The 57671-nt window shown below is 45.7% G+C and carries 30 protein-coding genes, 1 pseudogene and 1 other annotated feature (1 of these 32 running past the window's edge); of the genes and pseudogenes, 27 read left to right on the plus strand and 4 right to left on the minus strand.

Translation table 11 applies throughout. The features are described from left to right. Positions 1–257 precede the first annotated feature (257 nt). The 26 genes and pseudogenes from AB4Z45_RS20205 (at position 258) to AB4Z45_RS20330 (ending at position 51761) form a co-directional block, all read left to right on the plus strand. A complete protein-coding gene (locus AB4Z45_RS20205; protein WP_441911143.1) occupies positions 258–563 on the plus strand; it encodes a sigma factor in 306 nt (101 codons plus the stop codon). Continuing rightward, on the plus strand, positions 564–1304 hold the full coding sequence (locus AB4Z45_RS20210) for a hypothetical protein (protein WP_441911145.1): 741 nt from the start codon (positions 564–566) through the stop codon (positions 1302–1304). Positions 1305–1398: 94 nt separating this feature from the next. Continuing rightward, positions 1399–1660: a binding site (T-box leader), on the plus strand. A gap of 42 nt (positions 1661–1702) precedes the next feature. Next, on the plus strand, positions 1703–3349 hold the full coding sequence (gene metG, locus AB4Z45_RS20215; protein ID WP_441911146.1) for a methionine--tRNA ligase: 1647 nt from the start codon (positions 1703–1705) through the stop codon (positions 3347–3349). A 4-nt stretch (positions 3350–3353) separates the two neighbouring features. After that, positions 3354–3818, plus strand: coding sequence for an NUDIX domain-containing protein (locus AB4Z45_RS20220; protein WP_441911147.1), 465 nt, complete (start codon positions 3354–3356; stop codon positions 3816–3818). Between the two features lie 63 nt (positions 3819–3881). After that, positions 3882–4268, plus strand: coding sequence for a bleomycin resistance protein (locus AB4Z45_RS20225; RefSeq protein WP_256711047.1), 387 nt, complete (start codon positions 3882–3884; stop codon positions 4266–4268). 209 nt (positions 4269–4477) lie between these two features. Next, the gene (locus AB4Z45_RS20230; RefSeq protein WP_441911149.1) at positions 4478–5395 is read left to right on the plus strand and encodes a phosphotransferase family protein; all 918 of its coding nucleotides are present in this window, start codon (positions 4478–4480) and stop codon (positions 5393–5395) included. Positions 5396–5400: 5 nt separating this feature from the next. Then, positions 5401–6264 carry a MerR family transcriptional regulator gene (locus AB4Z45_RS20235; protein ID WP_441911151.1) on the plus strand — a complete coding sequence of 288 codons (864 nt, stop codon included), beginning with the start codon at positions 5401–5403 and terminating at the stop codon, positions 6262–6264. Between the two features lie 53 nt (positions 6265–6317). Continuing rightward, positions 6318–7232: an NAD-dependent epimerase/dehydratase family protein gene (locus AB4Z45_RS20240; protein WP_441911152.1), complete on the plus strand. Its 915-nt coding sequence runs from the start codon at positions 6318–6320 to the stop codon at positions 7230–7232. 41 nt (positions 7233–7273) lie between these two features. Next, positions 7274–8323: a hypothetical protein gene (locus tag AB4Z45_RS20245; RefSeq protein WP_441911155.1), complete on the plus strand. Its 1050-nt coding sequence runs from the start codon at positions 7274–7276 to the stop codon at positions 8321–8323. Further along, positions 8323–9336, plus strand: a complete 1014-nt coding sequence (locus AB4Z45_RS20250) for a S66 family peptidase (RefSeq protein ID WP_441911275.1) — start codon at positions 8323–8325, stop codon at positions 9334–9336. The genes AB4Z45_RS20245 and AB4Z45_RS20250 overlap by 1 nt, the downstream gene beginning before the upstream one ends. A 214-nt stretch (positions 9337–9550) precedes the next feature. Further along, entirely contained in the window at positions 9551–11044 is a 1494-nt protein-coding gene (locus AB4Z45_RS20255; protein WP_441911157.1) for a glycoside hydrolase family 32 protein, read from the plus strand. A gap of 491 nt (positions 11045–11535) precedes the next feature. Next, positions 11536–12102: a DnaA N-terminal domain-containing protein gene (locus AB4Z45_RS20260; protein ID WP_441911158.1), complete on the plus strand. Its 567-nt coding sequence runs from the start codon at positions 11536–11538 to the stop codon at positions 12100–12102. A gap of 345 nt (positions 12103–12447) precedes the next feature. Further along, a pseudogene (locus AB4Z45_RS20265) lies at positions 12448–13044 on the plus strand (serine hydrolase domain-containing protein); the annotation flags it as partial. An 850-nt stretch (positions 13045–13894) separates the two neighbouring features. Continuing rightward, positions 13895–14278, plus strand: a complete 384-nt coding sequence (panD, locus tag AB4Z45_RS20270) for an aspartate 1-decarboxylase (RefSeq protein WP_441911160.1) — start codon at positions 13895–13897, stop codon at positions 14276–14278. A 29-nt stretch (positions 14279–14307) separates the two neighbouring features. Next, positions 14308–26406: an amino acid adenylation domain-containing protein gene (locus AB4Z45_RS20275; RefSeq protein WP_441911162.1), complete on the plus strand. Its 12099-nt coding sequence runs from the start codon at positions 14308–14310 to the stop codon at positions 26404–26406. A gap of 30 nt (positions 26407–26436) precedes the next feature. After that, on the plus strand, positions 26437–27291 hold the full coding sequence (locus tag AB4Z45_RS20280; protein WP_441911164.1) for a CPBP family intramembrane glutamic endopeptidase: 855 nt from the start codon (positions 26437–26439) through the stop codon (positions 27289–27291). 1 nt (position 27292) lies between these two features. Beyond that, on the plus strand, positions 27293–28093 hold the full coding sequence (locus tag AB4Z45_RS20285; RefSeq protein ID WP_441911166.1) for a CPBP family intramembrane glutamic endopeptidase: 801 nt from the start codon (positions 27293–27295) through the stop codon (positions 28091–28093). Further along, positions 28090–28881 carry a CPBP family intramembrane glutamic endopeptidase gene (locus AB4Z45_RS20290; protein ID WP_441911168.1) on the plus strand — a complete coding sequence of 264 codons (792 nt, stop codon included), beginning with the start codon at positions 28090–28092 and terminating at the stop codon, positions 28879–28881. Before AB4Z45_RS20285 ends, AB4Z45_RS20290 begins: the two co-directional genes overlap by 4 nt. Positions 28882–28945: 64 nt before the next feature. Further along, positions 28946–42406: an amino acid adenylation domain-containing protein gene (locus AB4Z45_RS20295; RefSeq protein WP_441911170.1), complete on the plus strand. Its 13461-nt coding sequence runs from the start codon at positions 28946–28948 to the stop codon at positions 42404–42406. An 88-nt stretch (positions 42407–42494) separates the two neighbouring features. Continuing rightward, entirely contained in the window at positions 42495–43466 is a 972-nt protein-coding gene (locus tag AB4Z45_RS20300; protein ID WP_441911172.1) for a hypothetical protein, read from the plus strand. Between the two features lie 41 nt (positions 43467–43507). Then, complete coding sequence (locus AB4Z45_RS20305) at positions 43508–44233, plus strand: thioesterase II family protein (RefSeq protein ID WP_441911174.1); 726 nt, start codon at positions 43508–43510, stop codon at positions 44231–44233. Positions 44234–44251: 18 nt separating this feature from the next. Next, positions 44252–47464, plus strand: a complete 3213-nt coding sequence (locus AB4Z45_RS20310; RefSeq protein ID WP_441911176.1) for a non-ribosomal peptide synthetase — start codon at positions 44252–44254, stop codon at positions 47462–47464. Further along, positions 47458–48729 carry an ACP S-malonyltransferase gene (fabD, locus tag AB4Z45_RS20315; protein ID WP_441911178.1) on the plus strand — a complete coding sequence of 424 codons (1272 nt, stop codon included), beginning with the start codon at positions 47458–47460 and terminating at the stop codon, positions 48727–48729. Before AB4Z45_RS20310 ends, fabD begins: the two co-directional genes overlap by 7 nt. A 43-nt stretch (positions 48730–48772) precedes the next feature. Then, entirely contained in the window at positions 48773–50116 is a 1344-nt protein-coding gene (locus AB4Z45_RS20320) for a M20/M25/M40 family metallo-hydrolase (protein WP_441911179.1), read from the plus strand. Positions 50117–50170: 54 nt separating this feature from the next. After that, positions 50171–50860 (plus strand): 4'-phosphopantetheinyl transferase family protein, encoded by a 690-nt coding sequence (locus AB4Z45_RS20325; RefSeq protein WP_441911181.1) that lies wholly within the window; start codon positions 50171–50173, stop codon positions 50858–50860. Positions 50861–51029: 169 nt separating this feature from the next. Beyond that, complete coding sequence (locus AB4Z45_RS20330; protein WP_441911183.1) at positions 51030–51761, plus strand: MOSC domain-containing protein; 732 nt, start codon at positions 51030–51032, stop codon at positions 51759–51761. Between the two features lie 66 nt (positions 51762–51827). Here the strand turns inward: AB4Z45_RS20330 and AB4Z45_RS20335 are convergent, their stop codons facing one another. The 3 genes from AB4Z45_RS20335 to AB4Z45_RS20345 are packed head-to-tail and all read right to left on the minus strand — an operon-like array spanning position 51828 to position 55191. After that, a complete protein-coding gene (locus tag AB4Z45_RS20335; RefSeq protein ID WP_441911184.1) occupies positions 51828–53741 on the minus strand; it encodes a CotH kinase family protein in 1914 nt (637 codons plus the stop codon). Positions 53742–53759: 18 nt separating this feature from the next. Continuing rightward, positions 53760–54476 (minus strand): DUF4956 domain-containing protein, encoded by a 717-nt coding sequence (locus tag AB4Z45_RS20340; RefSeq protein WP_441911186.1) that lies wholly within the window; start codon positions 54474–54476, stop codon positions 53760–53762. Position 54477: 1 nt separating this feature from the next. After that, entirely contained in the window at positions 54478–55191 is a 714-nt protein-coding gene (locus AB4Z45_RS20345; protein ID WP_441911187.1) for a polyphosphate polymerase domain-containing protein, read from the minus strand. Positions 55192–55429: 238 nt separating this feature from the next. On the opposite strand from AB4Z45_RS20345, the gene AB4Z45_RS20350 reads away from it, so the two are divergent. After that, the gene (locus AB4Z45_RS20350) at positions 55430–56623 is read left to right on the plus strand and encodes a purple acid phosphatase family protein (protein ID WP_441911189.1); all 1194 of its coding nucleotides are present in this window, start codon (positions 55430–55432) and stop codon (positions 56621–56623) included. Between the two features lie 51 nt (positions 56624–56674). Here the strand turns inward: AB4Z45_RS20350 and AB4Z45_RS20355 are convergent, their stop codons facing one another. Continuing rightward, positions 56675–57671 carry the 3' portion of a VanZ family protein gene (locus AB4Z45_RS20355; protein WP_441911190.1) on the minus strand. It continues 5 nt past the right edge of the window, so the window shows 997 of its 1002 coding nt (coding positions 6–1002); the start codon falls outside the window, past its right edge — the gene reads right to left on this strand; the stop codon is at positions 56675–56677.

Consider the following 57671-nt stretch of genomic DNA (forward strand, 5'->3'; position numbering starts at 1 on the left):
GGATCGTCCATGTCCATCCGTTTGTTTGCTGTTCCTATTTATCAGTCTTGCATCAAAAAAATAAACGGCACAGGGCTTTTCCCATGCCGTTTCAGATTCACTTTCTATTTACGATCTTGTCTCGGAGATTAACTTAATGACATTGGCCAAGCGGCGTCCTTTTTTATACATACAGGAATAAAAAAATATAAACTTACCGAACGAAACGGAGTTTAGCGACCAATATCATATATTACACAATGTGAGGTGAGTTCTTTTTGACAGCAGAAATCAATCATCGTATTGAGCAAGTATTAGGAGGCAATCTAGAAGCGTTTTCAGATATTTATAACGCGACCATTGATAGGGTTTACCGTACCCTATTTTTTCTAACCGATAACAAAAATGATGTTGATGATCTTGTTCAGGACGTTTACGTCGAATTGTACAGGAGCCTTCGGAATTTTGACGGTAAGAGACCTTTTCAGCCTTGGCTTTACGGTATCACGATTAGACAACATCAAGCCTACAAACGAAAAAAGTGGCGGCAATTCCGTAATCAAGCACAAGAGATTAATAACTAGTTGAAACGCATGTTGATGGAAAAGGCAAATCATATTTATCCACCAGCGGGATTGAAGCAAAAGGTGCTTGAAGAAATCATGCTCGTTAATAAAAAAGGTGAGATGTTAGCTAAAGTTACAGTTGACACGCTAAATATAGATAATCCTTTTGACCAGATTATTAACTCATTGAAACCGGGAACGGGTAAAGCGATATACATCGTTCACGATAATCCGGATAAAATGATAAGCAATCAAACTAATTATGAAAAAGAAATATGGCATGAAGGCATAGAAGAGCTTCAAGAAAAAATAAAACCTTATGTATTTAAAACACCTCTGGACTCAGAGTTGAAAGCTAGTTATGTGATGTATGGGTTCGATTCACTGACTGAGATTGAACTAGCCGAGATGGTTGAAGAAGCAGAATATACGGGTGAAAATGTAATCGTGAGAGATTTGAAAAAATCTGATCGAATGGTGGGGGCTGCGTTCGTATACGAGAAAGAAGGCATTGAATTCGAACTGCATATTTTGACGACAACCAAGAACAGAATTCATGTTCCCGACATCAACGATCATCTCATTGAGACCATTCTAGTTGGTGAAAAGGAAGGCATATACTTATCGGATGGGAAGCAGCATCAATTGATTTGGGTAACGGATGATAACGGAAATAACATCCAATATGAGGTAAGGGCATTCGAGGTTTCGAAAATGTGGGTATGTGCAATCGCGGATAGTTTGATGGAGATACAATAAAGCAAGGCAGGAATAAGGAGATGTGGGCAGTAACATAATCACCTTGACTTGAAATATCATATTGAGTATAATTCCAATAAATTGAATATTCTAATAAAAAGCTATGATGAGAAAGAGTACCAAGGCGATGTCTTTTTACAGAGAGCCCCGGTTGCTGAAAAGGGGTAAAGAATAACTTTGGGAATATGGTCTCTGAGCTGCGCATCGAACCCTCATATGGTTGTAGGCTGCGCCGGAACCCGCACCCGTTACTGTGCTAGGGTATACATGCATAAGCATCGTACCTGAAGAGGTTAATGCCGCGAGGCATTAATAAAATTGGGTGGTACCGCGTGAGCACAGCTCTCGTCCCTTTGGGATGAGGGCTTTTTTGTTTGTCAAAAAAAGGAGGAGTTAGGATGACAAATGTGTTTATTGGCGGTGCTTGGCCCTATGCGAACGGTTCATTGCATATGGGAAGATTGGCGAGTGTATTGCCAGGGGATGTGTTGGCACGTTATTACCGCGCAAAAGGAAATAAGGTGTTGTACGTATCTGGAAGTGACTGCCACGGTACGCCTGTTGCGGTGCAAGCGATTCAGGAGGGTGTTTCTCCGGGAGATATTGCAGATCGATTTCATCAGGAATTTGCCGAATGCTTTAAACAGCTTGGGTTTACGTATGATTTGTATACTCGAACAGACCAGCCATTTCATCACCAAGTCGTTCAACAGTTATTTTTGGCACTTTTAGAAAAAGGACATTTATATAAAAAAACAATTCAACAAACGTATTGTGAAACAGATCAACGATTTTTGCCGGATCGATATGTTGAAGGGATTTGCCCTGTTTGCAGCAACCGTGCGAGAGGCGATCAATGTGATTATTGTTCAGCCTTGCTTGACCCAGCCGACCTGACAGACAAGACATGCAAGCTTTGCGGGAATCCTCCAATTGAGCGGCCAACGGAACATTATTATCTTGCACTCTCTTCCTTCCAAGCTGAATTGACTAAGTATGCAAAAAAAACAAAAGGCTGGAAAGAAAATGCAGTACAATTAACGCAAGGATATCTTGCAGAGGGGCTTCAAGATCGTGCGGCGACAAGGGATTTAGATTGGGGTGTGGAGGTTCCGGTTGCAGGGTTCGAGAATAAAAAAATTTACGTCTGGATTGAAGCAGTGAGCGGATATTTATCGGCAAGCAAGCAGTGGGCTGCTGAAACAGGCGGCAGCTGGGAGGCCTTCTGGAAGGACGGAAATGAGGAAATAACCGCTTATTATGTACACGGTAAAGACAATATCCCTTTTCATACACTAATATGGCCGGCTGTGCTGATAGGCGCCGAGGAATACCATTTGCCTGATCGAATTATCTCTTGTGAATACATGACGCTGGAAGGGAAAAAGTTTTCGACAAGCAATAATTGGGCGGTATGGGTGCCGGACATTTTGAAGCGTTATGAGCCAGACTCTATTCGTTATTTCTTGATCGCAAACGGTCCAGAGAAACGGGATACTGATTTTTCTTGGCGAGAATTTATTTATAGTCACAATGGAGAATTGCTTGGCGCATTTGGCAATCTAGTCAATCGTACGCTAGCGTTTGTAAATAAATCTTTTGAAGGAAACGTTCCTGAAAGCAAGCAGAACGCGGAATGGATGAAAGCCATTGCTTCTTTATATGTCGAGTCAGGTGCATGCATTGAAGAAGGACGACTAAAGGAAGCGATTGAGTTGATTTTTGCTACTATTCGCAGAGCAAACAAATATTTTGATGAACAAAAGCCATGGGTTCAGATTAAAGAAAATCGAGAGGCTTGTGCTTTTACTATAAACACTTGCGTGCAAATTATAGCGAATCTGTCTCAATTGTTGAACCCGTTTATTCCTTTCTCATGCGAGAAAACAAGAAGGTTTCTAACTCTTCCTGAGCCTAGCTGGGAGTTCATTACTGTAGCTGCTAATCAAAAAATTCAAGGTTTAGAGCTGTTGTTTGAGCGTATTGACGTTGGTCGCATTGAGGAAGAAACAAATGCGCTAAAGATTCAATCCAAAAGGGAGTGAGCCTATGAATAAGAGAATTATCGTTACTGGCGGAGCCATTATTAAAGATGAAGCTGGAAGAATATTGTTACAGAGAAGATCAGACTACGGAGATTGGGGTCTGCCAGGCGGCGGAATGGAAGCGGGAGAAAAGATTGAAGAAACGATGATAAGAGAGGTGCTGGAGGAAACGGGTCTGCATGTAACAGAATATGATTTGTATTCCATTTATACTGGTCCCAATATGCAGTATCGATATCCTGATGGCAATGAAGTTGTATTCGTCATGTTTATCTTCAACGTGGCGGTAGATTTAACAGGTAAATTAGCTGAGGATGGTAAGAATGTACTGCATACGGACAGCAATAATGAGTCACTGCAGTTGGTTTTTACGAAATTGGAGGATATCGATATTGAATGCATTAGCAGCGTGCAGAAGCAGCTGTTTAGGGATCTATTGAATCATAAAACGGATATTTTGCGAGGTTGATGATTGAACTTTCTTTTTGTTGAAATAGTTAGAATAAATTATAAATTTTAGGAGTTGTTATTGGTGGAAAATAATAGTGTAAACTTGGTTCATTTGAAAGGACCATCATTGGTTTTTTTAGTAGCAGATTTACAAGATTCCGTTCATTTTTATGAAGAAATAGGATTTACTTCAGAAAATATCGGCGGACACATCCATATGAACTACGGAGATGTGACCTTTATTCTACACGAAGCTAAATTGAAAAGTGATATTCGGCCCAATTCGTCAGTAGAAGGCGGACTTTATTTTGATGCTTTCTGCTACACGAATCCAGAGGGATTAAGACAGTTACATAAGTTGTTTATTTCAAAAGAAGTGAAGATTGTGCAAGGACCGCATTGGTCAGATGGATGGAGTGAGCTTACCATTGTCGACAATAACGGTTATCGTATTGCTTTTGGCGGCTGAGCATTGTTTTTTAAGTCGATGTGCCCGAACTTAAAAGCCTTGATTTGAATAATGGCATAAAGCATGTCATTAATCGAAGTATGAGATAAAGTTGAAGCGTTGAGAAATAGTAGTTTTTGCCTAGAGTTGACTATGAAACGTTTTTTACCTTTGAGCGATACAGCAGTGAAGCTAAAATAAATGTATAACTTTGTTAAGGAGCTGCTGAAATGCCTAATAAAAACGAGCTTATCTCATCATTATTATTAATGGCCAATGAATGGGGGTTAACCGATATTACGCCTCATGTGCTTAGTGAGGGTGGGAATCTAATTATTCATCTAGCTCCTTATCCCATTGTGGCAAGAATAGCGATTGTTCTCTCAGAAGCAGATGGAGAGTATGCATACAAGATACAGGATCGAGAGCTGCTTGTAGCGCGTTACCTACATTCCAAGAATGTCCCTGTGCTGCTGCCAACTAGCCTTGTTGATGCGGGTCCTCATAACGTGGCAGATACATGGCTGACGCTGTGGGCTTATGTCCATCCTGCAGCCTTGCAACCTCCATCACCGAAGGAAGYAGTTGATCTTATTAACAAACTTTCTAAGGCAATGAAGGACTTCGAAGGTGATGTTCCTATGCTTGGCGTTTGGGAGCGCACTTGTCAATCAGCACAAAGATTAAGACAAAACCCCGATGAACGAATACAAGCATTATTGCAGAAGTTTCATAAATGGGATGAGCAGATGCGGGAGGAGCTAGGCCTGTTAGTACCCAGTCATGGAGATGCTCATGCAGGGAACCTGATACCGAGCCCGGAGGGCTGGTTATGGATGGATTTTGAGGACATATCATTAATGCCCTACTACTGGGATTTGGCCTCCTATGTTGGCAACCTTGTTTTATTTGGTGGAACACAAGAGCCAACTTTCACATGTATGCTGAATCATTCTGATATTGTTTCTGACAAAAAGGCTTTTGGTTTTGCAGTTTCTGCACGCATACTGATGTCTACCTTAGGCAATCTGGATTTTGCTCTCGCAGGGCATGGCGATTTGGAATTTGCGACGAAACAACTTGAATTAGCTGAACCCATTTTGCAGCAGATAGATTTATTAACAGGCGAGACTCTCAAAGGGGAATAGTTTCGATGAGCAACGATCAATTCTACTCTATAGGCCAAGCGGCAAAGATATGTAATATCACTGTTCAAACACTGCGCTTTTACGATAAGATCGGCTTGGTCATACCCAGCCATACGGATAAATCCACTGGTTATCGGTATTACTCCAATTATGAACTTCTTTATATTAAAATCGTCCAAGACATGAAAACATTGCAATTTTCGCTTGATGAAATAAAAGCAGCTTTAAAAGAGGGAAGCTTAAGCAGTTTAATAGAAAAGCTTGAATTAAAACGAAGGAACACGATTACTGAAATAGAACAATTAGAACAGCTTGTACAATTAATAGGAAAGAGATCGGAACAAATCAATTATTTGCTGGATTTAGGCGATGAGCTTAAAAACCTTGATGTGTTAGTGGAATTAAAACATTTGCCGGAGCGGCGTATCCTATCTGATCGCAGCAGATCAGCATGCGGGATGGAAGCATCGGTTGTGAAGTTTACACGATTATTTCAGCAGGCGGAAGCAAATGGATTAATTCCGAAGCAATTGATGACGATTTACCATGAAAATATTTTGACATTTGATCGTGAGGATTCCGATTTGGAATTTTGTATTTCTACCGATTCTACTGGTGCTCAAGCTCCAAATGATTATAGCCGAATTGTCCCTGAAGGCGAGTATATTACAGCTCTTTATTGCGGAATTCCGAATGCCGAATCGTGCAAACGGATTTACAGCAAGCTGCTGGAGTGGATGGAGAAGCATAACTACATCGAAGCGGGCCCGTCGATTGAGCTGTATTTGGTTGATATGGCTCAAATGATGAAGCCGGAGGAGTTTATTGTAGAGCTTCAAGTTTCTGTTCGAAAAGCGTTGACCCTATAGTTACTATAGGGTTTATATTGTTTTTATTCGCCAAATGGGGAGGAAAAAACAATATGAATGTGATTTTCGGAACGGGTCCGCTGGGTATGGCCGTCATGAGGGAGCTTGTTGCTCTTGGAGAACCTGTCAAAATGGTTAGTTTGAGCGGGAAAGCGACTGTGCCTTCAGGGGTGAGTGTAAAGCAAGCGAACGTAATGAATGAGGATGAGACAAAGGCCATAATGAAACATGCAAAGGTTGTCTTTCAGTGTGCGCAGCCGCCATATCAGAAGTGGCATGAGTTGTTTTTGCCTTTTCAGGAGCATATCATATCGGGAGCTATAGCTGCAGGAGCGAAGCTGGTCGTTGCCGAAAATGTATATATGTATGGGCAGGTTAATGGGAGCATGCATGAAGGATTACCTTACACAGCCGTGACTAAGAAAGGGAAAGTACGCGCAGACATGTCTAATCGTCTGCTGCAGCTCTATCAAGAGGGGATACTGCAGGTGACGATGGGTCGGGGAGCGGATTTTTTTGGACCGAATGTTCACCATTCTTCTGTTGGTTCACGGTTGTTCAAGCCGATAGTGGAAGGCAAAGCGTGCACGGTTATGGGGAATCCGGATAAGAAGCATACGTATACGTTTATCGATGATTTTGGGAAAGCGCTTGTCGTGTTAAGTCAACATGAAGATGCATTTGGCCGTGCCTGGCATGTTCCGAACGATGCTGCGGTTACAACAAGAGAATTTGTTGAAACAGCTTATCGACTTGCTGGATTCCCTGCAAACATTCAAACGATGGGGAAAACGATGCTTCGGATAGGGGGATTGTTTATACCGGCAGCTCGAGAAAGCATCGAAATGCTGTACCAGTTCGAAAATGATTTTATTATTGACAGCAGTCTATTTTCAGAGAGGTTTGGCTTGACGGCTACACCCTTAGAGGAAGCTATAGCAAAAACATTGGAATCGACTGTAGTGTAGAGGTTTTGCAGGCGTGACCATGAAGAGATGGAGGTAGCCCTATGGATGAAAATAATCAATGGAGTGCTAACACACTGGTGAAAATTGATCATTACAAATTTAGTGGACTGGACAGTTCATTAATTGGTGCTATTAAATCTACGGCTGACTTTTATCAAATGCCTCTCTCGGCAGCATGGATTTATGGCATGACGGGGCTTGCTTTCTTACATGTCATTGATGAAAGACTAGTTGAACCTAACGGGGGACCTCCTGAGCCGGAGGTTTTTCGGCTTGTTCGCAATATTGGATTAGAGGTTAGTGGGCTGCATGCTTATGCGGAAGGAGAAGACTTTAAACGTCTGCAAGCGGAAGCGTGGGAGAAAGCAAAGCGCGCCTTACGTGCCAATCATCCCGTTTTTTCTAAAAATATTGATATTCAAAACCAGACATCTGTCGTGTACGCCCATGATGATCACGGTTATTATACATATAATTGGCATACAGGGTATGAGCACAGCGAAGATGCAATACCTTGGAGTTTCTTAGGTCTAAGCCGTTGTCCTTGTATAAACTGTGTAAAGAATGGTGAGAAATCCGAACAAAAAAACAAGGCAGGCGGCCTCATTTCTTTGCATTCGGTTGTTCCTATTCAAGCAGTAGACGAACGAACCGCTTTTATAGAAGCGCTTGATTATGTTATTCGTTTAAATGAGGATGGCGCTTATCGGTGGCAGGGCAAAACGTATCTCGTTGGCGCAAAAGCTTACGAACGTTGGCTGGATGCACTCGAGAGGGAAACGATGGATAAATATTATTTCAGTTTATTTATCGAAATTTTGTGCGAAGCTAGGAGTCATGCCGTGCAGTTCCTGACGGAATTAAAGGGAACACCATTAGGTATGGAAGGACAAAGCTTTAACGAGTTAATCCATACGTATAGACAAGTTGTCTCTCGATCTAATAAGCTGAAAGAGATGTATCCATATCAAGAGCCGCGAGAGCGCGAAGTGAAACAAAAAGAGCAATGTATAACCATCGTTAAAGAGCTAATGGCATTAGAGAATGACGCGTTCTCTATTTTAAAAGACATTTATGCTGGGGGACAATGATGATCAAATATCCGAGGTTTGAAGAAGGAGCAATGATAGGCGTAACGGCACCATCGAATGGGGTTTCTGCTTCTATGCATGACTCGTTTAAGCTGGCTTGCAGTCGTATGGAGACGAAAGGGTATTCAGTCATTTGCGGGGAGACAGTTTGGACGCAAAATAAAGCCAAATCATCACCTGCCAAAAAACGTGCCGATGAGTTTAATGAAATGATGAGCAGCGATCACATTGATATCGTCATTCCTCCATGGGGAGGCGAGCTGTTGATTGAGATGCTTGAATATATTGATTTCGACCGCTTAAATGATAAATGGATAATGGGCTATTCAGATATAAGCGTACTGCTATTTGCGACTACGTTAAAGACAGGCATAGCGACTGCACATGGCGCTAATTTATTTGATCTAAGAGGCGAATATTCGGATGAGACGACAGCCATGTGGCAACCGGTTTTATCTACTAAGGCGGGAAAAGCTATCATTCAATACTCGTCTAACAATTATCAAAAAGAATGGCAGCACGATAATCCAACCCCTTATGTATTTCATTTGAACGAGCCTACATACTGGAAATCGACCTCCAACCAACAAGTGAAGACCGAGGGGCGTATACTTGGAGGCTGTATTGATGTGATTAGACATTTAGTCGGCACACCTTATGGTGATGTATCCGCTTTTCGAGAGCAGTTTATCGATGGTGAGCCTATTTTGTGGTACCTCGAAAACTGTGAGTTATCGACCGTAGATTTACGAAGATCACTGGTTCAAATGAAGCTGGCAGGCTGGTTTGAGCAAAGCCCATGCATTTTGTTCGGACGGAGTCCAGCAAATCAATCCGTAGATGGTTATACCGTTGAAGATGTGTATCAAGAGCTCGCAGAAGAGCTTCAAATTCCGATCATTTATGATGTGGATTGCGGGCATGTCCCTCCACAAATTACGCTCATAAACGGTGCTTATGCCGAAGTGGAAGTTAATGAGGGTAAAGGTATAGTCAAGCAGTATTTTAAATAGTGGCAAAGGTCAAAAGAATACTATTTGCAATATAGTGCTGATCCTAGAATTAAGAGAACGTAGCAGCTGTATTTACAGCAGAGGTGAGTCCGTCTACCGAAAGCAATGGCCTGGAGCTATTTGCGATCGGGAGGACGGATTGGTATAAAAAGTAAGCGTTTACACATGCTCAATTGGCGTGATGAAAATTCACAAGCAAGGATGGGTGATCAGGTTGGAAAATACGACAAGCAAACAAGACCTTCATCAACGTCATATTGCAAATGCGAATAAAGCGCTTCAAGAAAATGTGAAAACGATTGATACAACATATCGGCTTCATTATCATATGATGCCGCCAGCAGGCTGGATGAATGACCCGAACGGCATGATTTATTTTGAAGGACATTATCATTTGTTTTATCAACATGACCCCTATCAATCGAAGCAAGGTCCGATGCACTGGGGACATGCTAGAAGCAAGGATTTAGTTCATTGGGAGCATCTGCCGGTTGCGATAGCACCATCCGAGGATTATGACAAAGCGGAGTTTGGCGGACAGGGCTGTTGGTCAGGAAGCGCAGTAGATAACAATGGCGTTTTAACGTTAATTTATACGGGACATGTTGATGGCAAAACACCGGAAGAGGTTCAGGCTTTAGCAACGAGCACCGACGGTGTGACGTTCCACAAGTATGCTGCTAATCCGGTGATCGGTGATTCACCTGATGCGCAGCGGTTCGGGTTCCGTGATCCGAAGGTGTGGAAGCATGAAGATAATTGGCATATGGTCGTTGGTTACGGCAAAGACGGACTTGGCAAAGGGTTAATTTATACGTCGAGCGATCTGCTGAGCTGGGAATATCAAGGTGCTGCGGCGCAGAGTGATGGTACGATGGGAGATATGTGGGAATGTCCAGATCTATTCCCGCTTGGAGAAGGCAAGCAGCATACGCTGCTCATCTCCCCGATGAATATTGCACCAATCAAAAACCTGTATTTGTCAGGGACGTTCGATTACGCAAGCTGCCGCTTTGATAAGCAGCAGATGGGACAAATCGATTATGGCTTTGACTTTTATGCGCCGCAAACGCTGCTTGATGATCAAGGTAGAAGAATTATGATCGCATGGATGAACATATGGGGAGCGACGATGCCCGAGCAAGCGCATGGCTGGCTTGGCGGAATGACGCTGCCGCGCGAATTGACGTTAGCAGCCGATGGTACGGTGCGAAGCAATCCAGTGCCGGAGCTTTCCATGCTGCGTGGACAACAGGTTTCGGCGTCTGATGTAGCTCTATCAAGCAACGAATTTGTCAAAATAAATGGTTTCCATGGAGACTCTCTTGAAATGGATATCGTATTTGATCTGGCTGGAACGGAAGCCACAGAAGTAGGTATTCGTGTACGCAGCTCCGAGGATGGGACAGACTATACAGAAATTAGCTATTCCATAAGCGAACAAAAGATTTATATGGATCGTAATCTTGGCGGTGAAGGCGATGGCGGAGTTAGCGAGGCGCCGCTTCAGTTGTCTTCAGACGGGCGTTTGCAGCTAAGACTGTTTCTTGATCGCTCCTCTATTGAATTGTTTGCAGGCGAAGGCAGGGTCGCCATGACCAATCGGGTTTATCCGAGACCAGAAGATATAGGTATCTCTTTCTTTGCTCGCGGCGGCGATGCGCTGCTTCAAACCATGAATGCTTGGCAGATGCGCTCGATTTGGTAGATAAGTTGCAGGCAATTGGTTCGTGATTTTGTCTGCAATCTTCCCAAGGGCTGTTCCAAGCGTAGATTTATCTACGCCTGGGATAGCCCTACTTTATTTTGATGAAACTTAGGCAAAACGATGAGCTCCCCTTATCCAATACACGGCTTACGAACCTAAAAACTCTTATTTAAACCATTCAGAATGGATTAACATTGCAACGAACTCTAGAATCGTTATTTCGAGAAAAGCAGCCAAAGACACCTTAAAAATCATGCTATAGCGTTAAATGTCCACAGAAAATAAAGTATTAGACTGAAAAATAAAGTTGTAGACTCGGAAAATAGCTTTAGACTTACGGGTGCTTCAAACGCTAACGGGCAGTTTAGTTCAACATCCTTTGCAACCCACGGTTGCATTTAATGGTACATTCAATTCAACATATACTCGATTTTGATTTCGCTTTCTTTATGATACTATTTGCTTAAGTTGAGTAATGGAGGTGATCCACAGTGTTAGATAATGTAAAAGTCGGTAAAAACATATTGGACTTGCGGAAGGGACTATCATTAACGCAAGTAGAACTTTCCAATTTACTGGGCGTAAGCCATCAAGCCGTTTCCAAGTGGGAACAAGGCGAATGTTTGCCTGATATCGAAGTTCTGCTAAAACTAGGACAGGTCTTCAGCAAATCTGTTGAAGAACTTCTTCTAAGTGAAAGGGTAAATGGGGAGCCAGTAATTCATGAAGTTAAGAATACTAAAATAGAAGTAACGGAACAACTTGATGTCTGGACAAAAGCATTGGACAAAATACAAAGCGAAATTTCAATTCCAAGCTTCAATACATGGTTTAAGAGTACGAAGGCAGAGTACGTGGAAAGTACATATTTAATTTACAGTCCGAACAACTTTACTACGGAATGGTTATACCAAAGATACTCCAATTTCATTATGCAAATTCTCGAAGAAATTACTGGTGAATCCGACTTTAAAATCGAGTTTCGATCAATGGATAATTCTTCGACTAATTTTGAATCAAGTCTAATTCCAGGTAGAGCGAGTTTATGGTTAAGCTAACGGGCAGTTTAGCGCAACAAAACGATGAATATAATCGTCTTTAATGCGGAAGAAAATATCGATTAATGGAATAGGTGATGGACGGTGAATGTTAAAATTAAGAAGATACTGAAAACAATCCTTTGGTTTTTATTAGGATTGGTATTACTGATTTTTGCACTCTCCTGTTTGTTTGCAATTGTATTCTTTTTAGGGGTATGGTACAAGGATGTCTTCATGGAGTGATGTTGACCACCGACGACTGACTGCCTTTGATTGAGCTAACGGGCACGATTGTTCAATACACTACGTTAGCTGGTCTAATGCTCAGCTGCCGTTTCTAATTGAAGTAACGAGCAATATTCCAATATCGATGTGGGCTTACTGGGGAATATTCTATGCAAGGTGTCAGGAAGCAAGTATGATGAACTGTTGAAAAAATACATAACGATCCCATTAAAGATGAATGAGACAGCCGTTACACTTGATTCAGAACAGAATAGAAGGTTTTTGAATGGACATGCTTCAACTGGGAAGAGAGTCCTTCACTGGAGTCTCTCTATACATGAAGGAGCTGGGGGGATTAAGTCATCGGTTAACGATTTGAGTTTATTTGTCCAAGCCAATCTAAATAATGATAATCCGATAGCCTCTACACTGCAAAAAAGTCATATCCCTATATGGATCGGAAATTCAAACCGTTATTTTGGCTGGGGTGGGGATAAACTTCTAGATAAAGGTATCCTCTGGCATAACGGGGGTTCAGCTGGTTTTAACAGTTATCTAGCTTTCAACAAGGAACTCCGTGTAGGAATTGCATTGCTATCCAATTATTCTTTTTTCTCGAATTCTCTTATGGATTATTATGTTGCTCAATTAATAAAATGGATTACTAAAAAAGAGCCTTCTCAAGGAACTATGATAGACGTTATTGAAGCCATCCTAAGTAGTGAAAAGTCATGAACTAACAGAGAACGTTAGTTGAAATAGCCGCGGCAGTCTAAGACTTTATTTATCTGGTCTTGGTTCGCCGCTGCTTTTGTTATGGGGTTAGTCTAAAACTTATTTTTTAAAAGCTGACGATCCTTCAATTCAAAAATCGCGTTAATTCAATGACTCCTGTCTAATACTTTATTTTCACCGAACGTTAATTAGATTCGTTAAAACGAAAGAAGCCTAGTTTTCTATGGAATAAGCTCAATACAGTTCGTCAGAGAATAAAACAACTCCCTATTGTCTTACACGAAATCGTTTATTATGCGCGAATCTATCACAATTGTGACCATATAAATCAAAAAAAGAGAATTCCACCCCTTATTAACATAAAAATCCCCTTTCATTCATAGGTGCAATCCAACTACTATAGGTATGAGTTCGAATGGTAAAAAGTATCATTTTTTTGATATTAGTATCAAATTAGTCAGGATGACCACGCTCTTTGATATCAAAATAAGCTAAACCTTTACAGCATTTTCCCACACCTCTTTCATTGCGCAGCTCTTTTCTAGTAAATGATTTCATTGCTAATCTACATGCTTGTCAGTCTCCCCAACAAGTTAACCCACATGTTATTTTAACTCGAGTATTCAACCCGCATAAGCTATACCTTCAACCAAAACTACTTAGTCGTATGTAATAAGAAGTTATTAATAAACTATTGATAACGCTTTCATGTTAACAGAGTAATTTCTTTGTCTTTTTTATTTTAAAATTTGTAATAAATACAAATAAAAGTAAGTTAAGGTTGTGTTAAAGCCCAATTATTTATCGGTATATTAACCAAATTCACTATTCTATGAGGAGTGTGTTATTTATGTTTAGAGAAATTCACAAATCCAAAATTCACCGTGCGGTCGTTACGGAAGCAAATTTGAATTATGTAGGCAGCATCACGATTGATCAAGATATTTTAGACGCATCCAATATTTTAGAGAACGAGAAAGTGCAAGTTGTAAATATCAACAACGGCGCGCGGTTGGAGACGTATGTGATCACTGGCCCAAGAGGTTCAGGCATGGTTTGTCTAAATGGAGCGGCTGCGCGAATGGTTCAGCCAGGAGATCTCGTTATTATTATCTCCTACGCCATGATGGAAGATCATGAAGCGAGGGTGTACAAGCCCGATGTGGTCATTATGGATGAGAATAATCGGATTGTGACGGACAAGTATCAAGAGCTGCACTCTACAACGGTATAATGCCACAGACAAAAAGTAGGGGGAGCTATATGAATATCATCCGAAATCTCTCAGAAGTACTCATTGCAAGCGGAACGAGCGGTGCGGGCATTACGTTCTGCGAGGCGGGTAAGGATCGATTCGTGTCGTATGGACAACTACGCAAGGCAGCGGGTGCAGTACTCGGTCAGCTGCAGATAAGAGGGCTTGGCAAAGGGCAGCATGTTGTGCTGCAGAGCGAAGATAATGAACGATTTCTTGTTTTGTTTTGGGCCTGCCTATTGGGTGGCATGATTCCCGTTCCACTTACAGCGGGACGAACTGACGAAGGAAGGAAGAAGCTTCTTCAAGTATGCAGCCAACTTGGAAATCCGTATTTGCTGTGCGATCCAGAAATATGGGAATCTGTTGCAGCTTATTGTCTCAATAATGAAGAGCATGCCGCAGGGCAGCTGCTGCAAAATAAAATGCTGCCGATCAAGAATGTTTTGGATGAAGCAGCTGCAATAGAACGCCAAGGAACAGTCTATGCGGCAACCGAGGATGATGTTGCATTTATCCAATTCACCTCTGGTTCTACAGGTGATTCTAAAGGTGTTGTTTTGACACATGGCAACTTACTTTCGAATATGCGGGCGATATTGGAGGGCGCGCAGTCGACCGAGGCTGATTCCTCTTTAAGCTGGCTCCCGCTTACGCATGATATGGGTTTGATTGGATTTCATCTAACTCCGATGCTTGGGCTTATGAATCAATGGCAGATGCCGACCTCGACATTCGTGCTTCATCCGATGAAGTGGATGGAGCTGACGCATCAGCATCGCATTACCTGTCTATCATCACCTAACTTTGGTTATGTTCACTTTCTGCAGCATTTTAAACCTGAGAATGCCACCTGCTGGGACCTTAGTTCGGTAAGGCTTATCTTTAACGGAGCGGAACCAATATCCGCGAGCAATTGCCGCGAGTTTCTCGCACAGATGAAGCCTTATGGGCTTAGAGAACAATGTATATTTCCCGTCTATGGACTAGCGGAAGCAAGTTTGGCCGTTACATTTCCGCATGTGGAGGAGAGCTTGAATACCTTATATGTAAGCCGAAAAGGCTTGAATTTCGGGGATGTTATTCAGGATACTCCAGCAGATGATCCCAATAAAATAGAAATCGTTGAGCTCGGGTTCCCTGTATCCGAATGCGAGCTTAAAATTTGCGACGAGGCTGGTCGGCAAATGCCAGATCGCTATGTTGGACTCCTTCATATTAGAGGGAGGAATGTCACCAAGGGTTATTTTAACCGCCCTGATGTGAACGCCGTCATACTATCGACAGACGGTTGGCTGAATACCGGTGATCTGGGATTTATGCAAGACGGCAGATTGTATGTGACTGGCCGCATGAAGGATATTATTTTCGTCAATGGGCAGAACGTATACCCGCATGATTTGGAAATGCTGGCAAGTGAAATTAAGGGAGCAGAAATAGGCAAAGTAGCTGTTAGCGCGATTCACAATGAAGCAACGAAGCAGGATGAGATCGCCGTATTTATTCAATATCGAGGAAAGCTTAACAGTTTTGTACCGCTGAGGCAAAGCGTGCAGCGATTGCTAAATCGAAAAACTGGACTCCAAGTGGAGCTCATTGTTCCAGTGAAGCGTATTCCGAAAACGACCTCTGGGAAAATTCAGCGTTACACGCTTGCTGAGAGTATGCAGAGCGGACAATTCTCTTCAGTCATTTCGGAATTGGAGTCGCTGGCAGCGATTATGGAAGAAACAGCTCCCGAGTCGGCTGCTGCAGCTCCTGAAACGGATGCCGAACATCGCATATTGTCTATTTGGAAAAAAGTGCTGAAGACAGACCGCATTGGAATAGATGATCATTTTCTGGAGCATGGCGGTAATTCACTGCGTGCAGCTTATGTAGCTGCCCAGCTGCAGTCGACATTTGGCATAAATGTATCTCTGAGTGAGTTGTTTCAGCATTATACTGTTCGGTTACTCGCCGCTTATGTCGCGGAAGCGGCTGCTGAAGAAGAGCAAAGAAATAGCCAGTGCGAAGTAATTTCAAATGGAGGCATGAGGGATTGGTATCCCGCTACATCTGCTCAGAAGAGATTATTTATTGTTGAGGAAATGAATTCAGGTCTCCTTCGTTATCATCTTCCGCAGCGCATAAGCATTGAGGGGGAGCTGGACCTCAGTAAGTTTCAACAGGTGTGGGAGTCTTTGATCAACAGGCATTCTTCACTACGTACATCATTTGTTATGGACAATGATATCGTGGTCGGTCGAATTGCAGATTCAATAGAGCTGCCCATTGTTTATACAGACTGGTGCGGCTGGTCAGAGAGTGATATGCAGCACAAAATAAGTACATTTCTGCAGCCCTATGAGCTGTCTAAGGCGCCGTTGTTCCGAATGGAGTTAATCACACTCGGTCATAACCGCCATCTGATGTTATTTGATATGCATCATCTCATTACGGATGGCACGTCGATGGGAATATTAATCGGGCAATTTGTGGCGATGTATGAAGGGGCTCAGCTGCCTCCAATTTCTTTTCAATACAGCGATATTGCTGATTGGGAGAAAAGGTTCAGGGCAGAAGATAGGCGCATGATAAGGCAGAGAGAGTATTGGCGGCAAATCTTCAAGGAGGGAGCGGGGGAGATCGACATCCCGGCAGATTATCGGCGCCCGCTCACTCCTAGCTACAAGGGAGCTATCGAAAAATTTGTACTCGATGCAACGCTTACAGCTAAGCTGGAGCAATTAGCTTTCCGAACAGGCGGTACGTTGTATACCGTTTTAACTTCCGTTTACTTTATGCTGCTGAGCAAGTACACCGGAGCAGTTGATATGGTGATCGGTACTGCGTCGGCAGGGAGAACAAGGCCGGAGATGGAAGGTATCGTGGGCTTGTTCGTCAATATGGTGCCGCTGCGACTTCGGGCTGGCAAGGAGCTTTCGATCCTTCAATGCTTTGAAGAGATCAATAAACAAATATTGTTATCGCTAGACCATCAGGACGTCCCTTACGAAGAAATTGTAGAGCTGGCAGAGGCAAAACAAGAACATGGCCGTAATCCATTGTTCAGCACTGTATTTACGCTGCACAACATGGAAATTCCACAGTTTCATACAGCGAATGTCATATTCAAGCCTGAGCCGATAGGGACAGGTACATCTAAATTTGATATGACTTGGGAATGTATAGCTTCGGAGGAAGGCATTACAGTATCTATTGAATATTCCCTCGACTTGTACAGTCAGGAAACAGTAAGAGGATTTGCTCGCCATTTTAAAACATTGGCTCATGGAGCAGTTCAATCCCCTGAGACGACTGTTGAGATGATTCCTATGTTAGACGTGGATGAATGCCAGCTTATTTTGGAAAATAGCATGGCACGGCGTTCATCTTATCCTAACGATTCGACGCTGTATCGGTTGTTCGAGAGGCAGGTGGCTCATACACCGCAGCTCCCGGCTATAGTTATGGATGAGGCGAGCCTCTCTTACACAGAGCTGAATGAAATGGCAAATGCTCTGGCTAGATGGCTCATCAACCATGGAGTAGTTCCGCATTCACGTGTGGCGCTGCTTCTTCATCGATCCTTTAATATGCCAGTTGCGATACTTGCTGTGTTAAAGATCGGCTCCGCTTATGTGCCAATCGATCCGAGTTATCCAATCGACAGGATTGAGTTTATGCTTGGGGACGCTGATATTTCTATAATGATAGTAGATGCCCGGACAAGCCATATAGTCGGCAAGCTTGCTCAAGCTGGGAATAGACCAGTAGATAAGATTGACATGGATGCTATGAGGAACGAGTGGAGACAGGCAGAGGGACATAATTTGAACGTAGATGTAACAGGGGACGACGCAGCTTATGTAATGTACACCTCTGGTTCCACAGGACGGCCAAAAGGAATTTTAACTACGCACCGAAACGTCATTCGCATTGCTCGGGATACTGACTATATCCGAATCACGAATGAGGATGCGCTGCTGCAGTTATCGAATTATGCGTTTGACGGGTCGACGTTTGATTTTTATGGGGCACTTTTGAACGGCGCAAAGCTCGTCCTTGTGAATGAAAACGATTTGCTTGATATCCATCAGCTTATTTTATTGATGAAGAAACAAAGGGTTACGGTATTTTTTGCGACTACAGCTTTGTTTAATGCATTCGTTGACTCTGGATTGAAGGACTTGCCTTCCCTTCGTCATCTATTGTTTGGCGGTGAACGCGCATCAGCCTCGCATATTAGAAGAGCTTATAAGACCGTCGGTTCAGGCGTGCTGCTTCATGTGTACGGTCCAACAGAGTCTACTGTTTTCGCTACTTGTTATCCGATTGACTCGCTAGAACAGGACAATGCTGCAATTCCAATAGGCAAGCCTATCGCACATTCAGAAGCACTTGTATTGGACGAAAATGGTACCTTGCTCCCACCACTTGTGCCTGGGGAGTTATGTATTGCCGGCGATGGTTTAACACAAGGTTACTTGAACCTGCCGGAGCTTACTGCAAATAAATTTGTTCCCCATCCTTTTAAGGAGGGAACAAAGCTTTACAGGACAGGGGATTTGGTCAGGCGGCTGCCTGACGGTAATCTAGAGTTTTTGGATCGGCTCGACACCCAGGTGAAACTGCGTGGATTTCGTATAGAACTGGGGGAAATTGAGAGCAAACTGCTAGAGTGTGAGGACGTTAGGGAAGCGGTAGTTATGCTGAAATACCGCAGCGGCGATCCACAGCTTGCTGCTTACATCGTAGCAAATGGTGAACTTTCCATAGATCGGCTGCAAGCAGAACTGGGAGCAAAGCTGCCGCAATTTATGATTCCGGCAGTCTTCGTGCGGGTGGAGAAGCTCCCGCTCACCTCTAACGGCAAGATTAACAAAAACGCATTGCCTGAGCCTGACTTTTCTAAACTGAGCATCGGAATGGCAGCAGCCTATGTCCCGCCTACAACCCAAACAGAGATTCAGCTTGCAACCATTTGGGAAATGGTTTTGAAGGCAGAGGCTGTTGGCGTTAATGATCATTTCCTCGCACATGGCGGTCACTCATTGAAGGCTGCAACGCTTGTATCGGAAATTTATAAGCAATATCATGTCCGAATGCCGATCAAGGAAGTATTTCTACGTTCAACAGTTAGAGAGCAAGCAGAATGGATTGATAGGGCAGATATAGAGGCATATGAACCGATAAAACCGATAAACATTTCTCGTTCTTACCCGTTAAGTCCATCCCAGCAGCGTATTTTTCTCATTGAAGAAATTGCAAACGCGGGTATAGCCTATCATATCCCGCTAGCGCTGCGCTTAACTTGCCATGTTCAGCGAACGGATATGGAACGAGCCATAAAAGGACTTATTGCTTTGCATGAGCCGCTTCGTACATCATTCCAGTTTATTGACGGTGAGGCGCGTCAAATTATACATGAGCATGCTTCGTTCGAGCTTCAAGAGATAAGCGACACAACAATAGATCTGGAGCAACAGTTCTGCGAATTTGCTAAGCCGTTGCCGCTTTCACAAGCACCGCTCCTTGACGCACGGCTGCTAAGCAGCGCATGCGGAGAAACTTATTTGCTTCTAAATATCCACCATATTATTGCGGATGGCATTTCGGTGAGTCTGCTTATTGAAGAGCTAGTCAAACTATTAGACGGCAAGCGCTTGGAAGAGCCGCATATTCAGTACAAGGATTATGCGGTATGGAGATCAGGCCAAGGGAATACGGAACGCATGCGCAAGAGCTTCCGATATTGGGAGACCGAGTTAAGCGATCCACCTCCGAGCCTCGACATGCCGCTTGACTTCCCGCGTGGGGAACGGCAATCGCTGGAGGGGGAGACGTTTGGATTCCATGTCCCTTCAGAGCTAGCAATTCGGCTTCAATCTGTATCCGATACGCTAAATATTAGCTTAAATAGTCTGTTGTTTGCTTCCTACGCTCTGCTTCTTCAAAAGTATACAAGTGGAAATGACTTGATTATTGGGGCTCTAGCGGCAGGAAGATCACATCCCGAAACGGCTAATATGATCGGTATGTTCAATAATTTTCTTCCAATTCGCCTTAAAATAGGCGATGGAATGAAATTTGATCAATTTGCGAAGGCGTCACATGATCATATGCTTGCAGCACTCGAACATCAAGATGTGAGCTTTGACCAGATGATTGAAGCTGCGCAAATGACGATGGATCCCTCACGAAACCCGCTGTTCGATACGATGATGATTTTGCACAACCAGATCGGAAATGATCTGGAAGTAAAGGGTCACACTGTAGGGGTACAGCCTATACGCTCAGGTAAAAACATGACATCTAAATTGGATTTTAAGCTTGATCTTTATCCTCATGGTGACGGAGGCTTTCGAGCGGAGCTAGAGTTCAATACGCGATTATTTCATAAAGCGACGATGATGAGGCTGGCGGATCATTGGCTCAATGTATTGAAACAAGTGGCGGATGAGCCAGGTATGAGTTGCTCTTCCCTCAGCTTAATTATGGAGAAGGAAGCGCAAATGCTTCTTCAAGAATGGAATGATACAGCAAGGCCGTATCCTGGTGGCGAAACCATTCATGGCTGTTTTGAGGCACAGGTACGCAAGACGCCGAATGCTCCAGCCATTCGATCGAACGACGGTATGTTTACTTACCGTGAGCTTGATGATCGTGCAAACCGACTTGCTCTGCTGCTCCGTCAGAAATGTGTTGGAGCAGAGACGATTGTTCCGATTGTTGCAGAGCGCTCTTTTGAAATGATGGCAGCGATTTTAGGCATTCTAAAAGCCGGGGGCGCTTACTTGCCTATCGATCCGCATTTTCCAGAAGAGCGTATTGGGTACATTCTTGAAGATAGCGGAGCCAAGTTATTATGTTCCCAGCACAAATGGATGGACCAACTGCCGTTTAATGGTGAAATTATAGATATAGATGCTGTTGAAGACAAGGATTCGCATGATGCTGAGGAATGGCTATGGGAGCCTGCAGTGAACGCACATCATTTGGCTTATGTCATCTACACATCAGGTTCTACTGGAAAACCAAAGGGAGTTATGATCGAGCATGCTGCGGTCATCAACCGTATACATTGGATGCAAGATCAATATCCGCTTGACGCGCAAGATATCATTCTTCAGAAGACACCTATAACATTTGATGTTTCGGTGTGGGAGCTGTTCTGGTGGAGTTTTGCAGGGGCATCTGTTTACTTGCTGGAACCGCGGGGGGAGCGGGAGCCGCAGGTCATGATGAAAGTCATCCGTGAGCAAGCGGTGACGGTCATGCATTTTGTCCCATCCATGCTGGGCGTTTATCTCCAGTATGCATCGGAAGTTAAGGCGGTCAACCCTTTCGGAGGTTTGCGTTACGTATTTGCAAGCGGAGAGGCGTTGAAGCCTGCACAGGTGGAAGGGTTCTACAGCCAGCATTCTGCAGGCAGCGAAAGTCCACGACTCATAAATTTATACGGACCGACGGAAGCGACCGTGGATGTCAGCGCATATGATTGCGCGAACTATAAGCAAGGATCTGTTCCGATTGGCTCGCCGATTCAAAATATTCGGCTGTACGTTGTGGATGAGCAGCGGCGGCTGCAGCCGATTGGAATTCCTGGCGAACTCTGCATCGCTGGAGTGGGGCTCGCTAGAGGTTATTTGAACCGTCAAGAATTGACAGCGGAAAAATTTGTACCCGATCCTTTTTTTGCTGGGGAACGCATGTACTTGACCGGAGACCGCGCGCGCTGGCTTGCTGACGGTCATATCGAGTATTTGGGTCGATTCGATCATCAAGTGAAGATTAGAGGATTTCGAATGGAATGTGGAGAGATTGAGTATGCGCTTATGCAGCTGGAGGAGGTTTCCGATGCGCTCGTCATGACCGTGAAGGATCGGACGGGAGAGCCAGCCTTATGTGCATATGTGGTTTCTTCTTTTGAACGCAATGAACGTGAGCTGAAGGAGAAACTGAGGGGAATGCTGCCGGAATATATGATTCCTTCTCTGTTTGCCTTCCTGCAATCCTTTCCTCTTAATGCTAGCGGGAAGATAGACCGGAGCAGCCTTCCAAAGCCGACGTTTGCTGATTCTATTGGCGGCGCTGATCCGCGCAGTGAGACGGAGCTCCGACTGGCAGAGCTATGGAAGAGCATACTTGGTGTTCATATCGTACGCACCGACGATCATTTTTTCCAGCTTGGCGGACATTCGCTGCGCGCAGCGCAGTTAACGGGTGCAGTGGAGCGGCAGTTAGAGGTCATATTTACACTAAAGGATGTGTTCGCCTACCCTGTCCTAGAAGAGATGGCAGCGTTCATTGATAGATCGCCGAAAAGGACTGCTGCATCTATCACAAGGGCCGAGCAGAGGGATGTTTACCCATTGTCGCTTGCACAGAATAGGCTTTTCGTTCTGCATCATATGAAGCCTTCAAGTACAGCCTACAATTTGCCGCTCGCACTCAGTATGCGTGGTGAACTGAACGTTGAGAGATTGCAAGAGGCGCTGCAGCGGCTCATTGACCGTCATGAACCGCTCAGAACAAGCTTTGAATGGCGCGATGGCGCCCCCGTGCAGCGCATTCATGAGCGAGTAATGGTGCGAGCTGATGTAACAAAAACGGATCAAGTGGATGGGTTGAGCAGCATGCAGAAATTCGTTCAGCCATTCGATTTGAGCATTGCTCCGCTGCTGCGCGCTTCGCTTATTACGAATGGCGCGCAAGAGCATTTGCTGTTGCTTGATATGCATCATATCGTATCTGACGGTATTTCAATGACAGTGCTGGCGCATGATTTCACCAAGCTTTATGAAGGCGGCACGTTGCTGCCGCTTGAAATCCAGTACAAGGACGTAGCTGTATGGCAGCAGGGCTTTATGAAGAGCCGAGAGCTGGATAGGCAAGAGCAGTACTGGCGAGAGGAGCTGGCGGGAACGCTGCCGCTTCTGGATTTGCGAGTGGACAAGCCAAGGCCAGCTGAACAAAGCTTTAAGGGGAGCAAAATCATCCATGCGCTGCCTCTCTCGTTAATGTTCGAGGTAGAGTCATTGGCAGCAACGGCTGGCATGACTAGTTTTCCAATATGGCTTGCTTGTTTTCACGTGCTGCTTCATAAGCTGACGGGGCAAGAGGATATCATCTCTGGTACGCCGATTGGAGGAAGATCCCATCCAGAGACAGCCCCGCTTGTTGGGATGTTTGTCAATACCGTTGCTATACGGAGCCAGCCATCTCGTGAGCACAGCTTTCTTCATTTTGCCCGACAGATCAAGGAGAAGGTGCTTGGTGCGATGCATAATGGGATGCTGCCGTTCGAGCATTGTGTAACTGCACTTGATGTAAAGCGAGACCTGAGCCGAAATCCAATCTTTGATGTCATGTTTGTAATGCAAAATATGGATGTGCCGGCAATGAAAGCTGATGTGCTGCAATTAAAGACGCAGCCGCTGGAGCACGCTGTATCCAAGCTGGACCTGACGTTTGAGCTTGCAATGCGCGAGGATGGTGCAGACCTTACTGTAGAATATGCAACGGATCTATTCGAACAGCAAACAATCAACCGAATGATTAGCTACTATATTCGAATTGTGGAGCAAATTACGAAAGATACGCATATCTCTTTAAACCAGATAAGCTTGCTGAATTCGGATGAAGAAGCCATTCAACTTGTTCAATTTAATGAAACGGCTGCCGCTTATCCAAGTCATATGACTGTTGAGTCTTACTTGGAAGCACAAGCTGAGTGGATCCCGCATGCTACTGCCCTGATCTATGAGACTGGGGAAATGTCCTATCGTGAACTGAATGGGAAGGCTAATCGGCTCGCAAGAGTTCTGAGAAAACACGGGGTGAAGCATGAGGATACTGTAGCCGTCATCATGGAGCGTTCTGTTGACATGATCATTGCGATTTACGGCATATTGAAGGCGGGAGCGGCGTATGTTCCGATCTCACCTGGGCTTCCTGAAGAGCGAGTTCGGTATATGCTGGATGACTCGGGAGCAAGGATTGTTTTGACTCAGCGCTTAGACAGGCAGTTTGGCAACATGTCGCTAGATTCTAAACGATTGAACATAGAGGAAGCGCTGCAGCATGAGAAAAATGATGGTCCGCTAGAAAAAATCCATCGATCGCGCAGCTTAGCGTATGTGTTGTACACCTCAGGGTCAACAGGACAGCCGAAAGGGGTAATGATTGAGCACCATTCCGTAGTGAATCGCCTTACGTGGATGCAAAACAGATACACGCTTGATATGCATGATGTGATTCTGCAAAAAACGCCATTTACGTTTGATGTTTCGGTATGGGAGTTGTTCTTATGGAGCTTCTCAGGCGCTAAGCTATGCTTGCTTGCACCAGGCGGAGAAAAGGACCCTGGGGCGATATATGATGCCATTAATAAGTATGCGGTGACTACGCTACATTTTGTACCTTCTATGCTTCATCTGTTTTTGAATTATCCGGGCCTTGTTAATGATAGTAAAAAGCTTGAGAGCTTACGTTATGTTTTTGCCAGCGGAGAAGCGCTTACGGTCAATCAAGTAGAGAGATTCAGAGAGCGAATCGGAGAACCTAATGCTGCGAAGCTCATTAATCTGTATGGTCCAACCGAAGCGACGGTCGACGTGTCCTATTACGAGTGTATAGGAGAGCAAAGTTTAACGAGCGTGCCTATTGGCAAACCTATCGACAATATTTCCTTATATGTGGTCAATAATGTTATGCAGGTTCAACCGGTAGGCGTGGCGGGAGAGCTATGTATTGCGGGAGCTGGCTTGGCGCGGGGGTATTGGAAACGTCCTGATTTGACCTCGGAAAAGTTTGTGATAAATCCATTCGCAGCTAACGAGCTCATGTATCGTACAGGCGATCTTGCGAGGTGGCTGCCTGATGGCAGCATCGAATTTCTGGGACGAATGGATCACCAGGTGAAAATTAGGGGGTACCGCATTGAATGCGGGGAGATCGAGCATGCGCTTACGGGGCATCCAGACGTAAGGGAAGCCGTTGTCATGAAGCGTGACGGGGCTGCGGGGGAAAGCGCTTTTCTATGCGCGTATGTCGTAACGAGTGATGCAGTCACTACTGCACAATTACGTTATCATTTGGCTAAAACATTACCCGATTATATGGTTCCGGCTGTCTACGTGGAACTGGATCACATGCCGCTTTCTCCAAATGGCAAGGTAGATCGGAAGTCATTGCCAGCACCAGACGAGCGGTTGGATGCAGGCGTGCGTTATGTGGAGGCAGCAAGCGAAACGGAAAAAACCATTTCTATTGTGTGGGGAGAAGTGCTAGGCCGAACCGCTATTGGGACGCATCATAATTTCTTTGATGTTGGGGGAGAGTCGCTGCTGCTTGTCCGTACCCACCAGCGACTGGAAGAGCTGTACCCAGGTTTACTCAAGGTGACGGATCTATTTAATTATCCGACGATTGCCGCGCTTGCGGAATATATTGATTCCCAAAGCAATCTTCCTCACATTTGGCATTACGCTGGAATTGCTGCAGGTGAGGACTGCTTCAATAACACATACGCTGCGCAAAGGAATGGTTCGTACCAATTCACCCTTGAGGACGATTTAATTGAGGGACTGGCGGAAATGGCATATTCGGAGTCTGTGTCCATTACAACCGTTGCTCTAGCAATCTATCTGCTCTTTTGGAAGCAGCAGTCAGGCGCTAATGATCTGGTAATGCCGGTTGCATCATCAAGGGGACGGCTCACACCTTTAGAGCTTGACTTTAGTACGGTGCTGGAGTTTAGCGAGCTAATCCGAGCAGCCGACTCATTGTTTGACAATACGAAAATTTCCTACGATTGGAATCAAGTGGAGAGAGAGCTTGGGAGCCATAATAGTTCCCTTATAACGCCATTGTTTGTAGATCGCTCGCGCACAGGCTTCATTCCCGAAAATCAGCTCCTTCATCTCTTCGATATCATTCTGACGTTAGACAGCGGCAGGGGCGCAGCAGGCAAAGGAATGAGCGGCTTATGGGAATTTAATGCACGTCGATTAAAGAAAGAAAAGGTTAAAGCATGGGCTCAGGGCTATATTAAACTGCTCAGAATGGCCGTTCATCAATTTCAGCAGACTTCTAATGCTAGAGCTGGCGGCAAGCAGTAAGGACAACCCCATATGCAAAGGAGCATTACGTTGAAAAAGATTTTGTTTATGCTCGGGAATATCGCATGGTATTTAGGTATCTTTTACGCTTTGCTTTATCTGCTGCGTTCAACCTATCAGTATGAAGCTACACTCGGCCTTGCCAAGTTTATGGATCGTAACCCGGCGATGTTCATGGCGATATTATTTAGCTCCATTTTGCTCATCTATATGCTTGTTTTCCGTTTGAAGAGAAGCATATGGAAAGAGCAGAAGCAAACCTTGTTTCAAACTAGCGGCTTCAAGAGAATCGGGGGCAAAGATGCCGGGTTGATGCTGGCTATGGGAGCAGCCGGATGCCTGTTTAGCATTGGCCTAATTGAAATTGATGTCATCGCTCAGCACTTTCCATCCATCCCCTTTCTCGTAGATGATCTCATTAGGGGAGATTCCATTTTATTCGTTATTTTAGGTGCGGGGCTTATTGCCCCCATCTATGAAGAAATTTTGTTTAGAGGATTAATTTACCGACAATTGCTTCAAGTGATGCCGCTGTATGCAGCGCTTATATTGCAAGCATTGGTTTACGCCTATTTTCAGCCAAGCCTCAGCCTGTCATTCATTGGTTTTGGTTCTGGACTCATCTACGCGATATTGTATATCCGAATAGGGAGCCTGTGGGCGCCAATTATTGTACAAACCTCAGCCATGAGTCTTATTTTTATTACAAAATATGTTGGATGGCATGAAGCGATTAACGAATTAGGAGAACCCGCGTTGTATGTTCTAACGACTGGAAGCCTGCTCTTCCTCGTAGGTGGAACGGCATACATTTGGCGCAGAGGGCTCGAAAAAGGTGCAAGTTCAGTACAAGCAGACCCGATTACGGTTGGAAGAGGGCGATAAGATGAGAAATTGGACTGTATCAATAGGGAGAGTTCTACTAGTCATCGGATTGTATTTTGCCTGGTTTCTTACCGTTACCAAATTATTTTTTGCTTATATCTACCCGTTAAGTCCTTGGTTTGAACAAAATACGCTTATTGTCATCATATTAAATGACATTATTGGTTTTCCGCTTATGTATTTTGCGATAAAGCTAATATTTAAACAAAACCTATTCAAGGAAGCCCGATTTCAAAAGATGGATGGCAGCGCTATTTCCTTGTCGCTATGGGTGGGTTTGGGTGCGGGGTTGTTCACTGTGGCATTCTCGCAATTGCCTGCGATCCAGTCCAATCAGTTCAAATTCCAAGAGTTATTCGAATATTTGAATCGGGCAGAATGGTATGTTTTCCTCGTTTTTCTATTGCTAGGCAACGTATACAAGGAAACGTTATTCAGAGGTTTACTGCTGAACAGTTTTAGAGGCGTTCTGCCTGTCACCGTTGCGATTTTGCTGCAAGGGTTATTATATGGCGTTCTATTCTTCTTTGGTGATATTCCGCTTTCCTTGTATGGGTTTCTTGGGGCTATCATTTTTGCGCTCTTGTATGTGTGGTTTGATTCCATCTGGGCGCCGATTGCCGCGCAGGTGGCTTGCCAAGGAGTTCAATACTTGCTATGGCATCTAGGCCCGAAGAGTAACGATATATTCATATTGTCAGCCTTAATGGCAGTTGCAGGTGCCATGATTGCAGCTGGCTTATATTTGGGCAATCGCCGCTTTCGCAAGCCATACAGTCACGAAGAGGTTATTCACACATGAGAACTTTAACTGTAATTAGTAAAGTTCTACTCTATTTAGCTATTTATATGTGCGTAGTTTTATTCACCAATTGGGCGTTGAACAATTGGATTCAAGATGATGAGTTTAGTGCGTGGCTTAGCAAAAATCCAGCGAGCTCTCTTATCGCAGCGAATACGATTGTGATCGCCATTTATGTGCCGCTGCTTCGCTGGCAAAACATTCGAATGCAAGACCTTGGCTTCGTTCCACCACAATCAGCAGCGATGGCTGCTGGGACAGGAATTTGGCTTGGTCTGTTCATCGCGGTGTTCACACAGCTTGGTTGGATCGCTGAGAATTTCCCGGAAATTGCGAATTTGGTTCAATTTGTAGCTGGTGGAGGGAATTTCTTCGTATTTGTGTTGAGCAGCTTATTGCTAGGTTCTTTGCTCGAGGAATGGTTGTTCCGGGGGATGCTGATCCATGTTTTCCGCCAACGCTTCTCCTCTGCATGGTCTGTCCTGCTGCAAGCTTTGTTGTTTGGAACCGTATTTATGAGCGTAACCATTGGTGTATTCGCTGCTCTTGGAGCAATTATTTATGGTGTAATTCGCGTGACCACAGGATCGATATGGTCATCTTTGCTCGCACATGTGTTCAGTACAGCAACCTTGTATGTCGTCTCTCATTTTATGAAGGATTCCTCTCCCGAAGCTTTTCTTATTTTGTCGTTCATAAGCGGTATAGCGATTATTGTGCATTTGTATATTTTGCTGCGTAGACAATCGGAGAATTTGAAGCGGCACAATAAAAGTATAACGAGTTAAATCAATGATTTATGGTAGTGATCACATTGCCACTGCAAACAACCGCAAAAGAGGAGTGTGCAGCATGTTCCAGTTGGATTTGTTGGAACCAAATCGCAATGAAAATGAAGGAGACGCAAGCAGTGACGCGGTGCTGGAAACCGCAAGCCAAGAAATTGCGATCATCGGCATTTCTGCCAAGCTTCCGAAGTCAGACACACATCGAGAGTTTTGGGATATGCTGCAAAATGGAGTGGACGGTGTACGCTCCTTCCCGCAGTCAAGGCGTCAGGAGCTGGAACCGTATCTTCGTCGCATGAGCGCATTGTATGAAACCATTTCAATATTTGATGGTGCATATTTGGAGGATATCTCCTCCTTCGATTATTCCTTTTTTCGATTGTCTCCGAAGGAAGCTTCACTAATGAGTCCGAACCAGCGCATGTTTCTGCAGACCGCATGGAGCGCATTGGAGGATGGCGGGTATGGGGGCGAAGCGCTCCATGGCTCACGAACAGGTGTATTTATCGGTCATAACGCCGATGCGCTGCATGATTATAAACGTATTATTGAGACGGTAAATCCAGAAGCGCTCGCAATGGCAGCGCCAGGCAATTTAAGTTCAATGATCGCAGGCCGCATCTCTTATCTCTTGAATTTGAAAGGGCCGGCACTTAATGTCGACACCGCTTGCTCATCCTCTCTTGTGGCCGTCCATTTAGCATGTCAGTCCATTCGCAGCGGTGAATGCGATGCTGCTATCGCTGGAAGTGTGAAGCTCAATCTGCTTCCGATCGATATGGGCATTCGGCTTGGAATCGAGTCAAGCGATAACCGTGCAAAGCCGTTTGATGACAGCTCTGACGGGACGGGTATCGGGGATGGTGTAGTCGCATTGCTGCTTAAACCGCTCGCAAAGGCGCTGCAGGATGGGGATCATGTTTATGCGCTCATTAAAGGGAGCGCTATGAATCAGGATGGCAGCTCTGTAGGCATCACTGCGCCTAACGCCTTGGCGCAGGAGGATGTCATTGTCCGTGCTTGGCAGGATGCAGCCATTGATCCCGAAACGATCATGTATTTGGAAGCGCATGGTACAGGAACCACATTGGGAGATCCGATTGAGATTGACGGCATTACGAGAGCATTCAGACGTTTTACAGACAAGAGGCAGTTCTGTGCGATTGGCTCGGTCAAAAGCAATATCGGACATCTCGATCATGCTGCTGGTATTACGGGGCTGCTGAAGGCAGTTCTTTCCCTTTGCAATAAACAGATTCCACCTACGCTTCATTATCGTTTCCCCAATCGCAAAATATCGTTTGTTGATTCTCCAGTGTATGTCAACGACAAGCTATCGCATTGGAGTGACGAGTTTGGTGCGCGTAGATGCGGTATTAGCGCATTTGGTATGAGCGGAACCAACTGCCATGTTGTGCTGGAAGAAGCACCATCAATGTCAATGAATGATAGCGTAATGTTGGACGAGGTAGCGCATGCAGCTTATGGGAAAGAAAAAAATGAAGTTTTTTGCCTATCCGCCCAAAGCGAATCGGCTCTTAAGCGATCCATTATTAATTATCGTGCTTGGTTTGCCGATCAGGAGCAGCATGAGTGGAGCTTGACGGACATCTGCTATAGCGCGGCGATAGGTCGCGGACATTATCGATATCGTTTGGCGATCGTCGCCAAAAATGAAGTTGAGCTTAGAAATAGGCTGGAAGCTTTGGATGTTGAGCGGTTGAAAAACACGATGATGCCGAATATTTATTACGGCGATTCAAATGCAGTGCATTCGGGAGGGAATGACGAGCGAAAGCAAAAGGAGCTCTTAGAGCAGGTTGTCCGCAGTAATTGGGGCAACGATGGTGCAAGTACACAGTTAGCTCAGTTATATGCAGCTGGTGCTAAAGTAGATTGGAAGGAGCTTTATCGTGATGAGAGACGCAGAAGGGTACCGCTGCCTGTATATTCATTTGATCCCTATCCGTGTTGGGTAGAGGAAGATGATCGCAGTGTTAATATAGCACCTCTGACAGAGTTCAAGCATGAATCGGCAGTTAACCACGTGAGGCTGTGCAGTGAAGGTGCTGTCTCGGAATCGGAGCAAAGTGTCGCTAATGTATGGGGGGAACTGCTCGGTTATCGTGAGCTCAGCAATGATGCTAACTTCTATGAATTGGGCGGTGATTCGATCATTGCGCTGCGAATCGTTAATTCACTTAGTCAAAGCTGGGGGATTCGACTAGAAGTGCAGCATTTGTTAGGACATCCTACACTTAGCGGGTTTGCTGGTGTTGTGGAAGAGCGGCGATTAAGCGGTTCGCCAGAAACGGAAAAAGTAATTCATATGCCCCTGGTGGCGGAGCGGGAGTATTATACGATCTCTTCGTCGCAAAAGCGCATGTACTTGCAGCAAGCTGCCTCGCCTAGCGATAGAAGCTATAATTTGCCGGAGCTTTTGCATATAGAGGGGGAAATTGATGCAGGCAGATTGGAAGCGTCTATTCATTCATTAATAAAAAGGCATGAGATGTTAAGAACGTCATTCGCCTTAGTAGACGGTGAAATTTGTCAATTTGTTCATACTGATGTTCACTTTTCCCTTCAGCGGCTGCAGGCATCAGAAGAAACGGTGCTTGAAACGCTGCATAGCTTGTTTACATCATTTGACCTGAGCCATGCGCCGCTGCTTCGCGCTGCTTTATTGACCGTTAACCCTGAGCGGCATGTGTTGTATTTGGATATGCATCATATTGCTTCGGATGGCTTCTCAGCAGGTATTTTGCTCAAAGAGCTTATGATGCTTTACCGAGGAGAGAGTCTTGAGCCGTTAACCTTGCGGTATATAGACTACGCTGCGTGGCAGAGAGAGGAACTGCAATCGGAGCGGATGGAGCGACAGAGAAGTTACTGGATGAAGCAATGCCAGGGGGAGTGGCCTGTGCTGGAGCTTCCGACAGACTTTCCTCGTCCTCTGATGAAGAGCAATCGCGGCGAAACATTTGATATGTATGTGGACAACGAATTATCGGATAATCTGCGAAAGCTGGCAAAATCAACGGAATCTACGCTATTTATGGTGCTTTTATCGGTCTATTTTACCCTTCTTGCAAAGTATTCTGGCGGGGAAGATATTGCCGTAGGCACACCGATTGCAGGGAGAGTCAACCGTGAAACTGAGACTCTGGTAGGGATGTTCGTCGGAACACTTGTATTGCGCGGGTATCCTGTGGCAAACAAACCGTTTACCCAGTTTTTAGAAGAGATAAAAGCAGCATCGACAGAGGCTTATGAAAATTCGGATTTTCCATTTGAAGAGCTAGCATCCATGGTGGATCGGCGAGACAGCAGCCGCAATCCGTTATTCGATACGATGTTTATTATGCAAAATTTGAACATTCCCAACTACTCGAATGAAGAATTGACCTATCGGCACGAGAGGTTCCCGCATGGGACGGCGAAATACGATCTGATGGTTCAAGCCGTGGAGCAAAATGACGGTACCCTGCGATTGGTAGTCGAATTTGGCAAGGACTTGTTCCGCGAAGAGACCGTAAGGTCGATGATGAGGCATTACATTGCGTTGCTAAGTTATGTAACGGACTATCCAGAGCATACATTAGGCGAGTGTGAAATGTTGTCCCCACAAGATTACAACAAGTTGTTGACGGAATTTGGCAGTCGTGCTTCTGCTTTCCCTAGCGCTCGCTGTATCCACAGCAGCTTTGAAGAACAGGCAAGACGAGTTCCTGGAAGAGTCGCCGTTCAGTGCAGAGGGGAGTCATTAACGTACGAACAATTAAATGGGCGAGCAAATGCGCTGGCGCGCAAGCTTGTTCGCTGCGGTGTTGGCCCTAACAGCATTGTCGGTGTGATGGCTGAACGCTCGATTTCAATGGTGACAGGAATGCTTGCGATTATGAAGGCTGGTGGTGCATACCTGCCAATCGACCTTCAATATCCGCAGGAGAGAACTCGCTATATGCTTGCTGACAGCGGAGCAAGTTTGCTCTTAGTAGACGATTCGGTTCATAGAAATGCGTATCCATCCGCTCAGGAAATTCGATTAAAGGATGAAACGATATATGACGGGGATAAAAGCAATGTGGACGTATCCATTTCAGCAGATGATCTTATGTATGTTATCTACACTTCGGGTTCTACTGGGCAGCCGAAGGGTGTTATGGTTCCGCATCGCAGCTTTTATAACTTCAGCCATTCGTTGAAGCTGTTTTACGACGGAAATTTTGATGAAAGAGACCGCTGCTTAAGCCTTACCAATATTTCGTTTGATGTGAGCGTATGCGAGCTGTTTATGCCTTTTATGTTTGGCGCGTCCCTTGTCCTTTATCCAAATCCCAAGCTGCTTGATCCTAGAGAGCTAGCTAAAGTAATAGTAGAAGAGCAGATAACTTTTGCTTATATTCCGCCGACGCTGCTTCGGGATGTGGCGCAATCGTTGGAACAATCGAGGATGACGATCTCCTTGGACAAGCTGCTTGTTGGCGTTGAACCAATAAAAGATACAACGCTTGCGCTTTTTGTTCAATTAAATCCGAATATACGTATTGTTAACGGCTATGGTCCGACTGAGGCAACGATCTGCTCGAATATGTATGTGTATAAATCAGCTGCTGCCAGCGGCGTTAATGTGCCAATTGGCGGACCGATGCATGGCGTCGCGGTTCATATTTTAAATTTTGGAGACAAGCCTGCACCGGTCGGATCGGCTGGGGAGCTATGCATCTCCGGCAGCGGCCTTGCTGCTGGGTATGTTAATAAACCGGAATTGACCGCGGAGCGGTTTGTTGAACACCCGCTGCAGCCAGGCACCATCATGTACCGTACTGGTGATTTGGCTAAGTGGCTGCCAGACGGAAATACGATGTATTTAGGCCGAATGGATGATCAAATCAAGCTGAGAGGCATTCGCATTGAGCTTGGAGAAATTGGTGCGCAGCTTCAAAGACATGAGGCGGTAGACGAAGCGGTTATCATCGCACATGAGGATCAAGCAGGCGATAAAAAACTTTGCGCATACATGGTTGTGAATCAAACAATAGGAGCTCAGGATTTAAAGAGCTTTTTGAAAAGTAAAATGCCAGATTATATGATCCCTTCGTTTTTTATGGAGATCGCTGCGATACCGTTAACACCTAATGGCAAAGTGGATCGCAAGGCGCTTCCAGAACCTGTTTTACAGCAACGAGTCGTTGCTGAGCTTACCCTGCCGCGAACCTCGCTGGAGGCAGAGGTGGCTGAAATATGGAGAGATGTGCTCGGCATTGAGCAAATTAGTATGTATGATGATTTCTTCGAGTTGGGTGGACATTCCCTGAAGGCTGCGGTATTGGTAAGCCGGATTCAAGCTAAATTCCATGTTGAAATGCCGCTAAGCGTCGTATTTGAACGACTGTCTGTTGCGAGTATGGCTGAGTGGCTGGCAGGGGGAACGCTGTTAAATTCTGAGCTGGGCATCGGAGGAGCTATCATTCCAATGCAAGCAAATCGGGATCATTATCCAATGTCTCCAGCACAGAGACGCCAATATATGATCGAGCTCATTGCCGGACAATCGACGATGTATCATATTCCGTTTGTGCTTCACATCCTAGGTAATCTGGAAAAAAAGAAACTGGAAGCCGCGTTTACTGCACTAATTACGAGGCATGAGAGCCTGCGAACATCATTCCACTATGTAGGTGAAGAGTTCTGTCAGCGAATTCATCCTGCAGAGCCATTTCAGCTAACGGAAATGGTTATAAAAGGCGAGCAGGCTGATCTATGGCAGCGCGCGTCATCTGCAATCGGAGCAGATGTGAGGATCAATGAATTAATGGCCCCATTTACAGATCCATTTGATCTCGGAAGCGGCTCACTGCTAAGAGTTGGTCTTGCTGAATTGGCAGAAAACCGTCACTTGTTGTTGCTGAACATCCATCATATTGTGACGGATGGGATATCGATGAGCGTGCTCATAAAAGAGTTGATCGATTTATACAACGGGCAGGCATTGCCAGAGCTGACGGTGCAATATCGGGATTATGCAGTCTGGGAGCTGGAACGATTAAGCGGTGACTACTACTCTAAGCTGAGGCGTTATTGGCTGGGCATGTTCTCGGACGAACTCCCAGTGCTTGATCTGCCCGCAGATAAGCAGCGTCCGGCGGTTCAGCGTTATGAGGGCCGAAGGTTTGCTTTTCAGCTAAACGAGGAGCTGGCACATCGGGCGCGGCAATTGGCTAGGGAACAAGGGACGACGTTATATACGCTGCTGCTTAGCGCTTATACGGTACTCCTTGGGAAGTATAGCGGACAAGAGGATATTATCGTGGGTACTCCGGTAGCCGGACGCAATCACATTGATGTAGAAAGGCTAATCGGCATGTTCGTCAATACGGTTGCCATTCGTTGCCGTCCGCAATTCGGAATGACGATTGGCAGTTACATTACTGAAATGCACGGGAATGTGCTGCAAGCGCTGGAGCATCAGGAATTTCCGTTCGAGGATCTTGTAAATCAGCTTGAAATGGAACAGGATTTAAGTCGCAATCCCCTATTTAACACGATGTTTATTTTGCAAAATATGGAGCAGCCAGCAAGGCAAGCGGGGGATTTGATCTTCGAGCCGCAGCCGTACGAAACCGGATTCAGCAAGTTTGATTTGTCGCTGGAAGCAGTGGAGACGGGGAAGGGGATCACATGCTGCCTTGAGTATGCAACCTCCTTATTTCATGAGAGTACGATCGAGAGAATGGCCGCGCATTTCTGCACAATCGTTAAGGAGATGACATCAAGCGAAGGGTCCAGGAGAACGATAGGTGAGCTGGAATTAGTGGATGAGGCAGAGCGATTGAAGCTTTCTTCGCCGTTAGCAAGCGCTGCTGATAAAGCGGAACAGAAGGTCAATGACATCGCGGAGAGGGTAGGAAAAGTACTGCTCGGTGAAACAAACGTGATTGCAGAGATGACTGCAATGGAAGCACATTTCTCTGCATCCACCGAAGAGTATCCCTGCTGGATGAGCATCATGGAAGAGATAGAGCGGCAAGCGGCAGAAACGCCGCATGCCGCTGCGATTTTATTTGGTTTGGAGACGCTCTCGTATTTCGAATTAAATGAGCGAGCGAATCGTCTTGCCGATACGCTTCGCAGCCGCGGGGTAGGACCGGAGCGAATTGTAGCATTGATGGCAGACCGTTCACCTCTGATGATGATCGGCATTCTTGGCATTTTGAAAGCAGGAGGGGCTTATGTAGCTATTGATCCGGCATATCCTGCTGAGCGTATCCAGTGGATGCTGGAGGATTGCGGCGATCAATGGCTTCTGACAGAAAGGAAATATGCCGGGTTTGTCATGAATGCGTCAGAAGAATGGTATTTGGATGATGCTGATCTGTATAGCTCGGAACGAGGGAATCTGGAGATCGTAAGCCGTCCGGAGCATCTGGCGTATGTACTGTATACTTCCGGCTCAACGGGCAGGCCGAAGGGTGCAATGATCGAGCATCGCGGACTGGCAAGCTTCGTGAGCGCATTCCGTGAGCGAATTCCATTCGAAGCAGGCCAAAGCATATTGGCAATGGCGACCGTATCATTCGATATTTTCATTGTAGAGAACCTGCTCCCATTAACAATGGGGATGAGAATTGTGCTTTGCAATGAAGAGGAACGGAGTGATGCTCATCTGCTGCAGGAGCTTATAAATAAGCATCGGGTAGAAGTGCTGCAAATTACGCCATCGCGTTTCAAGTGGTGGATGGCGCAGGTGAGCCAAAGCGAGGTTTGGAAATCTTTAAGCGTGGTCATGATTGGAGCGGAGCCGTTGACGATGGATCTACTGGGGAGACTTCGTTCGGTGACGAATGCACGTATCTTCAATCTCTATGGACCAACGGAAACAACGGTATGGACATCGGTGTGCGAAGTAACTAGCGGTGAGAACATTACGATTGGCAAGCCTATTTCCGGGGCAGCAATGGTTGTGCTAAATCCAGCACTGCAGCTGCAGCCGACGGGTGTGATTGGTGAAATCTGCATCTTAGGGGCAGGCGTTGGACGGGGTTATCTTCGCCATCCAGAATGGGATCAAGGAGTATTTATTACGAGCCCGTTTGGTACAGGTGAGAGGATGTATCGCACGGGTGATCTTGGCCGAAGGCTGGCAAACGGTGAATTTGTATATGCAGGCCGCCGCGATCATCAGGTGAAAATACGAGGACATCGCATTGAAACCGGGGAGGTGGAGCAGCAGCTGCTGCTGTATGAGCGTGTGAAGGAAGCGGTTGTCATCGCATTTCAGGAGGAGGAGGGCGAGCATGCGCTTTGCGCGTATGTTGTACCTGCTTCCGACTCTAGTTGTAACAACAATATTAACGAACACAACCTCTCCGACATGATTTCGGAGCTGCAGACCCATCTCAGCAGCAAGCTGCCTGCCTATATGATTCCAGCTTATGTGATGCTGCTAGATGCAATACCGCTGACACCAACCGGAAAGCTGCATCGAAAGGCGCTGCCGAAACCTCATAAGGTTGCGCTGAGTGAGCGCAAGTACTTAAGGCCAAGAAACGAGACGGAACGCAAGCTTGCCGAGCTGTGGAAAGATTTGCTGAAATCGGACGATATTGGCGTGATGGACAGCTTTTTTGAGCTTGGCGGCCATTCGCTCAAGGCTGCAGCGCTTGTAAGCCGAATCCATGAGCATTTCGGCGTACATGTGCCGCTTAGGGAGCTGTTTTTAAATCCAACGCTAGGGTCCCTTGCTGAAGTAATTGAAGGTAAACATCTGCAAACCTATGAATCGATTCCGCGCCAGATGGATCAGGAGCATTATCCGATGTCGCATGCGCAGAGAAGACAATATTTGCTGGGGCTGCTAACAGGAGAATCAACGATGTACCATGTTCCGTTTGCACTGCGAATTCGGGGCAAGCTGGATGCTTCGAGACTTGAAGCTGCGTTTTCATCATTGGTCGCTAGGCATGAAAGTTTACGAACTTCGTTTCATTATATGGATGAACAATTCAGGCAGCGAGTTCATCCAGCGACGGCATTTCATTTCGAGGATGCTGTAGAGGAGCTAGTACCAGCTGGCAAGTGGTTGGGAGCATCTGGTGATGAAGTGAGCGCCGAATCCGAATGGCTGAATGAGCTCACTACGAAGTTTATAAGACCTTTTGATTTGGAAAGCGGGCTGCTGCTAAGGGCAGGACTTCTTCAACTGGAAGAAGAGCATTACTTGCTGCTGCTGGACATCCATCATATTGTGACGGATGGCGTTTCAATGAGTGTGCTGGTAAAGGAATTAACAGCATTATACGGCGGAAATGAACTGCCAGAGCTGCGGGTGCAATATAGGGATTATGCGGTCTGGCAGGAGGGACAGCTAGGCGGCGAAGCAATCGAGGCGCATGAGCGTTACTGGTTGAAGAAGTTTGAAGGCGAGCTCCCGCTGCTGGAATTGCCGACAGATAGGAAACGCCCGATCGTTCAAACTTTCAAGGGGCGAAAATATGTCTTTCATCTAGACGGGGAGCTTGCACAGCGGGCGCGGCGTTTGGCGGCAGAGCAAGGTGTGACACTATATTCAGTGCTGCTGAGTGCTTATGCTTTTATGCTTGGGAAGTACAGCGGACAAGAGGATATTATTATTGGTACGCCAGTAGCTGGACGCAATCATGTTGATGTGGAGGGACTCATCGGCATGTTCGTCAATACAGCAGCCATTCGTTGTCGACCGCAGCTCGAACATACGGTTAGCAGCTACGTTGCCGAATTGCATGAGGATGTGCTGCAGGCGCTGGAGCATCAGGAGTATCCGTTCGAGAAGCTGGTGGAGCGGCTAAACCTCGTTCAGGACAAGAGCCGAAATCCGTTGTTCGATACGATGTTTATTTTGCAAAATATGGAGCATTCAGCGTTGCAATCGGGCGGTTTGAGCTTCGAGCCGCAGCCGTTTGAACACGGTGTCAGCAAGTTTGATTTGACACTTGAAGCTGTAGAGCGCGCGGAAGGCATTGCCTTCAGCTTGGAATATGCAACGGATCTGTTTCATGAGGAGACGGTCATCAGGATGGCGCACCACTACTGCGCGATTATTAAAGCAATGACGTCGAGCGAAAATCGATTGCGGACTCTTGGCGAACTAGAGCTGCTAAACGATGAAGAAAAGTTGGAGCTGCTTGCGGCATTGGATAGTATGGCGTGGATGAAGAGCAGTGGGGCTGATGTTGAAGGGGCTATAGCACTAGGAGATGCACCCGCTAAAATGCCGCTGAGTTTGCAGGGCCAAGATTCATCTTTACCAGGTGTCCCGTTTAAATGGCGATCCGTCATTGAAGAGATAGAGAAGCAGGCTGCAAAAACTCCAGATGCGGTTGCAGTCCATTTTGAATCGGAGCAGATGACCTATCGCGAACTAAATGATAGATCCAACCAGCTGGCACATACGCTTCGCAGCCGCGGGGTGGGACCGGAGCGAATTGTAGCATTGATGGCAGACCGTTCACCTCTGTTGATGATCGGCATTCTTGGCATTTTGAAAGCGGGAGGCGCTTATGTCGCTATAGATCCGGCATACCCTGCTGAGCGTATCCAGTGGATGCTGGAGGATTGCGGCGATCAATGGCTTCTGACAGAAAGGAAATATGCCGGGTTTGTCATGAATGCGTCAGAAGAATGGTATTTGGATGATGCTGATCTGTATAGCTCTGAACGAGGGAATCTGGAGATCGTAAGCCGTCCGGAGCATCTGGCGTATGTACTGTATACTTCCGGCTCAACGGGCAGGCCGAAGGGTGCAATGATCGAGCATCGCGGACTGGCAAGCTTCGTGAGTGGATTCCGTGAGCGAATTCCATTTGAAGCAGGCCAAAGCCTATTGGCAATGGCGACCGTATCATTTGATATTTTCATCGTAGAGAGTCTGCTCCCATTAACAATGGGAATGAAAATGGTGCTGTGTAATGAAGTGGAACGCAGCGATGCTCATTTGCTGCAGGAGCTTATAAAAAAGCATCGGGTAGAGGTGCTGCAAATTACGCCATCACGCTTCAAGTGGTGGATGGCGCAGGTGAGCCAAAGTGAGGTTTGGAAATCCTTAAGCGTAGTCATGATTGGCGCGGAGCCGTTGACGATGGATTTGCTGGAGAGACTGCGTGCGATGACGAGTGCACGTATTTTCAATCTCTATGGCCCAACGGAAACAACAGTATGGACATCGGTGTTCGAGGTAACTAGCGGTGAAGCTATTACGATTGGCACACCTATTGCAGGGGCAGCAATGGTCGTACTGAGTCCAGAGCTGCAGCTGCAGCCAACAGGTGTGATTGGTGAAATTTGCATCTTAGGAGCGGGCGTTGGTCGGGGTTATCTTCGTCATCCGGAATGGGATCAAGGAGTATTCATCACAAGCCCGTTTAATGCAGAGGAGAGAATGTACCGCACGGGTGATCTTGGCAGAAGGCTGGCGAATGGTGAATTTGTATACGCAGGCCGCCGCGATCATCAGGTGAAAATACGAGGACATCGCATTGAAACCGGTGAGGTGGAGCAGCAGCTGCTGCAGCATGAACGTGTGAAGGAAGCGGTTGTCATCGCGTTTCAAGAGCCTGAGGGTGAGCCAGTTCTCTGCGCTTATGTTGTCCTACAAAAGGCTGATGATGCTGATCTGCCAAATATGACCTCGTACGCAGATCATTATGTTGCAGCAGCACTCGAAAGTATCCATAAGGAAGAAACCGTATGGTTAGAGAGCGTAGACGGGCATTCTCTCGGTGTAACTGAGGAGCTAATCGAGCATCTGAGAGGCAAGCTGCCTGCTTATATGATTCCAACCTATGTGATGCTGCAGGATGAAATACCGATGACGCCAACAGGCAAGATAAATCGCAAGGCACTTCCAAGACCGCAGCAGACAGAACGGAATGTACGACATTACCGAGAGCCGAGCACGGAGACGGAGCGCAAGCTGGTTATGCTCTGGCAGGATCTGCTATTGACGGATAACATCGGAGCGACAGACAGCTTCTTCGAGTTAGGTGGACATTCGTTAAAGGCGGCAACTTTGGTCAGTCGGATAGGCTTACAATTTGGTGTGCGCGTGCCGCTGAGAGAATTGTTTCAGAATCCGACAATAGAGTTGCTCGCTCTAGTAATTGAAGGTCAAAGCCAGCAAACCTATGAATCGATTCCGCGTCAGATGGACAGGGCGTATTTCCCAATGTCGCGCGCTCAAAGAAGGCAATATGTTTTATCTCTGCTGTCTGGAGAAGCAACGATGTATAATGTCCCTTTTGCACTGCATATCCGTGGGAATCTTGATGCGAAAAAGCTGGAGCAGGCGTTCACCGCTTTAATCATGAGGCATGAGAGTTTACGGACGTCTTTCCATTATGAAGATGGACAATTCAAGCAACGGATTCATCCATCTGCGGCATTTAAGCTGGATGGCAATGCATGGGCACGAATGACTGCCAAACGTTTGTTGTCAGAAACGGGAATGCATGAAACCATCACTAGACTAATGGCGCGGTTCATACGTCCATTTGATCTTGGCAGCTGCTTATTGCTGCGGGCAGCTCTTGTTCCGCTAAGCTCCAGCTCTCACTTGCTGCTGCTTGATATGCATCATATTGTTACGGATGGTGTATCGGTCAGTGTGCTTCTGAAAGAATTGATCGAATTGTACTCCGGCAATGAGCTTGCAGAGCTGCGGGTGCAGTATAGAGATTATGCCGTCTGGCAGGAAGCTCAATTAAATGGTCCAGGGTACGAGGCGCATGAGCGCCACTGGCTGGATATGTTCTCAGGCGAACTGCCAATACTGGAGCTCCAGACGGATAATCCGCGACCAGCGATGCAGAGCTTCGTGGGTCGCAGATATAGTTTTAGGTTGAATGAGGAACTTACGAGACGAGCGCAACACATGGCAAAAGTGCTGGGGACAACATTGTATACGGTGCTGCTTGGTGCTTATGCTCTTTTGCTTGGCAAGTACAGTGGGCAACAAGACATTATTATTGGCACGCCGACTGCAGGACGTGACCATGTTGATCTTGAGGGCCAAATCGGCATATTCGTTAATACAGTTGCGATTCGATGCCGACCACAGCCTGAAAGAACACTTGGCGGTTACATCGCCGATGTTCATAATGATGTACTGCAAGCGCTGGAGCATCAGGAGTATCCGTTTGAGGATTTGGTGAAGCGATTGGAGCTTGGGAAAAATCTGAGTCGAAATCCTTTGTTCGACACGATGTTCATTTTGCAAAATATGGATCGTTCTGTCATGCAAGGAGGCGATTTAACCTTTGAGCTTCAGCCGTTCGAGCCAGGAGTTAGTAAATTCGATTTGACGCTGGAGGTTGTGGAGAGCAATGGAGAGATGATTTGCAGCTTGGAGTATGCCACAGCACTGTTCCACTCAGATACGATTACGCGCATGGCTCAGCATTATTGTGCAACCGTAGAGGAAATGACGGCTGCTGCCAGCCCTCTGATGAAACTAAGCGATCTATCGCTGCAAGATGGTCCGAAATAACATCCTTCTCGGCGGTATTTCCTTCGCGCTGTACCGCCGAGAAACGATTAAATGATACGAGTTTGGATCTATTAAGGAGGATAAGCGGATGAAAGTTACGTTGGACAGACAACCATTTAATGAATTCTGGGCGAACTGTATGCTCAATCAAGCCTATTCAATCGCTGTTTCTGCTCATCCCAGCTACCGATATGCAGCATATTTGAACATTCATCGATATTATCCTTGGTCTGCAGCGACAGACCAGCAATTTCGATATCCGACGATTGATACGCTGTATTATCTCGACGATTGGACCAAATTCCCATTAACCGGTGTTATTAAGTGGATTGAGCCGGGGCACTTCCGCGATAAGGAAATGTTTATAGATGAAATAAAAGAGGTGCTTGACGGTGGGCGCAATTTAAGTGTGAATGTCGATTTATTTTATTGGCTGCCGGGAAGCATGGCTTGGAAAAAGTTTCATTGGTACCATTATTCGCTGTTTAATGGTTACGATAATGAACGCTCGTCCTTCTATGTCATTGACGATACGCTTGCTGGCTATAGTGAACATGAGGTTCCTGAGGATCGGCTCAGAAAAGCATTCAAAAATTCAGAATACAATATCAACAAAAACTATAATGGCCCTGCCTATTATATTTATAATCTTCATTCAACGATTAAACCGTATGAATTGAACTTATCGGAAGTTGTTGACAATGCGGAACGGCTTACGCGTGAGCTTGACGATTTCTCCATGGAGGGAATGTGGCAAGTAGATTCAAGCCCGGATAAATATAGTGCTCATATTACGTATGCACTCATTGGAATCAACATTATATGCAACCGGCATATTGCAAATGAAGGTCTTATTCGAACGCTGCGAGAGCAGAAGCAAATAAATGTGACATTATACGAATCCCTTAAGGATCAATTGGAGATGATCTGTGACGGCTGGAATGCGATCAAGCAATCTTTTGTTACGCATAAATTTCAGCGAGATAGAGAGATAGCTCTAGCAGAAAAACTATTTGCGATGGAAAAAATATTTTGGCGTACGCTGGCTAGTGGTGTTTAACAAAATCAAATAGCTTCCTAACAAGGTGGTCGTTCCTAATTATGGATAGTATACCGTTGCTTTGTTTGCCTTACGCGGGGGGCTCGGCTCAGGTCTATAAGAAATGGTCGCGGCAGCTGGATCCTTCTATTCAATTGATTCCGATTGAATTAGCTGGGAGAGGAAGCCGGATGAGTGAGCCGCTCTACGAGGATATTCATGAGGCAGTTAAAGATATATTGCATTTAATTCGCGACTATACACAAAATCAGTATGCTTTATTCGGCCATAGCATGGGATGCTTGATCGCTTATGAATTAATTCATAGCATTCATGCAGCAGGATGGACGCTCCCCTCCGTAGTTTTTATGTCAGGGTACGGGGCGCCTCATTCCAGCCATGTGAACCGAGAAATATATCAGCTTCCCGATAAAGCTTTTATTGAAGAAGTATTAAGCCTTGGCGGAACATCTGCTGAGCTGTTCGAGAATAAGGAGCTGCGAGACGTATTTATGCCTATACTGCGAGCTGACTTTAAGCTGGTTGGCACGTACAAGCCAGAGATTAAGCCGCCGCTCCCTCTTAATCTCATTGTTATGAATGGCTCTGAGGACAGCAGCCTGTACGGGACTTCAGAAGATTGGCAGTCACAAACGACGGAGACCTGTAAAATCGTCAACTTCGAAGGAGGCCATTTTTTCATACATGAACGGGAACAACAAGTCGTTGCGCTCCTAAATGATACGCTCCTGAGGACATTGGCTGCCAAAGAAATCATCCATTCATAATAGAGAGGAGCAAAAAATATGGATAAGGTATTCATAGACGCTGGGCAGAGAAATCAATATTTGTGGCGAGAGGATGGAGGGTTTCCCTCAGACTTGCTTAGCAGAGAAGCGGAGTATCGTTCTATGGAGCAGCGTATCCATTTACCCAAAGAGCTCGCAGAAATGCTGCTCCGATATGCTGAACATTCCAATCAGCGATTGTATAGCGTACTGCTTACTGCGGTTTATATCATGCTTTATAAATATAAAGGGGTTGACCGATTAACGATCGGCATTCCGACTCAGAGATTCGGAAGTCATATGGACGGGACATGGATTCCGCTTCAAATCAGGGTATATGAGCAAAATATGCTTCAGTCATTGCTAAAGCAATTAGACGGAGCTCTGAATGAATTCGAGGATAGTAACAAGGGACATATTTTGGAACTAGAAACGATGGATTCTGCCAGAACAAGCAGCTTTAATTCGGGACAGGCTGTAGCCGTAACCTTGGAAAATAGTTATGGGAAACCGAGCGCTGACGGGGTTGGTTTGCTCTTTTCGTACAATGTCCAAGAGTCAGAATCACCCGCCATAACGCTTACTATGACATACAATAGCTCTGCTTACAGCACGACAATGATGAAAAATTTAGCTAATCATGTTCATCGGGCAGCGGAGCTGTTAGTTCGAGGCGACGACGTTCTCCTTAGAGATGCAGCCATATTGGATGAAGATGAAGTTCAAGCATTAATAAAATCACTTTGTATTGGTTCATGCTCATCGATTGAAGCTAAGCCTTTGCATAGAAAGGGAATAGCTGGTGAATCAAGCATAACCCTGCATCACCTATTCGAGAAGCAGGCTCAATCTCGCCCCCATGAGACTGCACTTATTTGCGGCGAGGAGTCGTTTACTTACGACACGCTGAATCAGCGGGCCCACGAACTTGCTAGTAGATTGCGCAGCGAAGGCGTGCGTTCAGGAATTGTGGTTGGACTGATGGTGGAGCGAACGGTCGAGCTGGTAGTTGGCATCATTGGCATCTGGAAGGCTGGAGGCGCTTATTTGCCCATTGATTTGGAATACCCAGAGGATCGCATTCATTACATGCTGGAGGATACTAAGGCACAGGTTTTGTTAACGCAGCACGATTACCTCTCGAAAGCTTCTCAATATGAAGGCAATATTGTTTGTATCGTTGAGAGAGACGAGCAGTATGCTGCTGGCAGGGAAGAGAAGGATTCACATATACTCTCAAACAGCATGGAGCAGGATAATTCCTCTCAAAATCTAGCTTATGTGATCTATACATCAGGTTCAACAGGCAGACCAAAAGGTGTCATGATTCAGCATGAGAGTGCGATACGGTTCATAGAAGGAATGGCAGAGCAAGTAGAATATGTACCAGGAAAAACGATTGTTGCTTTAGCAAGCGCTGCGTTCGATGTATCTATACATGACTTAATTATGCCGCTTCTTTATGGGATGAAGGTGATTCTAGCATCACAAGCGGAGCGCAGAGACCCAGACCTGCTCGATCGTCTCATCGTCAAACATGATGTTGAGATGATGGTAACTACCCCGATGAGACTGCAAATGCTGCTGGCTGGCAAAGAAGAGAGACCATGCTTGCGCTATTTAAAAGATTTGATCATTGGCGGGGAGCCGTTTATTCCAACCCTATGGAATCGGCTGAAGCCTTATCCACAGCTTCGAATATACAACGTGTACGGGCCGACAGAAACGACGGTATGGTCAACGATACAGCGGATTGAGGATAATCATCCTGGAATAGGCAAACCGCTTGCTGGAGTACGAACGTACATTTTGGATAAGGCGGGACGTCTTCTGCCTCCTGGAGTAGCTGGTGAACTTTGCATAGCGGGGACAAGATTGGCCCAAGGCTACTTTGGGAAGCCGGAGCTTACGGAGGAACAGTTCGTTAGCGACCCTTTTTATCCCGGTGAGAGAATGTATAGAACAGGTGATCTTGCACGCTACTTAAACGACGGAAACCTCGAATTTCTCGGGCGCAGTGACTTTCAAGTGAAAATCCGCGGACATCGCGTCGAGCTGGAGGAAGTTGGAATGATGCTCGCACGGCACGAGGACATTACTGAATCGGCGGTGCTGCTGGAAGAGGAGCAGTCTATTGGCGGATTGTTATGCGCTTATTATGCAGCAGAGTCTGAATTGTCGACATCAGAGCTTCGCAGCTTTATGGCAAGTCGAGTGCCTGAATATATGGTGCCGCAGCGTTACATTTGGCTTGCAGCATTGCCATTAAATAATAATGGAAAGATTGATCGCAAGGCGCTGCCAAAGCAGAGTGAAGTGACTCGTTTGCGGGATAATGCCGCATTTGCTCTGCAGCTGCTTGAGCTGGATAACGATACGGAGCGGAAAGTAGCGGCTCTTTGGCAAGAGGTGCTGCATACCGTCGACTTTGCCGCTGAAGACAACTTCTTCGAGGTAGGAGGCAACTCCATCCTGCTTGTTGCTTTACATCACAACTTGGAGCAGCACTACCCTTCTCGTGTATCCGTTGCAGATTTGTTCGGACATGCGACACTCCGCGGAATGGCTGCGTTACTGGATGCGCCATTCAGTGAAGAAGGAGATATGGATGGACTAGCAGGGCTGAAAGGTTTAACTTTCCCTAATCGCATCATAAGCAGAGAAACGGGTATAGATCATGCAGCCATTCCCCGTTCATGCAAGCTGGATGAAGCGCTGCTCGGAAAATTGATGCAGCTATCAGAAGACATTGGATCAGATATCGTCGATATATTGCTTGTCCTTTATATGTACGTGCTCTCCGATATTACGATGTCCGATGAAGTTACAGTCATCGTCAAAGACGGTGTAGGAGATCGGATGGTGCCTGTGACGCTGAATATGTCCCACTATATGACGGTTGTGGAAATGATCCCTGAAGTAGCTGATCAACTGGAAAACGGCGACTATTATACCTTTTCCTCGCTTGCGACAGCAGCTGGTTTCCGTACATTGGACAATGGAAGCATACCATGGTTCTCTTCAACCGACTTGAGAGGAATGGAGTCCTATATGCCGCTAATCGGCTTTGCGCTTCAGCTTGAGTTTAGTGAAGACGAGTTAAACATCCGATGTCTGTATGATGCTCTTTCATGGGACATAGCAAGTGTGGATGAATTGCTCACTCTGTATCTAGCATCTCTCAAGGTTGTAATGGCAGAATTAGAAGAGGGAGCTGAAAGCGTATGGTAGGCGGTACATTGCTGTTTCCCGGTCAAGGCTCACAGTATGTTGGCATGGGCAAGGATTTGTATAGGAAATATGAGCTCGCCAAAGAGACCTTTCATGAAGCGAGTGAAGCGATAAACATGGATCTCACAAAACTTATGTTTGAGGGCAGCATGGAGGAATTGACAAGGACGGAATATGCACAGCCAGCTATATTAACTGTAGGGATGGCAATGTACAAAATATACAGAGACCTGCTGGGGAAGGCTCCGCAATTTTTAGCCGGTCATAGCCTTGGAGAAATTACCGCCTTGACTTGTGCAGGGGGTATCCCATTCGACAGCGCTGTCCGTATCGTTCATCGTCGCGGTGAGCTCATGCGTGTTGCGGACGATGCCGGCAGTGGTGCAATGGCGGCGGTAATGTCGCTTAGCGCAGCTGAAGTTGCAGCGATCTGCAAGCACGCTAGTTCCTCGTTTCAGGGTGGAGCTGAAATTGTTGTAGTGTCTAATATTAATTCAGATGATCAGGTTGTCATTTCTGGACATAAAGGAGTATTGAACGAAGCGGTGCAGCGTATCTCCAAGCGGGGAGGCGTTGTCATCCCGCTTCATGTGAGCGCGCCGTTCCACAGTCCTCTTATGGCACCGGCAGCGCAGCTATTTGCAGAGGAGCTTAAAGGACTGAAGCTTGGAACACTCCAGCATCCGGTTGTTTCCAGTGTGACTGCAAGATTATATCGGAGTGCGGATGAGATTCCAGCAGTGCTGGCTGAGCAGATTACCGCACCCGTACAATGGACAGCGGTTATCCGTTTTTTGCTGGAGAACGGGGTTTCGGAAGCGGTTGAGATGGGCCCCCAATCAATATTGAAGAAACTAGCCAACAATAGTACAGCCCTTAGGGTGCTTTCTTTCGACCATGAACCGGATAGGGAACAGCTCCTTGGGAAGGGCCGGGATGAGGGGCAAGACTATTCGTTAGATTTTATTATTCAATGTTTGACTATCGTTACGTGCATGCGTAATCGGAACAGGGATTTAGAGCAATATGAGCAAGGCGTAGTTGTACCTTACCGCGAGGTTCAGACGATGTTGAATGAGCTTCAGCTTTCTCTTGGCAGGGCAGAGTGGAAGCATCTGGTTAAGGCTTATGAGATGCTGATCTCTGCGTTCCATACGAAGCTTGTTCCAGAGAACGAACAGAAGGATCGATTGGAACAATTGCTTCAAGACAACGGCCTTAAGGATAAATTAGGGAGTCGATTTTTAGCTTCAAATAGAAGTTAAAGGATGTAAAAGGGAAGTCAACCATGCCAAGGAGGACTTTACGATGATTAGCAGCTTGGACGGGCCAATATATGAGTCTCCTCAATATCTATTGCAGCAATTAATACGGTTTAATACAACGAATCCGCCAGGCAGTGAGCGAGATTGTATTTATTTTATTCGTGATCTTCTTCTTGAATCGGGAATCAGCGATACGATCATTATTGCTCAAGAAGAGCATAGACCTAATTTAATTGCACGATTAAAGGGGTGCGGAGATGCACCTCCTTTTCTCATGTACGGGCATGTTGACGTTGTAGGTGTAGAGAAGCAAGCATGGAGCCGCGATCCATTCGGGGGTGAGATTATCGATGGTTACGTATGGGGGAGAGGAAGCCTAGATATGAAAGGCGGTGTAGCGATGATGCTTGCCGCCTTTCTAAAAGCCCACACAGAGAAAACAGCATTACAAGGCGATATGATTTTGGCTATTGTAAGTGATGAAGAAGCAGGCGGGGATTTAGGAGCCTCCTACTTAGTTAAACATCATTCTTATCTTTTTGCTGGTGTGAACTATGCGATAGGGGAGTTTGGTGGCTTCTCCTTTCAAGTAAGCGGCCAAAAATTTTATCCGATTATGGTGGCAGAGAAACAAATTTGTTTCCTTAGAGCTACGGTTAGAGGAGGAGGCGGACATGGTTCTCTTGGCCAAAATGAAGGAAGCATGGCGCAGCTTGCCTATATGCTGGGAGCGTTAAATAAGGTCAAGCTGCCGATTCATGTCACGCCCGCAGCGTCGTATATGATTCAATCCATGGCATCGGCATTGCCCCTTTTGCCGAGGTTATTATTGAAGGGGCTGCTTCGGCCAAGCCTGAGCAATCTCATGCTGAGGATAATGGGTGACAAGGGAAAGCTGTTTCAACCGCTGCTTCGCAACACAATAAGTGCTACGGTTGTGCATGGCGGCGAAAAAATCAATGTGCATCCAAGTGAAATCATCGTGGAGATGGATGGGAGGCTGCTGCCTGGTTTTACTCCAGAGCAGTTCATTGCCGAGCTGTACGATCATGCCATACAACATCAAATAACGTTAGAGGTGATTCGTCATGACCCTTGTCCAAAAAAACCGGAAATGGGGATGTTTGAATTGCTGTCAGATGTCCTGAAGAAAGCGGATGAAGCTGCAGTGCCCATTCCGATGCTGCTGCCGGGTGGAACAGATGCGAGACATTTTTCAACATTAGGTATTCAAACGTATGGTTTTTTGCCAATGACGCTCCCAGAGGACATGAATTTCTCGGAGTTGATTCATGCAGCAGATGAGCGTGTGCCTGTTGTTGCTATTCGTTTTGGGGCAAAAGCTATTCATGAAGTGATGGCGCGTTATGGAAATTCGAGGTTATGATAGATTCAGACGAGTGCATTAAGGATAAGTTGAGGGGGAAAGGAGCAGCAAGCTGTGCAGGCTGAAATCATGGTTTTGAAAATACCGCAAAACATCACGTCGAATGACTACCGGCAATTGTTAAGTCTCGTATCAGAAGAGAAGCGTTTAAAAATAAGTCGATTGCGACAGCAATGTGATGTTTATCGGACTTTATTTGGTGAAGTGCTTGTACGTGCTGCAATTGTGCGAAACCTAGACCTATCCAATCAAGAGATTCAGTTTACTTACAATTCATATGGTAAGCCGTCACTTATCGGCTGCGAAGATTTTCACTTTAATATTTCGCATGCTGGAGATTGGGTTGCCTTATTTATAAGCTCTTCCCCTGTAGGCATTGATGTGGAACAAATATGTGTAATAGATGAAGGTATAGCAAAATCTTATTTTTCGAAAACGGAATATGAACGTTTGTTTTGTTTGAGAGGGGAGGAGCGAACCGCTTATTTCTATGAGCTTTGGACGCTGAAGGAAAGTTACATAAAAGCAAAGGGTAAAGGGTTGTCCATACCGCTAGATTCCTTCTCAATACATATTGGTGAGGATAGCTCCATCGCTTTAACTCCGAGAACGGAAGCTTATTTTTTCAAACAATATGAACTGAACCGAAGCTATAAGCTGGCGGCTTGTACTACTGCTCCAAAAGGTTTCCCTAATCAGCTGCAGCATTGGAGCATGGAGGATTTAATACACTTCTTTTTCTAATTGTAATACATTGCGTTTGTACCATTCATGTGAAACGACATGGCGCGTGATAAGCGAAAACCCTTTCTGTATCGAAAGGTGGACTTCGCTTATCGCGCGTCTTTTGTGTTTATACTATAATCAAAGATATTTATGTATGGAAGTAAACGGATGTATGGAGGTTGTTGGATTGACATTAACGTTGATTGGTGAAATTAGTGGCATAAGCAGGTACCCGATTAAGTCATTTGCAGGAGAGGAACTGGATGCCTGTAAAATCGATAGATACGGATTAATGGGCGACCGTTGTTATGCTTTTTATGATGAAACAAAGGAAGGCTGGGATAGCTTCTTTACTGCAAGAGAAATTCCGGCGATGCTGGCATACAAAGCGAAGCTGGTTGATGAACGCACGAGCGCAGAGCATCCCCTATTAGAAATAACTTCTCCAGAGGGTCAGACCTTCAGCTGGGACGAGGAGCTGTTAGCTGAAATGCAGAAGTACTCCAAGAAGAAGATGCGGATGCTCAGTTATAAAGCACAAAGTCCTGACCTTAAAGCGGTGGATGAAGGCAGTATCCTCATCATCACCGATAGGAGCTTGCAAAAGCTCGAAGCGATATGGGGAAAACAGCTGGACGCGCGGCGCTTTAGAGCAAATATACTCATTACAGTAGAGGAAGGCGCTTTTGGAGAAAAAGAGTGGCTAGGCAGACGAATAACGGTAGGCGGTGCTGAATTGCAAGTGGATAAATATTGTGATCGCTGCTCCATGGTTACGCTTGATCCAGATTCGCTAGCACGTGATGCTTCCTTATTGAAAAAAATTAACACAGAGATGAATTTAAACTTCGGGGTGTATGCTTCTGTAAAAAAGACAGGAGACATTGAAGTAGGCGAAAAGGTATTTCTTATGGATTGAAAAAAATCGCTGCCCGAATGCCACTGTGGCAAGGGGGCGCGATCTTTTTTTTTTGAACTAGAATGCTTATAGTCGTTTACGTTTATAGAAGACGATGAATGCACAGGAGAGAAGCAGGATCACGATGGCGATTCCAGCCGTCGCGGCTTCTTTAGGACTGCCTTGTGCCTGAGTTTGCTGCGTGCCAGGGCCGCCGAAGCCTCCGCCCATGCCGCCACCCATATCATTTGGTCGTTGGCCGCCAAACCCGCCTTGCATGCCGCCTTGCTGATTAGGCATTTGACCATCTGGCGGCGCCATGCCTGCATTGCCCTGAGGCACCTGCCCGTCAGGAGCAGCAGCCCCTGCATTGCCCTGAGGGATCTGCCCGTCAGGAGCAGCAGTGCCTGCATCGCCCTGAGGAACTTGCCCGTCAGGAGCAGCAGCATCTGCATTGCTTTGAGTGCCTTGTGTAGTAGGGGAGGTAGTGTTGTCAACTACTTGCTGAACGACGCCATCTGCCACAGCGCCTTGCGGGCTCAGCTCTTTGTTCGCTGTAATTCCGGCAATAAGCTGTCCGGCTCCTGCATTAACAGGAGCATTGCTGTTTCCTGCATCGGCTTGACCGTTACCCTGCTGGCCGTTTGGCCGATTGCCGCCGAATCCGCCACCACCGCCCATGCCGCCGCCCATGCCACCACCCATCCCGCCGCCGCTGCCAGATCCGTCGCCTGCTGCAGGCATGGTACCGGCGAGCTGCTGTGCAATGGTGCTGGTTTGCTGCGAGTTAAAGGAAACAACCTGAGCAACACCTTGCTCATATTGCTCATACGTGTAGAAGGAGGAAGGGTCTGCCTTTACATAGTCCGAGATCATAGCTTTAATTACATCGACCCTTGCCTGAAACGTATCGGTTGCCAAATACCCTTCTAACATATCAGTAACGATTTCGTGATATTTATCTTTATAGGCATCCACTTTAAGCAGCTTGTCAATAAGCGGCCGATCGGCTATCGCGCCAGTAGTTGGCTCATCAATGAGCACGCTGGAGCCGCCGAAACCGCCAAAGGACATATTGTAATCCCATGGCAAAATGCTGAAAATACCGTCATCCTCATACAAATAATAATTATGTTTTTTCTCAGAGAGGTAGCTGTCAAAGTTGCCGGCTACTGCGTTTAAGGCAATGAACTTAAGCGCTTCATCAACGTCCAGCACACTCTCGTAACTTGCGCCATTGTTCAGTTCATCCAGCATATCGAGCAAAATATCATCATTTGATTTGTCGGACTTCAAATCGAGTCCCGTATAGGCATCGATCGTTTCGAGCCAGTTGAGCTCGCTGCCGTTGCCGCCGTTTGCTTTGTAAAGCGCACCATATGCATTGCCGAAATTACGTTCAAGATAGGCATCGCCAATCTGCTCGACAGCCAAATAAAAGCCCCAAAGCTCGCCATTGACGTAAACATTGACATAAGAATATTTTGGGGTTGGAAGTCCCATTTGCTCAGCAAGCTCATACGATAGAAACTCTCGCATATAAGAGGCATCGCTGTAGTTGTTATTTAAATTAATTTTGCTTATTCCTTGCAAGGTTTGATTAACATACTCATCGAATGAAATTTTAAAGCTGTACCGATCGGAATCGGTCATTCTTACGACACTGTTCAAGCTGAGGTTGCCCTTCGTTCGAATGGCTACGTTATCGAACTTCTGACCGTTGTATTCGACCGAGGCTTCTTTATATTCCTCCGCGCTGGCGTTGTCCAGCATATTTTGGAACGCATCCTCGTCGATCGTAATTTTTACATCTACGATTTTATCTTTAGGAAAAACCGTTTCATCTAGCTTTTGCTCATCCGCTGATTTCTCATCTGTACCCGTTGCCGCACCAGAGCTGCTGAGACTGAAGGATGTACCGCCTGCGGCACATCCAGCGAGTAAAGTAACCAGGAGAATGGAGCAAAAGCATAATAAGATTACACGCGCTTTCGCTTTCATGAAAACACCTCCCGATAATTAGGATACATAGTCCCCGCTATAGCTAATAAGTACGACGTTACGGACGCCAGCCAGCTCCGTCAGTTGGTTAACGAAACGTCCGGTTTCGTCGCGAAGGCGAATTTCCAGCGTCATTTCAATATTGCCCTGCGTCACTGTTTTTTGCTTCACGTTATAACGCTTAACGAGCGTGCCAACTTGCTTGTGAACAAGCTGCTCGGTAGCATCGCTGTCGCAGTTAACAACAAGCAGGTAAGGTGTTTCCACCGATCCGCCCTTAACGAAGAAGAACAGAATAAGACCAACCACAACCGAACCAATTACCGCTAGTGTAAAGAAGCCCGCGCCAGTAACGATACCTGCAACAGCAGCCCAGAATAGGAAAATTAAATCGGTTGGATCTTTAATTGGAGTACGGAAACGGACGATGGACAGAGCGCCAACCATACCGAGCGACAGCACGAGATTGGAGTTAATCGCGATAATGACAACTGCTGTAATCATGGTCATGCCGATCAGCGAAACGTTAAAGCTTTTTGAATAAAGCACGCCGCTAAATATTCGTTTATAAAGCAAGTAAATGAAGAAGCCAAGTAAAAAAGCGACGCCCAGCGTAATCAATATTTTCGAAAGGCTGATATCAGAAGCAAAGTTATCCAGTACTGAATTTTTTAAAAGATCGGCAAAATTTGTTGTCGACTCCGTTGCTGCCGCGGCAGTTGTATTGGTTTCCATTTTAATAATCCTCCCAAGTGTTGAACTTCAAATGTTTTCGGCAGATGACATACTTTGAAGCGGATTGCCGGTTTAGTCCTTCCAGCTGCAAAGCGATTCGAATAAAGGCTGGAATGTATTCGTCATATTTCACCTCAAGAATGATTAAATCATTGTCGAGTGCGCGTACGGGCTCCACCTTTTCATCAAAAATATTAACGGCATGAAGCCCGGTGCGCAGCTCTTTGTCGAACGTAATGCGTACGTTGCCGTTAGCGTAAACATATGGCTCACGGACATAATCGACGATGACCTTCGGACGCAGCAAATGATGCTTCATTTCATTGTGAATTTCGTTCAAAAGTGGCTTGTCCGGCCCTCTAAGGACGTCGTAATCGCCATCCATAAGCTTGTCGTACATTTCCCTCGTTAGCGGTTCCTTCACCTTTGCGATGTAATCCTTGAATTTAATTTTTTTCTCAAAATGAATGACATGGTCTTGGCCATTGTATATGCGGATTCGATATTTGACCCGATCGCGAATGCCGCCAAGCTTCTCATGCAAAGCTTTGTTGTTTATATCATCAAAATATAAGCTTCTAATATGGTACTCGCCTGACGGACCGACATGTTTGTCTTGTTCCATCAGCTCCTTTAGCCGCTGGCGAATAATAAAGTATTGATGATAGTTAATGAAAAATTTCAATTCATGGCGATAGTTTAGGTTCTTGTTCATCTCACACCTCATTTCATGTTCAGCGCCCCTCGCTGCTTACAAATGTTATTCTACGGGCCTTTACTTATTCTTAACTTAAGGCTGGCTGAAAGATTGCTGAATGCGCCGTGCAACAGCTTTTTGTTAAGATATAATTAAAATTAGATAGAGAAGAAGGAGTGTGACTAGGATCAAGATCCGAAAAGACATGATGATACTGCTCATATGCTGCGCCTTATTAGTTGTTGGAGCCATCGGCATGGAATGGTTAAAGGCCAATAAGTCGGTGAAGCCAGCCGCGATTGTGACCACGTTCAAGGGCGATCCAAAAACTAGCCGCGCCTTCACTTGGCATAGTACGAATGCACATTCCGATTCAATTGTTCAGATCATTGAAGGAGCCGCCCCTAGCGATTGGGAAGAGGCTCTTGTAATGACCTTTAAGGGTACGACATCATCGATTGACATAGGTGAGGACACTTTGCGGGGTGTTCATAAAGCAGAAGCTACCGGACTTAAGCCGGGAACCACGTACACGTACCGAGTAGGCAGCGGAGAAAAAGAGGCATGGAGCGATGCTGCACAATTTAGGACGGAGGCTGAAGCAAGCGATGCTTTTACTTTCATAAACGTAACGGATTCGCAAGGCGTGACGGAGCAGGATTTTGAGCTGTGGGGAAATATGCTGGATCAGGCGTTTAACGTTTTTCCGGCGTCTGCCTTTATCGTCCATAATGGTGATCTGACAGAAGAGCCCACCGATGAGCATGCCTGGACCGAGCTTTTCGCAAAAGCAGGCAAGTGGGTAACACAGTTTCCATTTATGCCAGTTACGGGCAACCATGATGAAGTGGATGGAGATGCCAAGCGATTTGTTTCTCATTTCAACTTGCCTGCGAGCGGCGCTAAGGGATCGAATGCGGGAACGACATACTCGTTTGATTATGGTTCTGTTCATTTTGTTATTTTAAATTCGGAATCGAATATAAAGGAGCAAACAAGCTGGCTGAAAAAAGATTTGGAGAGCACGGATAAGCCATGGAAAATCGTTGCTCTGCATCAAGGGCCTTATGGAGGCAATACGAACAAGAAGGTGAAGGATTGGACAGCGCTATTTGATGAATTCGAGGTTGATTTGGTGCTGCAGGGCCATAATCATGAATACTCCAGATCCTATCCGCTTCGTGATGGTCAAATCACAGGCGACGGTGATCAAGCGGTGCAAAACCGAGAGGGCACTGTATATGTGGTAACCAATACAGCAGGGCAAAAGTTCAATGAGAAAAAGGAAGATAAGTTTTATCATAAGGTTCATTTTCAGAATGAGAAGCAAATGTTCGCAGGGATTACGGTAAATGGCGACACTTTAACCTATCAAGCCTATGACGTGGAAGGTACAAAGCTGGATGAGTTCGTGCTACATCACGGAGATGGCGATGCTAAAATGAAGTGACATTACAAAAAGCCGATTTCTTTGCAAGCTAAGAAATTCGGCTTTTTCCATTTAAAATAATGTTTTTAGTTTTTGTTTGATCCCATTTATTATTTTTTGTCCGGCATTTACTTTATGAAGTGCAATGTCCCACAGCAGGACATCTCGATCGGATGTATGATTAACAAATTTTATAGTAAGTTCCTTTGCTCCATCTAAGGGGATTTGAAAAAACTCGGAAGGAAGCTCTTCCTGTCCATCGAAACTCCATCCAAATGAATGGATTACGGTTCCGTCTGCGCTAAAAATGAGATCGATATTTCCATTGCCGGCACTTTGAGTTAAGGTTTTTGATATCGCGAGATTACCTGCTATCATGTGATATTTGCCGTCTAAAAGATAGGTAAACTCATTTGTTCGTGTATTGTTTCGGCTGTACATATTTAGTTTCGGCTCAACGTTCTCTTGGGCTGCGGGAAAGCTGGAGAGACTTTTATCCCAAAGAACAGTTCCAGCCTTTAATGGCAGTTTATCTAAAGCGATAACCTCGCTGCTTGCTTTATCTAAATAATTATTAATGCCTCCAATACTGCCGATGACACCAATCGCAAGTACAAATGCTGTTATTATTATTTTGCAGAAGCCTTTGAATGTATCACGCTCATGTCGAACAAACCTTTGTGCGCAGTAGCCTACTGCAGCACCTAACGTATTAATAATAATATCGTTGATATCAAAGGAGCCTAAACGGGAAAACATCTGCAGCGTCTCAAGCATGGTAATCGATACAATAAATAGCAGTATAAAACTCAGAAAACGAGAACGAAACAGAAGCGGGATCATGATTCCAAAAGGTATAAATGCTGCAAAGTTGCCGAACTCAAAAAGCGAAAATGAAAACTCTCTCTGCATAGGGAGGAATAAATGTATCTTTTCGGGTATTAGATTATATCGCAAGCCGCTGTCATGAATAGAAGCAGCTCTGTTGAATCCGGCATATAAGAAATAGAAGATTAATACGGTATATAAAACCAACAGTAAAATAATCATTTTTCGCTGCTTTCCTTGA

The organism is Paenibacillus sp. MCAF9 (assembly GCF_052114265.1).
GTDB lineage: Bacteria > Bacillota > Bacilli > Paenibacillales > Paenibacillaceae > Pristimantibacillus.

Bases quoted from the DNA above. Each gene is read 5' to 3' on its own strand.
- metG (WP_441911146.1), top strand. From the start codon at position 1,703: ATGACAAATGTGTTTATTGGCGGTGCTTGGCCCTATGCGAACGGTTCA.
- AB4Z45_RS20220 (WP_441911147.1), top strand. From the start codon at position 3,354: ATGAATAAGAGAATTATCGTTACTGGCGGAGCCATTATTAAAGATGAA.
- AB4Z45_RS20235 (WP_441911151.1), top strand. From the start codon at position 5,401: ATGAGCAACGATCAATTCTACTCTATAGGCCAAGCGGCAAAGATATGT.
- AB4Z45_RS20240 (WP_441911152.1), top strand. From the start codon at position 6,318: ATGAATGTGATTTTCGGAACGGGTCCGCTGGGTATGGCCGTCATGAGG.
- AB4Z45_RS20245 (WP_441911155.1), top strand. From the start codon at position 7,274: ATGGATGAAAATAATCAATGGAGTGCTAACACACTGGTGAAAATTGAT.
- AB4Z45_RS20250 (WP_441911275.1), top strand. From the start codon at position 8,323: ATGATCAAATATCCGAGGTTTGAAGAAGGAGCAATGATAGGCGTAACG.
- panD (WP_441911160.1), top strand. From the start codon at position 13,895: ATGTTTAGAGAAATTCACAAATCCAAAATTCACCGTGCGGTCGTTACG.
- AB4Z45_RS20275 (WP_441911162.1), top strand. From the start codon at position 14,308: ATGAATATCATCCGAAATCTCTCAGAAGTACTCATTGCAAGCGGAACG.
- AB4Z45_RS20285 (WP_441911166.1), top strand. From the start codon at position 27,293: ATGAGAAATTGGACTGTATCAATAGGGAGAGTTCTACTAGTCATCGGA.
- AB4Z45_RS20290 (WP_441911168.1), top strand. From the start codon at position 28,090: ATGAGAACTTTAACTGTAATTAGTAAAGTTCTACTCTATTTAGCTATT.
- AB4Z45_RS20295 (WP_441911170.1), top strand. From the start codon at position 28,946: ATGTTCCAGTTGGATTTGTTGGAACCAAATCGCAATGAAAATGAAGGA.
- AB4Z45_RS20300 (WP_441911172.1), top strand. From the start codon at position 42,495: ATGAAAGTTACGTTGGACAGACAACCATTTAATGAATTCTGGGCGAAC.
- AB4Z45_RS20305 (WP_441911174.1), top strand. From the start codon at position 43,508: ATGGATAGTATACCGTTGCTTTGTTTGCCTTACGCGGGGGGCTCGGCT.
- AB4Z45_RS20310 (WP_441911176.1), top strand. From the start codon at position 44,252: ATGGATAAGGTATTCATAGACGCTGGGCAGAGAAATCAATATTTGTGG.
- fabD (WP_441911178.1), top strand. From the start codon at position 47,458: ATGGTAGGCGGTACATTGCTGTTTCCCGGTCAAGGCTCACAGTATGTT.
- AB4Z45_RS20320 (WP_441911179.1), top strand. From the start codon at position 48,773: ATGATTAGCAGCTTGGACGGGCCAATATATGAGTCTCCTCAATATCTA.
- AB4Z45_RS20335 (WP_441911184.1), bottom strand. From the start codon at position 53,741: ATGAAAGCGAAAGCGCGTGTAATCTTATTATGCTTTTGCTCCATTCTC.
- AB4Z45_RS20340 (WP_441911186.1), bottom strand. From the start codon at position 54,476: ATGGAAACCAATACAACTGCCGCGGCAGCAACGGAGTCGACAACAAAT.
- AB4Z45_RS20345 (WP_441911187.1), bottom strand. From the start codon at position 55,191: ATGAACAAGAACCTAAACTATCGCCATGAATTGAAATTTTTCATTAAC.
- AB4Z45_RS20350 (WP_441911189.1), top strand. From the start codon at position 55,430: ATGGAATGGTTAAAGGCCAATAAGTCGGTGAAGCCAGCCGCGATTGTG.